Here is a 57,671-nt window from a genome sequence, read left to right as displayed (position 1 = left end):
AACAACGCCGGGAACCACGTGCTGCGCGGTACCATCCAGCTGCGCCGCGAAGACCTGCACGAGGCCAGGAAAAGCTTCATGACGGCCCTCAATGTCGACCGCAAGAACGACCAGATCAAGCAGGACATCTGGAACGCCTACCTGGACCTGGACATGGTCGACGAAGTCCAGCGCGATTTCGGGGCGTACATATTTTCATCCCTGACCTGCGACACCCTGAACAACATGGCCGTGGCCTACCGGCGCAAGGGGGAACTGGCCCGTGCGGTGGAGATCTACCGCACGGCTCTGTCCAAGGAACCCGACAATCCGAAAATTCTCTACAACGCCGCCGTGGCCTACGTGAACCGCAAGCAGTTCGCCAAGGCCAAGGAGCTTTTGGCCCGCGCCCTGGGCAACGATCCGGGGTTCGAGAAGGCCAGGGTTCTTTACGAGCAGGTCAACAAAGCGCACACTCGCGAGGCCGACTGACACCATCGGCCCGAAGAGGGGGTTATGATCACCACATCCAAGCTGTCCTACTCCTTCGGCAAGCAGCTGGCTCTGAAGGACGTCAATTTCTGCATGAAGCAGGGGGAGTTCGTTTTCCTGTGCGGGCCGTCCGGCGCGGGCAAGACGACGTTCATGCGCATCCTGCACGGCGCCCTGCCCGTGCAGCGCGGCAAGGTCGACGTGGCCGGGTACGACCTCAATACCCTGCCCGAACGGCGCAAGCACCTGCTGCGACGCGACGTGAGCGTTGTCTTCCAGGATTTCAAGATCCTGACCAACCAGACGGTCTTCGCTAACGTGGCCCTGCCCCTGAAGGTCCGCGGCATCCCCCGGCACATCATCGAGAAGCGAGTGCGCGCGGTGCTTCGGAGCCTCCACCTGGACCACAAGGCCATGTCCCCGTGCGAGGAGCTTTCGGGCGGCGAGCAGCAGCGCGTGGCCGTAGCCCGGGCCGTGGTCGTCAAACCCAAACTCCTCCTGGCCGACGAACCCACGGGCAACCTCGATTACGAGCTGTCCATGCGCATGATGGACATATTCCAGCAGTTCCACAAATTCGGCACCTCGATCATGATCGCCACCCACAACCGCGAGATAATGGAGCGCATGTCCGGTGCGCGCATCGTAACCCTGCACGACGGCGTCATGCACGAGGGCTGCGTGGAAACGGGAGGCAGCCTATGAGCGTCTTTTTCCAGCTCCTGGGCCAGGGCGTCCGGGACCTGTTCCGCGCTCCCTGGTCCCTGTGCATGACCATCGCGGCCATCACCCTGGTCTCCTTCCTGGGCGGGGCATTTCTGATGCTCGTGCACAACCTCGACCTGCAGATCGGCGCCCGGCAAGGCAACGTCCAGTTCCAGGTCTACTGGCAGCCCCAGGCCACGACCGAGGAGGTCCGCGACGTGTGGGCGGGACTTTCGTCCATGGAGGGTGTGGTCAACGTGCGCACCTTCACGCCGGACCAGGCCCTGGGCGTGCTGGCCGAATCCTTCCAGAACAGCGCGGACATGGAGTGGATGAAGGGCAGAAGCCCCCTGCCGCCCACGGCCCTGGTGGAATGCGAGCTGCCCGCCGAGGACGGCAAGAAGTGGGCCGCGGCCATGGTCGAGCGGCTGCGGTCCCTGCCCAAGGTGGAGAAGGTCTCCTTCAACCCCCTACAGGTCGACCTGCTGACCTCGTGGGTGGGTCTGACGCGGATGGCCTTCTGGCCGGTGACGGGCTTTCTGCTGGTCGTGGTCGCATTGGTGGTCGGCAACACCATCAAGCTGGCCCTACTGGCCCGGCGGGAGGAACTGGAAATCCTGCGCTTTGTCGGCGCAAGCCGCGCCTACATCCAGTTTCCGCTGCTGGTGGGCGGGGCTTTCCAAGGGTTTCTCGGAGCCGGCCTGGCTCTGGGGCTGCTCAAGCTTCTGCACAACGGCATCGAGGAGATGTTCAACGTCCCGCCACTGTGGATGACCATCTCCTTCCTGCCCTCCCTGCATTGCCTGGCCATCGTCGCAACCCTGGCGGCCGTCGGAGTCCTGAGCTCCCTGGTCGCCCTTCGCAATTAGACAATCGAGGACAGTATGAATCGTAGCCATAAGATGACGAAAGGATTGGAAAAGGCCCCCCATCGTTCCCTGCTCTTCGCCCTGGGAATGACCCGCGAGGAGATGAAGCGCCCCCTCATTGGCGTGGTCAACTCGGCCAACGAAATCGTGCCCGGCCACATGCACCTGGACACCCTCGCCCAGGCGGTCAAGGACGGCATCCGCATGGCCGGCGGCACGCCCATGGAGTTCCCGACCATCGGCGTGTGCGACGGTCTGGCCATGAACCACGAAGGCATGAAGATGAGCCTCCCGAGCCGCGAGCTCATCGCCGACTCCATCGAGATATCGGCCACGGCCGTGCCCTTCGACGGTCTGGTCTTCATCCCCAACTGCGACAAGATCGTGCCCGGCATGCTCATGGCCATGCTGCGCCTGAACATCCCGTCCATCATCGTCAGCGGCGGGCCCATGCTGCCCGGCAAGTTCGAGGGGAAAACTATTGACCTCATCACGGTCTTCGAGGGCGTGGGCAAGGTCAGAAGCGGCGGCATGACCGAGGAGGACCTGGAGCGCATGGAGGAGTGCGCCTGTCCCGGTTGCGGCTCCTGCGCCGGCATGTTCACGGCCAATTCGATGAACTGCCTGTCCGAGGCCCTGGGCCTGGCCCTGCCCGGCAACGGCACCATCCCGGCCCCGACCAGCGCGCGCATCCGCCTGGCCAAGGAGGCCGGCATGCAGGTCATGTCCCTGGTCGAGCGGAACATCCGCCCCCGCGACATCGTGACCGAGAAGAGCGTGGCCAACGGCGTGACCGTGGACATGGCCCTGGGCTGCTCGACCAACACGGTCCTGCACCTGCCCGCCATCTTCCGCGAGGCCGAACTGGACCTGACGCTGGACATCTTCGACCGCATCAGCCGCAACACCCCGAACCTCTGCCGCCTGTCTCCGGCCGGGCCGCACCACATCGCCGACCTGCACGAGGCCGGCGGCATCCAGGCGGTCATGAACGAACTGGCCGGCAGCGGCCGTATGGAACTGGACGTCATGACCGTGACCGGTCGGACATTGGGTGAAAACCTGGATGCCCTGAAACCGCGCATTTCCCGGCCCGAAGTAGTCCGCACCGTGGCCGAGCCGTATTCCGTGGAAGGCGGCATCGCCATCCTGAAGGGCAACCTGGCCATGGACGGGGCCGTGGTCAAGCAGTCGGCCGTGGCGCCCGAGATGATGCGGCGCACGGGCACGGCCAGGGTCTTCGAGGGCGAGGAGGAGGCAGTTGCCGCCATCCTGGGCGGGAAAATCGTGGCCGGCGATGTGGTCGTCATCCGCAACGAAGGCCCCGTGGGCGGCCCCGGCATGCGCGAGATGCTCACGCCCACCTCGGCCATCTCCGGCCTGGGCCTGGGCGGCGAGGTGGCCCTGTTGACCGACGGGCGTTTCAGCGGCGGCACGCGCGGCGCGGCCATCGGGCACATCAGCCCCGAGGCGGCCGAGGGCGGCGTCATCGGCCTGGTCAGGGAGGGGGACCGCATCAGCATCGACATCCCGGCCCGTAAGCTCGAACTCCTCGTGGACGAGGCCGAACTCGAACGGCGCCGTCAGGACTGGAAGCCCTATCCCAAGGAAATCACGTCCTCCATCCTGCGCCGTTACAGCCGCATGGCCTCATCGGCGGCCAAGGGCGCGGTGACGAAGATCTGATGGGTTGGGATGCCCAGACCGCGGCCCGCTATGACCAGTGGGCCAAGAGCCCCTGCGGGAGCTTCGCCCTGCGGCAGGAGGAAAGGCTGCTGCAGGGCGTCATCGCCCACTGGCCCAGACGCAAGCAGAAGCTGCTGGACATCGGCTGCGGCACGGGCACGTTCCTTGAGTTCTTCTGGTCCTGCGGCTTCGACCTGACGGCCATCGACCAGAGCCCGGACATGCTGGCCAGCGCGCGGGAAAAGATCGGGACCAGGGCCGACCTGCACCTGGGCAGCGCGGAGCATCTGCCCTTCGAGGAGCGCGAGTTCGACTACGCCTCGCTCATGACCGTGCTCGAATTCGTGGACGATCCCGCCCTCGTCCTGCAGGAGGCTGCGCGTGTGGCCCGCAAGGGCGTCCTCGTCACGTTCCTGAACAAATGGTCGCTCTACGGGTGTTCGGTGCGTCTTGGAAAGCGGCATTCGACCCTGGCCAGGGCGCGCTGGTTCACCTGGCCGGGAATGCGGGCCCTGATCCAGAAGAGCATTTCCCCAGGCGCCATGGAGGCCAGATCCATCCTGCTCGGGCCGTCCTGCACCTGGAACGCCCTGCCCGTCATCAGGCTCTTCAATAGCGTCTCCGTCTTCCCGTGGATGGGCGCGGTCACGGCGGTGCGCATCGACCTGACCGCGCCGCCGGCCCGAACTCCGCTCATGGCCTGGAACACCGAACCCACAGTCTGAGGGAAGGGTTCGCAAACGAAATGGCCGGCCTGCACGCGTGCAGACCGGCCATTTGTTATGGAATTCAGGGGATTATTTCCCGTGAACCAGGGTGCAGACCTCTTCGAGGGCCTTGGCCGGGTTTTCCTGCTGGAAGATGTTGCGGCCGATGCACACGCCGGACACGCCGGAATCCAGGGCCTCGCGCACGTTGCGCAGGAAATGCCGGAAGTCGCCGTTGCGCGGACCGCCGCCGATGACCACGGGTACGGGGCAGGTGGCCACGGCCCGGGCGAAGCTCGGGTGGCCGCCGCAGGACGGCACCTTGATGACGTCGGCCCCGAGTTCGGCGCCGATGCGGATGCTGTGGGCCACCAGGGTCGGGTCGTTCTCGTTCACGATCTGCCCGCCGCGGGCGTAGATCATGGCCAGAAGGGGCAGGCCCAGCTGGTGGGCCTCCTCCACGCAGGCGCCGAGGTCCGAGAGCATGCGGTCTTCGAGGTCGTTGCCGATGTTGATGTGCATGGAGATTATGTCCGCGCCCAGGCGCAGGGCCTCGGGCACGGAGCAGACCAGGGCCTTGTTGTAGGATGGCAGGCCGTGCCGCGTGCCGGCCGAAAGGTGCACGATGAGGGACTGGTCGAGGCGGATCTCCCCGGCCGTGGCCATGACCATGCCCTTGTGCATGATCACGCCCTGCAGGGGCAGGTGTTGCAGGCCGCGCAGGAGGCTGCCGAGGTCCTCCAGGCCCGGGATGTTGCCTTCGGACAGGCCGTGATCCAGGGGCAGGATGATGGTCCTCTTGGATTCGGGGTGGAAGAGCCGCGCAGCCTTGCGCAGGTATCCGATCATGTCGTTCTCCTCATGCGTTAGCGATCCGACCACAGGCACCGATTGCCCTTGACCGTCAGAAACCCCAGGGGCAGGCTTCGGTAATAGAAGGCCCTGCGCCGGGCATCGCCTTTCCAGGCCAGACTCTGTCCGGAGAGCAGGGCGGCGATGTCCCGCACGTTTTCAAGCACCAAGCTGTTCCCGTCGGGTACTGGCGGGACGAACATGCGCAGGGTGGCGTCGGCCAGGACGGAATCCCCTGCCGCCTTGCCCACGGCGAAACCCTGCCAGCGCAGTTCGCCGGGCAGTTTCCTCGCCTGTTCGAAAATAAGGTAGATGCGGCCGCCGACGCAGAGGAAACTGTGCTCCGGCAGCCAGCTCGTGTCCAGCCCCGTGCGTGCGAGAAAGTGCTGCCTCGTGATCGTGTCGCCCGGAAGCTCCCGGCCTTCCGGCCACTCTGTCTCCCCTGCCTGGCCCGGTTTGGTCAGGCAGGCCAGGAAGAAGCCCTGGGCCGCGCTACCCTCCCCGTCCACGAGCAGGCAGCCCGGCAGGGACGGGGCGAAGCTGAAGGACTCAAATTCGGGCAGAGGAGCCGGCGCGAGCCCCAGATGTTCCATGGCGAAGCGGACCTGGTCCTCGTTCTCGCGGACGTTGGTGGTGCAGGTCGAGTAGAGGAGCCGTCCGCCCGGGGCCAGCAGTTCGGCCGCCTTGGTCAGCAGTTCGCGCTGGAGTTCCTCCAGGGGCGCGGTCTTTTCCCCGGCCCACATCTGGGCGGCCTTGGGGTTTTTTTCGACCGTGCCCCAGCCGCTGCACGGCGCGTCGAGGAGAATGAGGGGCCAGGAGCCCGCAGCGAGCGGCAGGTTCTGCGCCTCGTATTTGCAGGTGGCCACGTTCAGGCAGCCCAGGTGGCGCATGTTCACGCGCAGGGTGGCCAGGCGGTCGGGGCTGGGCTCGTTGGCCAGGACGAGGCCGGTCGGGCCTACCATGCGGGACAGGATGCCGGTCTTGCTGCCGGGGCTCGCGCACATGTCCAGGACCCGGTCGCCGGGGCGGGGAGCCAGGGCCAGGGGCGGCAACATGGAGGATTTGTCCTGGATGTAGATGTAGCCGAAGCGCGCCGCGATGCTGCGGCCCAGGGGCATGGGCTCGGCGGTCAGGGTCCGGGCCAGGGAAAAGAACGGCTCTGGTTCGAAGCCGAACCCTTCGGCCCGAAGCAGGGCTTCGACATCCGGGATCTGATCCTCGGTGCACGCCAGACGGAAGGAGCGGGTGGTGTTTTTCATAGGGGTTGTGCCTGGGCCATTTGACAAGAGCCCGTGTAGCCATCAAGAAAGGGCCTGTCAAAGCGGAGGGCCCATGCAACCGGTCAGGACGGCGGTTCAGATTGTGGAGGTCGGGGCGGAGGAGAACGGCCGCAAGCTCACGACCTTTCTGCAGGCGCGGCTGGGGCATCTCCCGGCCGGTCTCGTCATGCGCCTGGTGCGCACCGGCCAGGTGCGCATCGACGGCCGCCGCTGCAAGCCCTTCGACCGGGTGGCCGCCGGGCAGAAGGTGCGCATCCCTCCCGTGACCGTCGAGTTGCGCCAGGAGTCGTGTCCGGCCTGCACGGACCTCGACATCGTGCACGAGGATGCGGACATGATCGTGGTCAACAAGCCTTCAAACCTTCCGGTCCACGCCGGCACGGGCTGGACGGACTCGGTCCACGACCGGCTACGGGTCCGCTTCGCCGGCCAGGCTTTCACGCCGGTTCCCGTCCACCGCCTGGATCGCGACACCTCGGGGCTTCTGCTCTGCGCCAAGACCCACGATTTCCTGCGCGCCATGCACGAGGCCTGGCCCTGCGCGACCAAGGCCTACCTGTGCTGGGTCGAAAGCGTTTGGCCGGCCCGGGGCTGGACGACCGTCGTCTCGGACCTGGCCAAGGCCGAAACCGGCAGGGGCGAGAAAGTCGTTTCGGGGCAGGGGCGGCGGGCCGTGTCCCATGTCCATCCCATCAGCCTCGCCGCGGGCCGCAGTCTCGTGCTGGTCGTGCTCGGCACCGGCCGCACCCACCAGATCAGGGTGCATCTGTCCGACCAGGGGCACGCCATCGTCGGCGACCCCAAATACGGCCGGGGCGGGGGGCTCATGCTCCATGCCGCCTTTCTGTCCTGGCCGGGACACGTCTATTTCGTCCTTCCGCCCTGGACCGGGGATTTGCAGGTTCCCCCTGCCCTGGCCGGAACCATCAACGACATCGTCACCACCGCTCCCGCCAAGGAGGGGGCTTCATGAACGAACGCCAATCAAACGCCCTGTACTGGGGCTTAAGTCTCGCCGTCATCGCCCTGACCACCTGGGCCAGGTACTGGTTCGTAGCCTCTGGGCAGCTGGGCCTCTCGCCCGACGAGGCCCAATACTGGGACTGGAGCCGGACTCTGCAGTGGTCCTATTACTCCAAGGGGCCGCTCATCGCCGTCATCAACGCCCTGGGTTCTATTTTTCTCGGCGCCACGGAACTGGGCGTTCGCGCCGGGGCCGTGGTCGGCGCGGCCCTCATGCAGCTGGCCGTGCTGGGCTGGATCGGGATCTGGCTGCGGCGCATCCGCACGGCCTTCTGGACCCTCGTGGTGCTGAACACGACCCTGCTGTTCATGGCCGGGGGGCTCCTCATGACCACGGACAACCCGCTGCTGGTCTGCTGGATTCTGGGCATGATCGTCTTGAGTCTGGCTGTGGACAAGGGCAGCCTGCCCCTTTTCGTCCTCATGGGGATTTTCCTGGCCCTGGGCATCGCGGCCAAGTACACCATGCTGCTTTTCATCCCATTGGCCCTGGCGGCGTCCTTCTGGATCGGCCGGGGGCAGGACATGCCCGCCCTGTTCTGGCCGAGGCTGTGGAAGACCCTCGGCATCGGCGGCGCGGCCGGTCTGCTGCCCATCCTGATCTGGAACGCCACCAACGATTGGGCCGGGATCAAGCACGTCCTCTACCGGGGAGCCATGGCCGGGGAAAAGGCCAAGGTCTTTTTCGCGCTGAAGAATTTTCCCGAATATCTGGGCAGCCAGCTGGGCGTGGTCACGCCGTGGTGGTTCGTCTTCATCTTCATCGGGGCGTGGCTGGTCGGCCGGCAGCTCCTGCGGCGGCAGGCCGAGCCGGTTTTCCCCTGGCTGCCGCGGCCCATGGCCATCATCCTGACGGTCTTCTTCTGGCCTGTGTGGCTCTTTTTCCTGCTCTGGAGTCTGCACGCCAAGGTCGAGGCCAACTGGTCGGCCACGGCTTATCCGGCGGGCATCCTGCTGGCGGCCATGGCCCTGGAGCGCTTCGTCCACCGCGAGCCGCGGCCCAGGTGGCGTTTCGCTTGGCCCGTGCTGGGCATCGTTGTCTTTGCCGTCCTTCATCTGCAGGCGTTCATTCCTTTCGACGGGGAGAAGAACCCCGTGCACCGGCTGCGTGGCTGGCAGGAACTGGGCCAGAAGGTCGACGAGGCGCGGCAGGAGCTGGGCGGGTCCGATGCGGTCTTTGTTTTCGCCGACGAGTACGGGGTCACGGCGGAACTGTCCTTTTACGTTCCTGGCCAGCGGCGGGCCTATTGCCTGGCCGGCGGCCGCAAGATGAATCAGTACGACTTCTGGCCGGCTCCTGATCCGTCCGTGCAGAATGCGGTTTTCGTGGTCAAGGGGGAAAAGGGGGAAGTTTCGGAGCGGGTCCTTGAACTTTTCGAGAGCGTGGACGAACCCAGGACCGTGACCACCGCCCAGGGCCGCCGCCTCGGTCAGACCTTCACGCTTTTCCTGTGCCGGGGCTACAAGGGCGTCTGGCCGGCCCAGGAGGGCGCGAGCTTCTAGACCGGGCAGCGTCCGGGATTTCGGGCCAGATAGGCCTCGGTCGCCAGAAAATCATCCTTCGTATGCGGTTCGAAGGTGATGGTGACCGGGGCCTTTCGTTTTGCCAGGAAATCCCAGAGCCTGTCCCAAGGTATGGCGCCCAGGCCCAGGCCCAGATGCTGGTCCGCGCTGCCGTCGTTGTCGTGCAGGTGCAGGTGCAGAGGGAACGGGTCAAGGGCCGTCAGCCACTCAGCCAGGTTGCCGCGCTCGCCGCCGCGGGCGAAGCTGTGCCAGTGCCCGAGGTCCAGGCAGGCTCCGGCCCGGCCTCCAAGCTCGGTCAGTACGCGGACATGGCGCTGCGGCGCCTGTTCGAACACGTTCTCCAGGAAAAGGGGTGCGCAGGCATGGTCCAGGACCGTCCGCCAGGTGGCCAGGGAGTTTTCCAGCCACTGCTCCTGGAACGCGGCGTAGGTCAGGTGGTTGTAGTCCAGGTGGGCGATGAGATGGGCGGGCTCGTAGACCCGCGCCGCATCGAGCGCCTGCAGCAGGCGCTCGATGGCGGCCCGCCGCACCAGCGGGTCGAGGCTGCCCGGATGCAGGTCGAAGAAGGGCAGGTGCACGGCGCAAGTCAGACCGGCATCATGAAAGATGCGGGCGTTTTCCGCATGGCGCTGCGGGTTTGTGGAATCCAGGGCGCGGGCGTCGAAGCCGAGTTCGGGGTTCACGCGCCGCGACAGGAAGAGTTCCAGGTGTTCGGGGTGTTCGTCCAGGTAGCGCAGGGGCAGGTTGACGAAGGCCATACTCAGGAAGCTCCCTCTTCGCGGGAGATGACCCAGGCGTCGAAGGCTCCGGGCAGGAAGAGGAAGGTACGGGCCTGTCCGCCTGCCGGCCGCAGAACCGCTTCGACGCCCTCCTTCGTGACGCGCACGGAGGGCTCGGCGCGGAAGGGGTTCGGTTTTCCGCGATCTTTGTCCAGGGCCGCGGCGATGGCGTCCCGTCCCTTGTCCCTGCCACGGCTGGCCGTGCGGTCGTAGGCCTGGATCAGGGTTTTCAGGTCCCCCCGGTCCCAGGCCTCGGCGCATTGGCGCAGGCGCTCGCGGATCTCGCTGTCGGCCAGGGTGGCGTAATCCTGCCGCGGGCCCAGATTCCGGGGCACCCACTCCTCACCGACGATCTTCCACAGCTCGACCTTGCGCATCCAGTACAGGCGCCGCCAACCCTCCTCGCCCTGGGGATAGGTGCGCTCGGCAAAGGCCGAGACCATGTAGCCAGGCCCCTCCAGCACCTGCAGGTCCTGCATGCGGATGTCGACCCAGGGGGAGCGGGAGAATTCCTGCAGGGTTTTGCGTTTGAACTGCTCAAAGCTCATGCCCGAGGACTTTTCGAAGCGTTCGGGGTCGTAGATCTCGAAAAACGCGCCTTCGCGCCGTTCCCTGGCCTTGACCCAGCCCTTGGTGCCCATGACGATCTCTGGCGGCGGGCCGAATCTGGCCGTCTCGCCCCACTTCACCCCGTCGGCGATGACCACGGGGCTGGCCTGGATGCGTACGTGCCGGTCCAGCCGGTCCACGACGTCGTTTTCCAGGACAACGCACCCGAGGGTCTGGCGCGGGCCGAAGGTGCGGCCCCGGCCGTGGATCATGATCCCGTCGCCTGTCTTGCCGAGGACCCGGTCCGCGGGGTTGGGGTAGTTGAGGGGATAGGCGGTGTTGCCGAAGCGGTCGAAATCGAGCCCGCCGGTGGCCTTGCCCTGCAGGAAGTAGACGCCTTCGGGCGTCTTGCGGTCCCCCTCGAGGAGCTTGCCGCCGCCGCGCATGCCCGTGGTGCAGGACATGCTTTGCAGCGTGCGCAGGGCTCCGTCCTGGCTGCGCAGCAGAAAGGCGCGCTGGCGGCCCATGTCCACGGCCATGAACTGCGGCGGCAGGTTCGTGCGCGGGGCGAGGGTCGGCACCCAGCCTTCGGCGAAGGCGCAGGAGGCGGCCAGTGCGAGGACCAGGACCGGGAGCTGAAGGAAGCGGGTGACCATGGCAGGAAAAAGGGAGGCCGGAGCCTCCCTAGAGTTTCGCGGTCTCGACGAGGTCCCGGCGGGTGAAGATGGTCTGCAGCTGGAACCCGGCCTTCTCGATGTTCTCCCGGCCGCCCTGTTCGCGGTCCAGGACGCCCATGATGGCCACGATGTTCAGGCCCTGCTCGCGTACGCGGTCCACGGCCTTCAAGAGCGTCCCGCCGGTGGTGATGACGTCCTCCAGCAGGCAGACGTTCATGCCCGGCGTGAAGTTCTTGAGGCCTTCCAGGTACTGGTTTGTGCCGTGGCCCTTGGGCTGCTTGCGGATGATGAACCCGGGCAGGGGGTAGCCCTCCAGGTGCGAGACCACGGTCACGGCCGAGACCAGCGGGTCGGCGCCCAGCGTCATGCCGCCCACGCCCTGGATGCCGCCCTTGGCGCGGATCATGTCCAGGAAGAACTTGCCGATGAGCCACGCGCCCTCAGGGTGCAGGGCAGTGTGCTTGCAGTCGAAGTAGTAGTCGCTCTTCTGGCCCGAGGTCAGGGTGAAGTCGCCCTCGAGGTAGGACTTCTCGATGAGCAGGCGGGCCAGACGTTTTTTCAGTTCAAGCATGGTGTATCACCTATTTGAAGACGCGGTCGAACACGGTCTGTTCGTGCCGCAGATAGTAGTTCAGGTCGAAGGCCTGGTCCAGACGCGCGGCGTCGAGGCGTGCCGTGATGCCGGCGTCGGCGCGCACGGCCTCCTCGAAGGAGGTCCGCTCCTGCCAGCAGCGCATGGCCACGGCCTGCACCATCTCGTAGGCCTTCTGGCGTTCCAGGCCCGTTTCCACCAGGGCCAGGAGCACCCGCTGGGAGAAGAAGAGGCCGTAGGAGCCCATGAGGTTGCGCTGCATGTTCTCGGGGATGATGCGCAGGTTGGCCAGAACGCCGTTCAGACGGTTCAGCATGTAGTTCACCATGATGGTCGAGTCCGGCATGATGACGCGCTCCACCGACGAGTGGCTGATGTCGCGTTCGTGCCACAGGGCCATGTTCTCCATGGCGGCCAGGGCGTTGGTGCGCACCAGGCGTGAGAGGCCCGTCAGGTTCTCGGCCGAGATGGGGTTCTTCTTGTGGGGCATGGCCGAGGAACCCTTCTGGCCCTTGCCGAAGCCTTCCTCCACCTCCAGGACCTCGGTGCGCTGCAGGTGCCGCAGCTCCACGCACAGGCGCTCCACGCCGCCGGCGATGAGCGCCAGGGCCGTGAAGTACTGGGCATAGCGGTCGCGCTGGATGACCTGGGTCGAGATGGGGTCCACGTTCAGGCCCAGGATGTCCAGGGCGCGCCTTTCGAGCTCGGGCTCCAGCTGGGCGTAGGTGCCCACGGCGCCGGAGATCTTGCCGAAGCGGATGTTCTCCAGGGCGTCCTCCCAGCGCTGCCTGTGGCGCTGGAACTCGGCGTGGTACACGGCCATCTTCAGGCCGAAGCTGGTAGGCTCGGCGTGGATGCCGTGGGTGCGGCCCATGCACAGCTGTCCCTTGTGGGTCTCGGCCATCTTCGCGATGGTGCCCAGGAGCCGGTCCAGGTCGGCCAGGATGATCCGGCCGGCGCGGGTCAGGAGCACGGCGTTGGCCGTGTCCACGATGTCCGAGGACGTGCAGCCGAGGTGGATGTAGCGCGACGACGGCCCGACCTTCTCCTCCACGGCCGTGAGGAAGGCGATGACGTCGTGCTTGGTCGTCTCCTCCAGCTCCAGGATGCGGTCCAGCTCGAAGTCGGCCTTCTCGCGGATGACGGCCATGTCTTCGGCCGGGATGACGCCCATGGCGGTCCAGCCTTCGCAGATGGCCAGCTCGACTTCGAGCCAGACCCGGAACTTGCGTTCCAGAGTCCAGATCTCGCCCATTTCCTTGCGTGTATAGCGATCGATCATGATGGTGGGGTGTGGTTGATGTGCGGGCCGCGGTGTTTCCGGGGCCGAAAATGAAAAAGGCAGCCTAAGCTGCCTTGGTCAGGACGCCGAAGAGGATGTGTCCGCGGATGTGGAGGACGAGGAGCTTTTGCTCCCGTTCCCGCCGGACTCCTTGCTGTATCCGGACGCGTACCAGCCGCCTCCCTTCAGGACGAAGGAGGTGTTGGAGATAAGCCTCTGGGCTGTGCCACCGCAGACCGGACAGACTTTTTCCCTGTCCTGGAAATCCTTCTGCCATTCCTCGAAAATCTGGCGACAGTCTTCACAGCAGTATTCGTAGATGGGCATGGTTACCTCCTCAAAGACGACAGAGCCTACTTCTTGGCAGCAGCGGCCTTGGCTTCCTTGATGCGTTCCTTGATGCGCTCGGCGCGACGCTTGCGGCGGCGGGCGATCTCTTTCATGCGTTCGATTTTCTTGTGGGCCATTATGCAATCCTCCAATGGGGTGAAATTTCTTCTGGCGCGAAGCAAGGGCACATATAATAGCCTTGCCGCGTTTGTCCAGCCTCTTTCGAGCCCGATTTCACGGTTCAGACCGGCTGCAGCGCGTACTCCCGCGACCCGAGGCCGAGGCTCTGGGCGTACTCGAGCAGGTACTGCCCGCGCACGTGGCCGTGGATGGCCATGAACTTGTCTTCGCCAGGCGCGATGCCGGCCGGCAGGGCGCTGGGGTGCAGGGGCTGGGCCTGGTTGACCAGGTCCAGGCAGGCCTGGTCCAGGGCCACCGGGTCCCACGATCCCAGCAGGCCCAGGTCAGGGCAGACGGGCGCGTCGGAAAAGCCCATGCAGTCGCAGCCCGGGCTGACCTGCTGGATGAAGCTCAGGTGGAAGGTCCTGCGGGGGCGGGAGAGCAGGGCCGCGGCGGCATATTCGGCCATGCGCTCCAGGAACGTGTTCACGTCCACCCGCCAGTCCACTTCCAGGCCGCCCGTGCGGCAGACCAGGAAGCAGGCCGCGCACCCCGCGCATTTGTCGCGGTCGATGGAGATCCTGCCGCTCGGGTCCAGGGCGAGGGCGCCGTGGCTGCAGACCTCCACGCACTGGCCGCAGCCCGTGCAGTGGTCGGGTTTGACCGAGGGGCCCAGGCCGCAGTGCTGCTGCATCTTGCCCCTGCGCGTGGCGCAGCCCATGCCCACGTTCTTGATGGCCCCGCCGAAACCGGCCAGTTCGTGGCCCTTGAAATGGCTGACCGTGACCAGCATGTCCGCGTCCACGATGTCGCCGCCCAGGTAGGCCGCGTCGAAATGCCTGCCCGGGCAGGGCACGGCCCGTTCATTGCCGCTTTTCAGCCCGTCGGCAATGACGACGGGCGCGCCGAGCACGTTGGGGTCGAAGCCGTGGGCCGCGGCCTGCAGGCAGTGGGACACGGACTCGCCGCGCTGGCCCACGTAGAGGGTGTTGGTGTCCGTCAGGAATGGCTTGGCCCCGCACTTGCGGATGAAGGCCAGCAGGGGGGCGAGCTGCAGGGGCCGGACATGGCCCGTGCCCCCGCCTTCGCCGAAGTGCAGCTTGACGGCCGTCAGGTCCCCGGAACGCAACTCCGCTCCCAGGCCGGCGAGCTTGAGCATGCGCTTGACCTTGGCTTCAAAGGGCGCCTTGCGCGAGGCGCGCAGGTTCCAGAAATAGACGGCCTCGGCCATGGCTTACCTCGACGGGATGGGTTCCTGGGCTTCGGTCAGCAGGAAACGCCCTTCCAGAATCCAGCGTTTGAGCTCCTCGGCCACCTCCAGGGACAGGGTGTAGCTGGTCAGGGGCGTGGTCGGCACGTCCTTGCCCTCAACGCTGATGACGCCGCCCTTCAGTTCGGCGAAGGTGACGTGCCCGTACTTGGAGGGGTAGCCGTTGGGGTAGTCCTCGCCGTAGTCGACCACGGGCACCTGGATGTCCTCGTCGGCCACGCCCGTGAACCAGGCCATCTCCTCGTCCAGGATGGGGATGGGGATGCCCATGCCCACGGCCAGGGAGCAGCCGTAGCCGACAATACTCACGCCGCGCAGGTAGCGGGCGTTCATGCCCTTGAGGTCGCCCTTGACCATGAGGGTGCCCGAGGCGCTCATGGGGACGCCGCGCTCGTTGCGCTTGGGCTCGGCCACGTGCTGGGTGCCCTCGCCGATGACGTAGCCGATGCCGCCGCCCAGGAAGATGCGCGTACCCAGGCCGATGGTCCGGAAATACGGGTCGTTCAGCAGCGGGCTCAGCTCTCCGGCTGTGGCGTAGTTGGCATTGCCGAGGTTGGACTTGAGGGGGCCCATGTAGGTGTATTTGAGCTTGCCCGTGCGGTTGATTGCGCAGTTGTAGTTCTGGTAGCAGTTGCGCGGGTTGAGCAGGATGGCATTGCGCAGTTCGGCCAGGGAGACCTTCTTTTCGATGGCCTTGCGCGGGTAGCAGTCCGTGCCGTAGGCCTCGGCCTTGAGGTGCACGCGCTTGCCCTTGACCAGGTCCTCGATGACGTGGCCGCCGCCGTACTTGAACTGTCCGGGGTAGACCTTGTTCAGCGGGTCCTCTTCGGTGGGTTCGGTGGCGCCGATGTAGGAGTCCACGGCCGCCATGCCGGCATAGCAGGGCACGCCGTTGAGCCAGACCTTGGACGTCTTGATGGTCGGGGGCTGCTGGCCGATATTGAACAGCAGGCCGGACGAGCACATGGGCGAGAAGGTTCCGGTAGTGACGACATCGACCTTGCGGGCGGCCTTGACCTTGCCTTCCTTGCGAACTAGGCTGGTCATTTCGCTGGCGTTGAGGACGACGGCTTTTCCTTGCCGGATCTTCTCGTTGATCTCGGCGATGGTTCTGACTGTGTGCTGGGCGCTCATGCTTGTCCTCCGAAGATGATATCGGGCCGATGCCGGTCCGCAGGGCGTGACTGTGCCCGATTTGCACGCCGGAGTAAACCGGCCGCCATGGCGGATCAAAGATAATTGGGAGCTGAATTGAGCAGGGATCAGGTCGATGCGGCCCTGGAACGGGCTTTTTCCTCCGAAGAGCTGGGCAGGTGGCGTTCGTCTCTGGGCATGAGCGTGGAGGATGGCGTTCTCACGGTGCGCTTCCCGCACATGTATTTCGCTGATTGGTTCGCGAGCCACGCCCGGGAGCGGTTCGAGGCCGCGCTGAAAGGCACGGGCCTGGCCCTGGCCTACGAGTGCCGCGACGGCAGCCGCTCCCGCATCGTGCGCGAGGCGCGGCCGGCCTCCGATGAGCTGCCCTTCGGGTCGGAGTTCATTTTCGACAACTTTCTGGTCAACACCAAGAACTACTTCCCCCTGGCTTCGGCCCAAGAGGTGGCCCAGAGCAGCCACGCGCCCTACAACCCCTTCGTGCTCTGCGGCGAGAGCGGTTCGGGCAAGTCCTTCCTGCTGCGCGCCATCGCCAACGTCAAAAGTGAGAACGGCCGGGACGGGATTCACGTGGCCGGCGTCAACGACCTGCACGAACTCTTTTCCTCCAGGCCTGACGCGCGCAAGTATCTGATGTCAATGAATTTTCTGGCCGTTGACGACTTGCAGGAGATCGAGCGCTACCCGTATCTGCAGGGGGAGCTGCTGGCGCTGTTCGACCATTTTCACCTGCACCGAAAGCAGATGGTTTTCGCGTGTTCCGGCAAGGTGGCCGGGCTCTCGTTCCTGACGACCAAACTCAAGTCAAGGCTTGAGTGGGGGCTGACCGTGACCCTCAAGATTCCGGACCTGGACATCCGCACCCAGTACGTCCAGTCCCGTTGCCGGGAGCGCCGCCTGGATCTGCCCAAGGACCGCATCCTCCTCTTGGCCCAGCGTTTTCCGGACCTACGCAACCTCGAAGGTTGCCTGCTCAAGCTCTGGGCGTACCGCGAGCTGGTGCACGACCATATTTCCGACGAGGAGTTCGACAACATCCTCAACTACCTCGACGACCGTTCCGTGACCTCCCTCAGCGTGGACCAGATCATCGACGCGGTCTGCGCCCAGTTCGACCTCTCCCCCGGCGAAATCCTCTCGGCCGGGCGCAGGCACGAGCTCGTTTTCGCCCGTCAGGTGGCCATGTTCCTCTGCCGCAAGCACCTCGGCCTGTCCTTTCCCGAGCTCGGTCGGGCCTTCGGCGGGCGAGACCACTCCACGGCCCTCTATAGTTGCCGGAAAATTCAGCAATTACAGAGGGATGATAAAAGCATAAAATCCATGTTACAGGCCATGACCGAAAAATGTCTGGCCATGAACGAAAAATCCCCTGTCTGATCAGGACACAAGGAGACGGCGATGTTTTTGAAAGTACGAAAGGAAGACGTCATCGACGGGCTGCTCAAGGCCTCGAACATCATCCCGTCCAAGACCGGAGCCGCCTATCTGCGCACGGTCTGGCTCAAGGCCGAGGGTGACTCCCTGTCCATCCTGGCCACGGATTCGAGCATCGAGTTCGTGGGCGTCTATCCTGCCGTCATCAGCGACGGCGGCCTGGTCGGCGTGCAGGGCAAGAAGTTCTGCGAACTGATGCGCCGCCTGCCCCCCGGTGAGATCACCATGAAGCTCGACCCGGCCTCCAAGCACCTGCACGTCGAGCAGGGCCGGCGCAAATACAAGCTGCCGGCCAACGAGTCCTCCTGGTTCCAGGATTTCAACCCGTTCCCGGCCGAGAACGCCGTGCTGTGGTCCGGCGATTTCTTCAAGGAGATCATCGACCGCATCGCCTTCTGCATCGCCGACGACGAGGACCTGACGAGCATGAACTGCATCAAGTTCGCGCCCGTGGAAGGCGACGACGTGGAGATCTGCGGCCTGAACGGCCACCAGTTCGGCCTGCTGCGCTTCACCAACGCCGACATCCGGGCCGTGCTGGGCCAGGACGGGTTCCTCATCTCCAAGAAGTATCTGCTTGAAATCCGCAAGTGGCTGACCAACGACGAGATCGAGATCAGCCTCTCGGACAAGCGCCTCTTCCTGCGCACGGGCAACCGCAAGGAGGCCTTCAGCCTGCCGCTCAAGGCCTACGTGTTCGCCGACTACCGCAATTTCATCAACCAGTACAAGGACCGCTTCGCCTCCAACCTCACGGTGGACCGGCACGAGCTGACCGACGCCCTGGACCGTATCTTCGTCTTCAACACCGAGGCCAACAAGGCCACGTTCTTCGACTTCGGCCCCGAGGAACTGTCCCTCTACTGCCAGGGGCAGGACATCGGCGAGGGTACGGAGCTCATCGGCTGCCAGTACCAAGGCGAGCTGGCCAAGATCGCCCTGCCGACCAAGGTCATCCTGGAGATCCTGGGCCACTTCGTGTCCGACTCCCTGACCTTCTCCTTCGTCGGCTCCTCGGAGCCCTGCCGCATCACGGGCAAGGACGACCCCAACTACATGATCATCACCATGCCCGTGGAGATCACGGAAGACACGTATTACAGCGAAGAGGAACTCTAGTTCCGCCGGGACAATAACGCTCCATGACACAAGAACAAAACATGACAAAAACATCGACATATACCGCGGACAACATCACCGTCCTCGAAGGCCTGTCCGCCGTCCGCATGCGGCCGGCCATGTACATCGGCTCGACCAACATCAACGGCCTGCACCACCTCGTCTACGAGGTCATCGACAACTCCATCGACGAGGCCATGGCCGGGTACTGCGACCACATCAAGATCACCGTGCACATGGACAACTCCGTGAGCATCGTCGACAACGGCCGCGGCATTCCCGTGGACATGCACCCCAAGGAGAAGAAGCCGGCCCTCGAAGTCGTCATGACCGTGCTGCACGCCGGCGGCAAGTTCGACAACGACACCTACAAGGTGTCGGGCGGTCTGCACGGCGTGGGCGTGTCCGTGGTCAACGCCCTGTCCGAATACCTGGAGGTCACGGTCAGCCGCGGCGGCCAGCGCCATTATCAGCGTTACGTGCGCGGCGTACCCCAGGCGCCCCTGGCCGTGGTCGGCGAGACCGACAAGACCGGCACATTGGTGCGCTTCCGGCCCGACGAGGAGATCTTCGAGGAGCTCGACTTCCAGTACGACGTGCTGGCCAAGCGCTTCGAGGAGCTCGCCTACCTCAACCCCGGCATCAAGATCGAATTTTTCGACGAGAAGTCCCAGAACCGCGACGTGTACAAGTACGAAGGCGGCCTGCCCCTCTTCGTCAAGAACAAGAACCTGGACAACGGCATCCACCGCATCGTCAGCGGTACCGGGGAGATGGAGGGCGTGAGCATCGACTTCGCCCTGCAGTACACGGCCGGGTACAAGGAGAACGTCTACACCTTCGCCAACAACATCCGCACCCGCGAAGGCGGCACCCACCTGCAGGGCTTCAAGACGGCCCTGACCCGCGCCATCAACACCTACATCAGCAACAGCGCCGACCTGCCCAAGAAGCTCAAGCAGAAGGTTTCGGGCGACGACGTGCGCGAGGGCCTGACGTCCATCATCAGCGTCAAGATCCCCAACCCGCAGTTCGAGGGCCAGACCAAGACCAAGCTCGGCAATTCCGAGGTGGCCGGCTACGTGGCGACCATCGTCTACGAGAAATTGAACGAATTCTTCGGCGAGAACCCCAAGGACGTGCGCCTGATCATCGAGAAGGTCATCGACGCGGCCCGCGCCCGCGACGCGGCCCGCCGCGCCAAGGACCTGGTCCGCCGCAAGGGCGCCCTGTCCGACAACTCCCTGCCGGGCAAGCTCGCCGACTGCCAGAGCAAGGATCCGGCCGAGAGCGAAGTCTTCATCGTCGAGGGCGACTCGGCCGGCGGCTCGGCCAAGCAGGGCCGCAACCCCAAGTTCCAGGCCATCCTGCCCCTGCGCGGCAAGATCCTGAACGTCGAGAAGACCCGCTTCGACAAGATGCTCCAGAACAAGGAGATCAAGGCCCTGATCACGGCCATGGGCGCCGGCATCGGCGAGGACGACGTGGACCTGGCGCGCCTGCGCTACCACAAGATCATCATCATGACCGACGCCGATGTGGACGGGGCGCACATCCGCACCCTGATCCTGACCTTCTTCTTCCGCCACTACGAGGAGCTCATCCGCCAGGGCTACCTCTACATCGCCCAGCCGCCCTTGTACCGCGTGCACAAGGGCTCCTTCGAGCGCTACATCAAGGACGAGGGCGAGATGAGCCAGTTCCTGGTCCAGCGCGTGGCCGAGGAGGTCAGCCTTGCGGTGGAAGGGCGCGAACCCGTGTCCGGCGAGGAGCTGACCACTCTGCTCAACACCGCCCTGGCCCTGCGCGACCTGGCCGAGGACGTTGCCAACATGGGCATCCCCGAGGGTCTGTTCATGCGGGTCGTGAACGCACCGGCCCCCCTTGAGCCCGACGCCCTGCGTGAGAGCGGCCCCGACGGGGCCTTTGTCGCGCACATGGCCGGGGGCGGGTACGCCCTGGAGCTGGTCAGCGAGCACGACGAGTCCGGCAACGGCGAGGCCCTGGACAGCGAGGCGCGCCACTACCTGCGCTTCGTCGACACCAATAACCACGTCATCCGCCTGGGCGTGGAGTTCTTCCACTCCAAGCGCTACCGCCGCGCCCTGGAGCTGCAGGCCAGAATCCGTGAGGTCTGCCCCGGCGGGACCTGGACGATCCGTCACAAGGATGCGGAATTCGAGGCTGCCGGACCCTTCGACCTGCTGCGCCAGGTCCTGGATCTGGCCCAGAAGGGCGTGAACGTGCAGCGCTACAAGGGTCTGGGCGAAATGAACCCCGAGCAGCTCTGGGGTACGACCATGAACCCCGAGGTCCGCACCCTGCTGCAGGTCCGCATCGAGGACGCGGTGGAGGCCGACGAGCTCTTCGGCAAGCTCATGGGCGACAAGGTCGAGCCCCGGCGCGAATTCATCGAACGCAACGCGCTCCTGGTCACGGACCTCGACATCTAGCGCGAATCAATAAGATTTTACAATGAACTGAGGTGGATGTGTCGAACATCAGCATCGAGAAAGAACTGCAGAAATCCTACCTGGAATATTCGCTCAGCGTCATCATCGGCCGGGCCATCCCGGACGTGCGCGACGGCCTCAAGCCCGTGCACCGGCGAATCCTCTTCGCCATGCACGAGCTGGGCAACACGTACAACCGGCCCTACAAGAAATCCGCCCGCGTGGTCGGTGACGTCATCGGCAAATTCCACCCCCACGGCGATTCGGCCGTGTACGACGCCCTGGTGCGCATGGCCCAGGACTTCAACATGCGTGATCCCCTGGTCGACGGGCAGGGCAACTTCGGCTCCATCGACGGCGACGCCGCGGCGGCCATGCGTTATACCGAGGCGCGCATGTCGCGGCTGGCCGGCTCCTTCCTGGCCGACATCGAAAAGGACACGGTGGAGTTCCGCCCCAACTACGACAACTCCCTGCAGGAGCCCTCGGTCCTGCCGACCAAGGTGCCCAACCTGCTGATCAACGGTTCCTCGGGCATCGCCGTGGGCATGGCCACCAACATCCCGCCCCACAACCTGGGCGAGGTCGTTGACGGCACCCTGCACCTGCTGGACAACCCGCAGGCCTCCATCGACGAGCTCATGCGCTACATCAAGGCCCCGGACTTCCCCACGGGCGCCCTGCTCTACGGCCGGTCCGGCATCCGCGAGGCCTACCACACGGGCCGCGGCTCCGTGCGTATCCGCTCGCGCGTCGAGATCGAGAAGCGCAAGGGCGACCTCGAATCCATCGTGGTCCGGGAGATCCCCTACGCCCTGAACAAGTCCACCCTGGTGGAGAAGATCGCCCTGCTCGTCAACGAGCGCAAGATCGAGGGCATCTCGGATCTGCGCGACGAGTCGGACATGAAGGGCATCCGCATCGTCATGGACCTGAAGAAGGGCGTGTTCTCCGACGTCATCATCAACCAGCTCTTCAAGTACACGTCCCTGGAGACGAGCTTCGGCATCAACATGATGGCCGTGGTCAACAATCGGCCCCAGCTTTTGAACCTGAAGCAGGTGCTGGAGTATTTCCTGGACTACCGCCGCGAGGTCATCATCCGGCGTTCGCGCTTCGACCTGAAGAAGGCCCAGCACCGGGCCCACATTCTCGAAGGCCTGCGCATCGCCCTGGACCATATCGACGAGGTGGTCAGCCTCATCCGTGCCTCCAAGACCCCCCAGGAGGCCAAGGAGCGCCTGCGCGAGCGCTTCGGTCTGTCCGAGATCCAGGCCCAGGCCATCCTCGACATGCGTCTGCAGCGCCTGACCAACATGGAGCGCGAGAAGCTCCTGGAGGAATACGCGGAACTGCTCAAACAGATCGAGTACCTGACCAGCGTCATCGAAAACCCCGAGGTCCTCAAGTCCGTCATCCGGCAGGAACTCCAGGAGCTGCGCGACACCTTCGCCACGCCGCGCAAGTCCGAGATCCTGGCCCATGACCCCGACTCCATCGACATCGAGGACATCATCCCCGACGAGCCCGTGGTCATCACCCTGTCCCGCAACGGGTACCTGAAGCGCACGAGCCTGGACAACTACCGCCAGCAGCGCCGCGGCGGCACGGGCATCACCGGTGTGCAGGTGGCCGACGAGGACTTCATCACCTCCATCCTGACCACCTCCAACCACCAGTACATGAACCTGTTCAGCAACAAGGGGAAGATGTACCAGATCAAGGTGCACCAGATCCCCGAGGGCGGGCGCACGGCGCGCGGCAAGCACGTGGCCAACCTGCTGCCCCTGGACAGCAACGAGTATATCGCCACGGCCATGACCTGCCGCGATCTGGATCAGGAAAAGTACTACTTCTTCTACACCCGCCAGGGCGTGGTCAAACGCAGTGTCGCGAGCCTCTACCGTAACGTCCGGGCCGTGGGCCTCATTGCCCTGGGCATGCGCGAGGACGACGAACTCATCGGCGTGAGCGAGGTGGAGGCCGACGACGAGATGGTTCTGGTCACGGCCGACGGCTACTCCATCCGCTTCGCCTGTTCCGAGGTCCGGGCCATGGGCCGCTCGGCCACGGGCGTCAAGGGCCTGGCCCTGCGCAAGGGCGATCAGGTCGTGGCAGGCGTGGTCATCGGCAAGGACTCCAGGCAGGAGCTTCTGACCATCGCCGAGAACGGCTACGGCAAGCGCACCCAGGTCGAGCACTTCCGGGCCCAGTCGCGCGGCGGCAAGGGCATCATCAACATGCGCATCACGCCCAAGACCGGCAAGGTGGTCGGCGCCATGATGGTCCACCCCACGGACGAGCTCATCCTGCTGACCTCGGGCAGCAAGATCATCCGCATCGGCATCTCCGACATCAGCCTCGTGGGCCGCGCCACACAGGGCGTGCGCCTGGTGCGCCTCGAGGACGAGCAGACCGTGGTCTGCTTCGACCACGTGCCCACGGATTCCGTCGAGACCGCCGGGACGCCCCGGCCCGCGCCGGTTCCGGTCGACATGGAGGATCCCGAGGATTTGCTGGATACGGATCTGCCGGATGACGAACCCGGCGAGGCCGACGAGCCCGAGGATGGCGAGGAATAGGGCATTGCACCAAAAGATGAAAAGGCGCGTTCCGCACGGGGCGCGCCTTTTTTGCGCGGATCGCGGGGGCAATGCGGTACTGGACGCTCGGCCCCCGGTGGTGTAAGGGCCCATGCCATGAAACGTGTACCAAAGACCGTGCGTCATGCAGCGACAGGGGACAGGCCGGAAGGCGGGTCCCTTTTTTTTGGCCGCACGCCAACCATGGCCCCCAGGGCGGGACGGGAAGTGATATGAACTGGCGCCACAAGGATCTTCTGGAAATTTCGCAGCTCAGTCCGGCCGAGATCGGCCACGTCTTCGAGACGGCGGCCAGGTTCGCCGAAGTGAACCAGCGGCCCATCAAGAAGGTGCCCATCCTGAAGGGCAAGAGCGTGGTTCTCTTTTTCGCCGAGGCCTCCACGCGCACCAAGACCTCCTTCGACATGGCCGGCAAGCGCCTCTCGGCCGACACCTTCAGTCTGGCCAAGTCGGGCAGCTCCCTGCAGAAGGGCGAGAGCCTCAAGGACACGGCCCTGACCCTGCAGGCCATGAACCCCGACGCCATCGTCATCCGGCACTGGGACAGCGGGGCGGCGCGCTTCCTGGCCGAACGGCTGGAGTGCTCGGTCATCAACGCCGGCGACGGCTGGCACGCCCACCCGACCCAGGCCCTGCTGGACGGGTTCACCCTGAGCCGGGTCTGGGACTCCTTCGAGGGCAAGACCGTCTGCATCCTGGGCGACGTGGCCCACAGCCGCGTGGCCCGCTCCGACGTGGAACTCCTGACCATGCTCGGTGCGCGCGTGCGGGTCTGCGCCCCGCGCACCCTGCTGCCGGCTGCAATCACGACCTGGCCCGTGGAGGTTTTCTCCGACGTGGGCAGGGCCTGCGCGGGCGTGGACGCGGTCATCTGCCTGCGCCTGCAGCTCGAACGCCAGCAGGCCGGGCTGCTGCCGGACCTGCGTGAATACGCCGGAATCTACGGCCTGGCGCCCAGGCACCTGGAGAAGGCCAACCCCGGCGTGAAGATCATGCACCCCGGCCCCATGAACCGCGGCCTGGAGATCGCCTCCGAGCTGGCCGACTGCGGCGCGAGCCTCATCCTGGACCAGGTCGCCGCGGGCGTGGCCGTGCGCATGACCCTCCTGCACCTCTATCTGACCCGCTCCCGGGTCTCGGCCTGAGCGGAGGCGGAATAATGGCACATGTCGATCTGCTGATTCGAAACGTTTCCTGGCAGGACCGCGATTGCGACCTGCTCGTCGGCGACGGGAAGGTGGTGGAGCTCGCCGACGCTGGAACGGCCCAGGCGCCCGAGGCCCGGGTCGTGGACGGCGGCGGGCTCACGGTCTTGCCGAGCCTCATCGACGCCCACGTGCACCTGCGCGAGCCCGGCCAGGAGTACAAGGAAGACATCGCCTCGGGCCTGTCGGCCGCGGCCGGCGGGGGCTTCGGCCAGGTCATGGCCATGGCCAACACGAGCCCCGTCAACGACACCGCCTCGGTCACGCGCCTCATGCTGCAGAAGGCTGTCCAGGCGTTCCCAAATGGGCCCTGGGTGCGGCCCGTGGGCGCACTGACCGTGGGCCTCGCCGGCAAGGAGCTGGCCCCGGCCGGTGAGCTGTTCCGGGCGGGTTGCGTGGCCCTGTCCAACGACGGCGTGCCCGTCGAGAACACCGAGCTTTTCCGGCGCGCCATGGAGTACGCCGCGGACTTCGGCCTCAAGGTCATCGACCATTGCGAGGACCCGTGGCTTGGCCGCGGCGGGGTCATGAACGAGGGCGAGATCTCGGGCCGTCTGGGTCTCAAGGGCGTGCCGACCGTGTCCGAGGCCATGCAGGTGGCCCGCGACATTCTCCTGGCCTCGTACCTGAACCTGCCCGTCCATCTGGCCCACATCAGCTGCCGCGAGTCCGTGGAGCTCATCGCCAGGGCCAAGGAGCGCGGCGTGCCCGTCACGGCCGAGACCTGCCCCCACTACCTGCTGTGGGACGAGACCAGAGTCGGCAATTACGACACGAGCGTGCGCGTCAACCCGCCACTGCGCACCCGCGACGACGTGCTGGCCCTGCGCCAGGCCGTGCGGACCGGGGTCATCGACATCCTGGTCACGGACCACGCGCCCCACGCGGCCCATGAAAAGGAAGTGACCTTCGCCGACGCGCCAAACGGCATCTCCGGGCTCGATACGGCCCTGTCCCTGACCTACGAGTTGGTGCGCAGCGGCGAACTGGACTTCGCCGACATCGCGCGCCTGTGGTGCTGGCGCACAGCCGACATCTTCAGTCTGCCCGCCAACCGCATGCAGCCCGGCGACCCGGCCGATTTCGTCCTCTTCGACCCGGACCTGGCCTGGGTGGCCTCGGCCGAGGCGCTGCTGTCCAAGGGCAAGAACACGCCCTGCCTGGACAAGGAGGTGCCGGGCCGGGTCATGGCGCACTACCTCGGCGGGGAAAAGGTGTTTTCCAGGTAGGTTTTGTGCCGCCGCCTTGAGCCGCGGCGGGATTTGGGCTAGCCGTTTCTCTTGGAAGGGATTTCAGCCCGGGAATGACATGGCCAACATACTCATCGTCGACGACGACCTAAGCCTGCGCGAGGTCCTGGAGATCGCCCTGCTCAAGAAGGGGCACACGGTCTGGACCGCGCCCGACTCGGCCACGGCCCTGTCCGTGCTGCAGAAGCAGTCCATCGCGCTCATCCTCCTGGACCTGCGCCTGGGCCGGGAGAGCGGCATCGACCTGCTGGTGCGCATCCGCGAGACGTGGACGGACGTGCCGGTGCTCATGGTCACGGCCTACGCCGACGCAAAGAGCGCCATCACGGCCATGAAGCACGGGGCCAAGGACTACATCTCCAAGCCCTTCGAACTGGACGACCTCCTCTACACCGTCGAGCGGACCCTGGAGACGGCGCGCCTGAAGGAGGAGAACGACTGGCTCAAGGGTCAGATCAGCCGCCATTACGGCGAGATCATCGGCCACAGCCGCCAGATGCAGGTCGTCTTCGACCTGGTGCGGCGCATCGCGCCGACCAACATCAACGTGCTGCTGACCGGCGAGTCGGGCACGGGCAAGGAACTCTTCGCCCGCTGCATCCACGACGAGAGCCGGCGTTGCGGACAGCCGTTCCTGGCCATCAACTGCGGCGGCCTGCCGGAGAATCTGGTCGAGAGCGAGCTGTTCGGCTACCGCAAGGGGGCCTTCACCGGCGCGGACCGCAACAAGAAGGGCCTCCTGGAGATGGCCGAGGGCGGGACCCTCTTTTTGGACGAGGTGGGCGAGCTGGCCCCTTCCACCCAGGTCCGGCTTCTGCGCTACATCCAGGAGCGCTGCTTCATCCCCCTGGGCGGGACCGAGGAACTGCGCTCGGACGTGCGCATCATCGCGGCCACCAACCGCAACGTCGAGCAATGCGTGGCCGACGGCGATTTTCGCGAGGATCTCTACTACCGCCTGAGCGGGGTCAAGGTGCACCTGCCTCCTCTGCGCGAGCGCGGCGAGGACGTGCTGGACCTGGCCGACCATTTTCTGGACAAGGCCTGCCGGGCCCAGAAGCGCCAGCTGAAAGGGTTCACGCCCGAGGCCCGCAAGAAGCTCCTGGCCTACGGCTACCCCGGCAACGTGCGGGAACTGGAGAACATCGTGGAGCGGGCCGTGGCCCTGGAGCCCGGCGACGCCGTCTCGTCCCAGTCCCTCGTCATCTACGAGAAGATCGCCGCGACGGAGCAGGACGGCGGGATTCACAAGGTCCTATCGGGCCAGATGACCCTTGACGAGTACCTAGCCGAGCACGAACACCGGGTCATCGCCGAAGCCCTGCGCCGCTGCGGCGGTCACAAGGGCCGTGCCGCCGAGATGGTGGGGCTCAATTTCCGGCAGTTCCGCTACCGCTTGACCAAGGCGGGGGAAAAAGACGAAGATATTTGAACGGTCTCCGAACCACGACGACCGCCAACACGACTTTCAAGGAGACATTGATGCCTCAGCCGATAAAAGAAGCGGCCTCCATCTGCAAAACCATCATGCGCAACGGCTATGACGCCTATGTCATCAACGCCGCCCTGCAGCGCAAGATTCTCGCCACGTCCAAGGACGCCGAGGTGGAGATCTGCACGGATCTGGACCTGAAGGGCCTCAAAAGCCTTTTCCCCGAAGTGGCCGCCGGCGAGGGCGGCATCGTGGCCCGCATGAACCAGGGCGCCGCGACGTTCCTCTTCCACCCGGCCGACATGGCCGACGCGTCCCACCCCGAGGCCTGCGTGGCGCAGGTCACGGGCACCATGCTCAAAAAGCTGGAGAAGGACGACGCCTTCCCGGTCAACTACGCCTGCCCGTTCATTCCCCGCTCCCGCGACGTGTACGACGGCTTCGAAAACATCTCCGGCGGCCAGATCAGGTTCCAGGGCATCCCCGACGAGACCCTCAAGCACGACTACCTGCGCGCCATCCGCGCCCTGCGCTTCTCGGCCAACTACCACCTGCCCATCGAGGAGAACTCGTGGATGTCCATCATCCGCGCCTCCCGCCGTGTCCTCGACTATGTCTCGGTCACGGACATCATGGACGAGTGGCGCAAGGTCGAGGCCGAGAACATGTGGCGCTTCGCCGAACTGCTCTTCGACTCCATGATCCTGCACGGCCTGGTGCCGGAACTCGCCGCCCTGAGCCGCATCTTCCAGACCTTCGACGAGGAGACCGGCCCCGTGTCCATCTGGGAGCACACTCTGAAGGTCATGAGCCACTATCCCGAAGAGCTGCCTTACGATTGGTACGGCACCCTGGGCTGTCTGTTTCTGAACTGCGGCAAGCTCTACGCCGGGGAGGTCTACGACGGGCGGACCACGTTCTACCAGCACCACCGCATCGGGGCCAAGGTCGCGCGCAAGATCCTGAAGCGCCTGCGCCTGAACACCGAGGAAGTGGACATGATCGTCAACCTGGTGCGCAACCACATGCGCTTCCATTTCATGCTCACGGACAAGGGCATCCGGCGCTTCAAGGCCGTGGACGACTACCCGCGCCTCATCGAGATGGCCCGGGCCGACATCAAGGCCAGGAATGCCAACTACACGGAATTCAATCACAACATGAAGATGCTGGAGCGCGCCGATATCCGCGAGGAACTCCTCGAACCGCTCCTGAACGGCAAGCAGATCATGGATCTGGCCGGTATCAAGCCCGGCCCGGCCGTGGGCCTCATCCGCGACAACCTGCTCCAGGCCCAGATCGCGGGCGACGTGAACACCATCGAGGAGGCCGAACGTTTCGTTCTGGCGTACAGGGAAAAAGAGCAACTCTAACCCTTTGTTTCGTAACAATCTTTTTGTTTGTCGAAGGCACGGGGGGCGCGCGGGTCGCGTTCCTTGTGCCTTTGCGATTCCGGACAACGCGGCAGCATGCGCAACATTCTTGAACTAACGTACCCTGAACTTGAAGAGGCCGTCCGCGCCATGGGCCACCAGGCCTTCCGCGCCCGGCAGCTGTGGCAGTGGCTGTGGCGCAAGGGCGTGCGCGATTTTTCGGACATGACCAACATCGCCAGGGATTTCCGGGATCAGCTCGCGCGCGAGTGGTCCCTTGGCTGGCCCGAAACGGTCGAAACCCAGCAAAGTACCGACGGCACGGTCAAGCTCCTGCTGCGCCTGACCGACGGGGCCCTGGTCGAGACCGTGCTCATCCCGGACAAGGACCGCTACACCCAGTGCCTGTCCTGCCAGATCGGCTGCCCCATGGGCTGCACCTTCTGCAGCACGGGGCTCATGGGCTTCGTGCGGAACATGACGGGCGGGGAGATCGCGTCACAGGTCCTTGTGGCACGGGAGCATCTACGTACCCACGGCCTGGCCGCTGAGGTCAAGAACCTCGTGTACATGGGCATGGGCGAACCCCTGACCAACTGGGAGGAGGTCCGGCGCAGCCTGCAGATCCTGTCCCACCCCGAGGGGCTCGAGTTCTCGCGGCGGCGCATCACCCTCTCGACCTGCGCCATCAAGGGGAAGCTCGGCGTCTTCGACACGGAAGGCCTGGCCCTGCCGGCCATCTCCCTGCACGCCCCGACCCAGGAGATCCGCGAGCAGCTCATGCCCGGGGCAGCGCGCTGGCCTATCGACGATCTGATCAAGACCCTGCAGGAGCTGGAGCTCAAGCCCAGGGAGAGGGTGACCATCGAGTACATCCTCATCAAGGGCGTGAACGACAGCCTGCAGCACGCCCGGCAGCTGGTGCGCCTGCTGTCGCATCTCAAGTGCAAGATCAACCTCATCGCCTACAACCCGGGTCCGGGCATCGGGTATGCCGCTCCCGCGCCCGAGGATGTGCTGGCCTTCGAGGAGCTTCTGCGCAAGAAGGGCTTCACCGTGACCTTGCGCAAGAGCAAGGGGCAGGATATCGCGGCGGCCTGCGGCCAGCTCAAGACCGAGGCCGAACGCCGCATGAATACGACGCACGAACAAGGACACTAGGAATGGAACAGCCTGATTTCGAGAAGTGCGGTGGCCTCGTCCCGGTCATCGCCCAGGACGCGGCCAGCGGCGAGGTGCTCATGCTCGCCTTCATGAACGAGGACGCCTGGAACGAGACCTTGCGCACCGGCGAGGTCCATTACTACAGCCGCAGCCGCAACTGCCTGTGGCACAAGGGCGGCACTTCGGGCCACGTGCAGAAGGTGCGGACCATCCGCATGGACTGCGACCGGGACACGGTGCTGGTGAAGGTGGAGCAGATCGGCGGCGCGGCCTGCCATACGGGTCGCAGAAGCTGTTTTTATCGTGAACGGGATGCAAAGGGGCAGTGGACCGACTGCTCCCCCATGGTTTTCGACCCCAAGGAGGTTTACAAATAATGGCTGATGGAAAACAGATGCGTATCGGGATTCCCAAGGGTTCCCTGGAAGAGGCCACGGTCAAGCTTTTCGCCAAGGCGGGCTGGAAGGTGACCTCCCATCACCGGAACTACTTCCCTGAAATAAACGACCCGGAACTGACCTGCTCCCTGTGCCGCGCCCAGGAGATGGCCCGCTACGTGGAAAGCGGCCTGCTGGACGCCGGCCTGACCGGCAAGGACTGGATCCTGGAAAACCAGTCCGACGTGGTCGTCGTCGACGACCTGATCTACTCCAAGGCCAGCAACCGTCCGGCCAAGTGGGTTCTGGCCGTGGCCGGCGACGCGCCCTATCGCCGTCCCGAAGACCTGGCCGGCAAGAAGATCGCCACGGAGTTCGTGGGCTTCACCCGTCGCTATTTCCAGGACGCCGGCATCCCCGTGGAGGTCGAGTACTCCTGGGGCGCCACCGAGGCCAAGGTGGTCGAGGGGCTGGTCGACGCCATCGTCGAGATCACCGAGACGGGCACGACCATCAAGGCCCACGGCCTGCGCATCATCGCCGAGCTGTTGCAGACCAACACCCAGCTCATCGCCAACAAGGACGCCTGGAACGACCCGTGGAAGCGGGCCAAGATCGAGAACATGAACACCCTGCTGCAGGGGGCGCTGAGGGCCGACAAGCTCGTGGCCCTGAAGATGAACGCCCCGTCCGAGGCCGTGGACAAGGTCATGGCGCTGCTGCCGAGCATGAACTCCCCGACCGTGGCGCATCTGCACAATTCCGATTGGCTGTCCATCGAGACCGTGGTCGAGACCTGCCAGGTCCGCGACCTGATCCCGAGGCTCCAGTCCGTCGGAGCACAGGCCATCATCGAGTACTCCCTGAACAAGGTCATCTAATCCGGGGCCCCCGATCCGGGGGCCGCCCAGGAGACGCCCATGAAGAAGTTCGCGCTGCTCTGCCTTCTCTGTCTGGCCCTTGCCGGGTGCGGGGCCAAGGCCGGCTCCAGGGGGATGTCCTCAGGCAGCATGACCGACAAGGAAGTGGACCTGCGGCTCAACCTCGTCGAGTCCCACATCAGCGGCCGTCAGTACCAGATCGCCCTGCAGGAGCTCATCAAGGTCGAGAGTGCGGCCGACCACCTCTCGCGGTACCATTTCGACGCGGGCCTCATCTACCTGGGCCTGGACGAACTGGAGAAGTCCCAGGAAGGGTTCGCCAAGGCGGCGGAGATCGACGAAGACTTCGCCGAGGCCTGGAACAACCTGGGCAAGGTGCTGGAAGCCCAGGGCAAGGATGCCGAGGCCGAGGCCGCCTATCGCAAGGCCTTCGGCATTTTGACCTATGTCACCCCGGAGTTCGCGGCCTACAACCTTGGCAGCCTCCTGCTGCGTAAGGGGCGGGCCAAGGAGGCCGAGGATTTTGGCCGCAAGGCCCTGGCCCGGAACTGGCGATTCATCCCCGCCTACAAGCTGCTCTCCGACGCTTTCATCGCCCAGAACCGTATGGACGATGCCGAATCGGTGCTCAAGAGCGGCCTGGAGGCCGACATGAACAGCACGTCGACCATGTTGGCCCTGGCCGAGCACCAGGTTCGCATCGGCAAGACGATGGAAGCCAAGGAACTCTTTGAGCGCATCGCCAGCAAGTATCCCAAGTCCGGTGAAGCCAAAGCGGCCCGGGATTACCTGGACCTCCTGCAATGACGGCTCCGAGGACGGCCCGCGCGTCCTCGGCCTGAACTCCTGGATCCACGATTTCGCGGCCTACGGGCTCTGGTCCCGCCCCGCCGGACTGCTGGCCGGCCTGCACATGATGCGGGCCGCAAACGCCCGCGTCGCGCTCATGGACTGCCTGGACCGCGCATGGTCCGCAGCCCCTTGGCCCAAGGCCCACCCCACGGGCAAGGGCCCCTTCCCCAAGACTCCGCTGCCCAAGCCCGCAGTGTTGCAGGGCGTTCCGCGGCGGTACAGCCGTTACGGGCATCATCCCGACACGGTGCGCCACGCCTTGCAACGCCTCTCCCCTGCCCCCGATCTTGTCCTCGTGACCACGGTCATGACGTATTGGTACCCCGGCGCGGCCGAGGCCATGCGCATGGTCCGCCTCTTCGGCCTGCCGGACAATGACGCATCCGAGGTGGAGCGGACCATCGCCCTGGCCAGGGCCTGGGGCGTGCGGCCGGAACTTGCCCACTTCACGCCCATACCGACGAGCCCTCTTTTCGACCGGGCGTGCGAGGTCTCGACTTGGCCGCTGCGGAGCAAGCCGCTGTGCCAGAACAATTCCATATGGCCGTGTGTGGAGGGGGGATATACGCCGGAGCGGGCGCGCCACTGGCGCGGTCTGCTGAAAGGATGACAGGGCCTGGCCCCGGCGAGGCGGGGTTTGGCCGCGGGTGTGGGACGGTTCAATCCACGTCGATGCGCAGCAGGTCCTCGTCTTCCAGGTCTTCGGGGTATTCCCCGGAATCCAGGTCGCAGAAGCCGAAGCCCACGGAGCACATGGGCAGCCCGAGGAGTTCCACCAGGCTCAGATGCCGGTCCACGGCCAGAGAGAAGCCGCAATCCAGATCGGGGCAATGCAGGATTTCGCTGATTTCCTCGCTCGTGACATCGGTATTGAAGAGCTGCGACAGAAACTCGGGCTTGCCGCCCAGGCTTTTGCCCTTGCCGTCGTGGTCCAGGGACGGTGCTGCGGATTTATAGGTATCCACAAGTTCTCCGTCTGAGTAGAGCCAGTAGCAGAACCGTTCTTCATCTTCGGTTTTTACGGCGAGGGCCGGACACCCGAAGTAGCCCGACAGGTCTTCGGCCAGATCGGTCAGGATGGAGGGGTCACCTTCGTCGCTGTCCATCTCGTAGACCGTGGTCAGCCCATCCTCGGTCGGCGAGACGAAGGCCGACTTCCCCTGGTTGCCGAGTTCCTGCAGAATATCCTGCGCCTGCGGTCCCTTGAGCGTGATGTTTGCGTAGGTGGTTCCCATATGAGGTTTCTTCAAGCAGATTCTCGGTGAAGATGCAAGCCTGTGGATACGGTATCACGGAAAATCGATAATATAGTTTATCCACCTGTTTTTTAAACGAATTTGCACAGTTTTCAACGTTGTGGCCAGAGTGCTGTCGCGGGCTTCGGGGCTTGAGAAAGGCCGAAGCTTCGCGTACCGGCAGACAACGGGGGCCGTGTGACACGGCCGGCGGTCCCGGCTCAAGCCGCGGACCGGAGTGGTCTCTACATACCGGTACGGCTATTAGATGTCTTTTTATACTTTGGAGGATTCATGAGTGCAGTGAAGGCGATGTGTACGGACAAGGCGGGCAAGGGTGTGGTCATCCAGGGCAACATGGCCTTTGCCGTGGGGTGCGTGCGTGCGGGAATTCATGCCGCGGACGGCTATCCGGGCACGCCCAGCACCGAGGTCATCGACAAGGGCCTGTCCCAGGTCCAGGACATGATCACCGTGGGCTGGTCCGTGAACGAGGCCGTGGCCGCGGGCGTCGGCTTCGGCCACACCCTGGCCGGCAGCGACTGCGTCGTGACCATGAAGATCCCCGGCCTCTTCCAGGCCGCCGACGTCATCACCAGCGCCGCCTTCTACACCGGGCAGCGCGGCAGCCTCGTCTACTACATCGCCAGCGACTACACGCCCAGCTCCACCCAACATCTGGTCGACCCGCGCTACGTGCTCAAGAGCTGCTGCGTGCCGGTCTTCGAGCCGCGCAACCACCAGGAAATGCACGAGGCCGCCCGCATCGCCGCAGACCTCGGACGGCAGTTCAGTACCCCCGTGGCCGTCATCGCCTCGGGCGTGCTCTGCCACAGTGAAGGGCTGGTGCGGCTCATGGACACGGCCGTGCGTGAAAAAGCCCCCCTGCCCGAGAAGATGAGCGATTTCATCACCCTGCCCAACCGGGCGCGCATGTTCCACGACCAGGTCCGCACCACGCGCATCCCGGCCCTGCGCAAGATGGTCGAGGAAAGCCCGCTGAACACGTGGACCAAGGGCGACGGCAGCGTCGGCATCATCACCCATGGCGTGAACGGCCTCTTCGTCGAGGAGGTCAAGGCCGCCACGGGCCAGAACATCGACGTCCTGTCCCTGGGCTTCACCTACCCCCTGCCCATGGACCTCATCCGCCGCTTCCGCGAGAGCGTCTCCGGCCCCGTCTTCGTCATCGAGGACGGCTACCGCTTCATCCAGGAGAGCATCCTGGCCGAAGGCATCGCCGTTCAAGGCAAGGGCCAGGATGAGACCGTCACCGAATGGTCCCCGGCCCTCATCGCCGCCCGCCTGGGTCTGTCTTCTTCCGCCAGCGCGTCCAAGGTGGCCAGCCTGCCTCGTCCGCCCATGATCTGCGCGGGCTGCCCGTACCGCCTGTTCGGCCAGATCGTCGGCAAGATGCGCAAGAAGGGCAAGCTCGAAGCAGTCTTCGGCGACATCGGCTGCAACACCCTCCTGCACTTCCTGAACGCCATGGACACGGCCCTGGCCATGGGCGCCAGCGAAGCCAAGCGCCTGGGCTACGTCCTGTCCCGGCCCGAGGCGGCGAGTAAGTGCCTGGCCGTCCTGGGCGACGGCACCGAGTGCCACAGCGGCATGGACGCCACGCGCAACACCATCTTCCGCAACATCCCGGGCGTGAAGGTCATCCTCAACAACAACTGGACGGCCATGACCGGCGGCCAGCCCTCGCCGACCTCCCCGGCCAACCTGGCCGGCGACCCCAACGTCTTCGACCTGAACGGCAGCCTCAAGGCCCACGGCGCCAATGTCGTTGAGGTCAGCGGCTACGAAAAGAAGGATCTCGAACAGGCCCTGAAAAAGGCCCTGGCCGACGCCGAGGCCGGCACCTTCACCACCCTCGTGGTCACCGGCACCTGCATCCGCAAGATGCCCAAGGAGTCCTACGGCGTGAAAATGGCCGTGGACCCCGAACTGTGCATCCGCTGCGGCATGTGCCAGATCTGCTCCGGCATTGAGGCCGACGCCGAAGGCCTGCCCTTCTTCAACAACATCTGCACGGGCTGTGTCAGCCAGAACCCGGCCTGCGCCCAGATGTGTCCCAAGGGCGCCATCGCCCCGGCCCGCGACCAGAGCGCCTGCGGCCTGACGACTTGCCCGGAGCTGCCCGCGCCGCCCGCATCCATCGACCTCCCGGCCGTTGCCGGCGGCCTGCCGCCCTTCCTGTCCGTGGCCATCCGCGGCGTGGGCGGCCAGGGCAACCTTTTCTTCGGCCGCGTCATGACCCAGCTGGCCTACCTCCTGGGCTACGACAAGCAGAACATCGTCAAGGGCGAGACCCACGGCATGGCCCAGATGGGCGGCCCCGTCATCAGCACCTTCGCCTGCGGCAGCGTCCACTCGCCCGTGCTCATGCCCGGCACCACCCAGTGCCTGGTCAGCATGGAGCGCAGTGAAGTCTTCCGTCCCGGCTTCCTGGACATGCTCCGGCCCGGCGGCACGGTCATCCTGGCCGACACGGCCATCATGCCCCCGCTCTTCAAGGCCGAGAACTACCCCTCTGTCGAGGCCGTGCGCCAGGCCCTGGATGGGTACAAGGTCATCGACGTCGACGTCCTGAGCACCGCCCTGGGCCTGGGCGACCCCACGGGCCGCTGCGCCAACGTGGTCATGATCGGCGTCCTCAGCACCCTGCCGCCCTTCGACTCCTTCCCCACGGAGTACTGGCTGCAGGCCCTCAAGAACGTCAGCCCCAAGCCGGCCGTCTGGCAGGCCAACTACGCGGCCTTCCTGGCCGGGCGGGAGTTGGGGGGGAAGTAGGGGAATGCCTCCGGCGGGCAGGGACGCGGTCCCTGCACCCTTGTGTCTCATCGTAAGCGGGCTTCGGCCCGCTTTTTTCGTGGTCGGGCTTCTCCGCCGATCTTGATCCCGTGGTTCGCTCGGGGCATAAAGGCCCGTCGTCCACAACCTCTTGCCGTGAGCTGGAATACGCCATGCATACGCCCGACTATATCGATTTCGAAGCCATCACCGCCCTGTTCCGCGAAGCGCAGCTGGAAGGGCGCTACTTTCTGTACGAATACGAGGTCTACACCCTGCTTGCCAGGTCAGGGGCCGAGACCCCGCCCAGGGCCAACCTCCTGGTGCGCGGCGCGCGGCCGTCGGACGAGGAACTGGCCGCCATGCCCGGCGACAAGGCGGTGCTCAAGATCGTCTCCCCGACCATCGTGCACAAGACCGAGGTCGGCGGCGTGCGCATCGTGCCCAAGACGCCCGACAACGTGCGCTCGGCCCTGCGGCGCATGCTCTATGAGGTGCCCGAGAACTACGCCGCCTGGATCGAGCGCCACCCCGACGCGGCCCCGCTTTCCTACCGCGGCCTGTCCGGACAGGGGCTGGTGGCGGCCATCAGCCGGGATTTGAAGGGCGTGCTGCAGGTCCAGTTCATGCCGCCCGACTCCGATGCCTTCGGCAACGAGCTCATCGTGGGCCTGCGCCGCACGCGCGAGTTCGGCATGGTGCTTTCGGCGGGCCTGGGCGGCACGGACACGGAGCTCTACGCCCAGCGCTTCCGCAAGGGCCAGGCCATCGTGGCCGCATCCACGGCCCTGACCGACGGCGAGGCCTTCTTCGGGCTCTTCCGCCAGACCATCTCCTACAAGAAACTGGCCGGCCTGACCCGCGGCCAGCGCCGCATCGTCGGCGACGACCAGCTCATCGAATGCTTCGAGAGCTTCATCGCCATGGCCAACTTCTACTCCCCGGAAAACCCCGACGCGCCCTTCGTCATCGAAGAGCTCGAAATCAACCCCTTTGCCTTCACGGACTACCTCATGGTGCCCCTGGACGGCATGTGCCGCTTCTCCCTGCCGGCCAGTCGGCCCGTGGCGCGGCCCGTGGGCAAGATCGGCAACCTCCTGCACCCGGAACGCATCGGCATCGTCGGCGTCTCGGCCACGCGCCGCAATTTCGGGCGCATCATCCTCGACAACGTCCTGGCCCAGGGATTTGCGCCCGAAAACCTGACCATCCTCCGCGAGGGCGGGCCCGACGAAAGCGGGGTGGCCTGCGTGCCCGGTTTGGCGGGCCTGCCGCACAAGCTCGATCTGCTCGTCGTGGCCGTGAACGCGGCCCAGGTGCCGGAGTTGGTCGAGGAGGTCATCGCGCGGGATGCGGCCCGGGCGGTCATGCTCATCCCCGGCGGCATGGGCGAGACCGAGGAGAGCCGGGAGCGGGCGGTGCAGGTCATGGCCCGGATCGACGCGGCTCACGGCCAGGGCGACGGCGGCCCGGTCTTTCTGGGGGCCAACTGCATGGGCGTGGTTTCGCGTCCCGGCAGCTACGACACGTGGTTCATCCCCGAAGAGAAACTGCCGCGTGACCGCGACAAACCGTACCGCCGGGCGGCACTAGTCAGCCAGAGCGGGGCCTTCATGCTGCACCGCAGCAGCCAGTGCCCGGAACTGGCGCCGGCCTACATGATCTCCATGGGCAACCAGACGGACCTGACCCTGGGCGACATGGTCAGCTATTTCAAGGACTCGGACGAGGTGGACGTCATCGCGGTCTACGCCGAGGGCTTCAACGACCTCGACGGCCTGGCCTTTTGCCGGTCCGTGCGCGAGGCGGTGCTTGCGGGCAAGGAGGTGGTCTTCTACAAGGCCGGCCGCACGCCCGAGGGTAAGTCCGCCACCAGCGGCCACACGGCCTCCCTGGCCGGGGACTACATGGTCTGCGAGAGCTGCGTGCGCCAGGCCGGGGCCATCGTGGCCCAGAACTTCAACCAGTTCCAGGACCTCTTCCTGCTGGCCGAGACCCTGCACGGCAAGAAGATCCGCGGCAACCGCCTGGCGGCCGTCAGTGGCGCGGGCTTCGAGGCCGTGGGCATGGCCGATTCCATCCAGAGCGACGACTACGCCATGCAGCTGGCGCCCTTCGCGCCGGAGACGGTGGAGAGGATCGGGGAACTGCTGCGGGAGAAGCGGCTGGACAAGCTGGTCAGCGTCGTCAATCCCCTGGACATCAACCCTTCGGCCGACGACGAGGCCCATGCCCGCGTGGCGGCCATCCTGGCCGAAGACCCGGGCGTGGACGCGGTCATCCTTGGCCTGGACCCGCTCTCGCCGGCCATGCACACCCTGGCGGACACGCGCGTGCCGGCCTTCGATCTGGGGGCCGAAGGGAGCATCGCGCAGCTTCTGCCGGAGGTTGCCAGGCTGAGTGACAAGCCCGTCATCGGCGTCATCGACGGCGGTCGCCTCTACGACCCGCTGCGCGACGCGCTCATGGCCGGCGGCGTGCCGGTCTTCCCGGTCTGCGACCGGGCCGTGGCCGCCCTGGCGCAGTACATCCAGGCTCGGCTCTACGCCGACCTGCTGCGGGGCGGGCTGGGCTGAGGCTTACGGGCGGCGCTTCGAGCGGAGGCGGTGCAGCCGCTCGGTGAAGCCGCCCTCTTGAAGGAAGGTGTCGGCCTGGGCGGACAGCTGGCGGTCAAGGAGATGGCAGGCAAGGTTCAGCAGGGACAGGGCGGCGTTGGCGGCCAGGGTTTCTGGGGAGAGAGTGGGGATGGACTTGATGGACTGACACGGACGAACACGGACGGGCACGGACCCCGGAACCGCCTGGGCGTCATGGTTTTTGTCCGTGCCGTTCCGTGAAAGTCCGTGCCCGTCCATTGCCTTTTGCCTGTCCATTTCCTCTTTGACCCAGCACCGCACCTCGTCAAGCGTCGCGCAGCGCCTCTCCCTGAACCGCATCAGCGCCGGGTGGCCCGGCTCCAGTTCTGGCAAACCGCGCTGTCGCAGAAAATCCTCGTAATCCAGGCGCAGCTCTTCCAGGCTGGCGCGGGCCACGTTGGTCAGCTTCAGCTCCATCTTCCTCGACGTGCCCGAAGCCTGGCTGCCCTCGGCGATGTTCTGCACTCCCGAGCGCGCTGCCTGGACCATCTGGTCGTGGGTGCGGCTGCGCCTGTCCACGAAGCGCTCGCAGAACAGCACCGTCACGTCGTACAATAGCTGCGCCATCCGGAAGCTCTTCAGGCCACGGTAGCCGCCGTGCTTCGGAATGAGCGCCTCCTGCATCTCAGAAGTCCCACCGTTTTTTCCTGCCCCAGTCATAGGACCGCATGCCGTGGACCATCTCGGCCAGCGCTCCGCCGCGCAGCCGGAAATACCGTCCCAGGTTCCTCGGGTCGATCTTGTTCAGGCCGTAAAGCAGCCAGCGCAGGCGGTTGGCCCCGCGCATTTCGGGCATGACGTGGCGCCGGATGCGTTCGCGGTAGGCCGGGCCGGGGTGGAGTCCCTTTTCCAGGGCGTCTGCCAGGGCCTCGCCGGCGTACCAGCCGGTCAGCAGGGCGTAGAAGATGCCCTCGGCCAGGAGGGGGTCGGCGTAGCCCCCGGCGTCGCCGGCCAGCAGGACGTTGCCGCGGACCGGGTCGGGGAGGGCGTTGCCGTAGGGGATGGGATGTCCTTCGAGCGCGTGTTGCCGGAGAAACGCGTCGGGGTCGTCGATATGGAGGTGGCGCAGGAACGTCTTGAAGGTTTCGCGGAAATTTTCGGAGTTCCGGCGCAGGCCGCAGATGCCCATGACCATGCCGGCGCTGTTCGGGAAGACCCAGCCGTATCCCGTGGGCAGGAAGCCCGCGTGGAGTTCCGGGACGTCGGTGATTCTCGATGCGGCTTCACGCGGCACGGTGATCTCGATGGCCGTGGCGAGGTTCCTTTGCCAGCGCTCCCGAGTCAGCCCGAAGCACTTGCGGGCCACGGAATTGACCCCGTCGGCGCCGAGCACGAAGCGGCCGCGAAACTCGCCCTGTTTCGTGCGCACGTCCCCTTGGGGGGAGCATCCGGTGATTTCGTGGTGGTGGATGATTCGCGCCCCGGCCGTCAGGGCCTGGTCCAGCAGGAACGCGTCGAAGCGGGCGCGGCGGACGAGGTGGAAAGGGTAGGCCAGCCGGTCCCGGATCAGCGGATGGCCGCCGAGATGGAGCGCGAAACCGCCGGCCACGGTGTCCACGACGCCTTCGTGGGTAAGGTCGTTGGCGGTACGGCCGTGCAGGCGCTCGAGCAGGCGCATGCTTTTCCAGGTCAGCAGGCCGCCGCAGAGCTTGGGGCGCGGGAACGAGGCCTTGTCCAGGAGCAGGGCCTCGAAGCCCCGCCGGGCCAGGACCAGGGCCGCGGTGCTGCCCGCGGGCCCGGCCCCGGCGATGATCACGTCGGCATGGTGCACGTTTCTGGCCCGGCTCAGTCCTCGGCGATGACCGTCATGTCGATGTTGATGCCGGCCTCGCGGGCCTTGAGCACGCGCCGCGCGATCTTGCCGCTGCGGGTTCGCGGCAGGGCGTCCACGAATTCCACGGAACGGACCACGGCCACGGGGCCCACCTCCTTGCGCAGGTGGGTCTTGAGCATGCGGATGATCTCGTTGCGGTCGTCCAGGGCCGCGAACTCGGGCTGCAGGACCACGAAGGCCTTGGCCACCTCGCCCTTGATCTTGTCCGGGATGCCGATGACGGCCGCGTCGGCCACTGCCTTGTGGGACAGGAAGGCGTTCTCCACCTCGACGTTGCCGATGCGGTGGCCGGCGATGTTCATGATGTCGTCGGAACGGCCGTGAATCCAGACGAGCCCGTCCTCGTCGCGGGTGGCGATGTCGCCGGCCCAGTACTTGCCGGGGCCCAGAGGCCAGTAGGCGGTTTCGAAGAGTTCGGGCTTGCGGTATACGTCAAGCAGCATGGCGGGCCAGGGCTTCGTCACCACGAGGTTGCCGGCCATGCCGTTCTCCACGGGCTGGCCGTCGTCGTCGACGATGTCCACCTCCACGCCGGGCATGGGCCGGTGCACGGAGCCGGGCTTGAGGACCGAGACCGGGAAGGGCGTGATCATGCACCCGCCCGTCTCTGTCTGCCACCAGGTGTCGAGGATGGGGCACTGGGAGTGGCCGATGTGCTTGTAGAACCACAGCCACGTGTCCGGGGCGATGGGCTCGCCGACGCTGCCCAAGAGGCGCAGGGTCGAGAGGTCGTGCATGCGCGGGTACTGGTGCCCGTAGCGCATGAGCATGCGGATGACCGTGGGCGCGGTGTAGAGGATGGTCACTCCGTAGCGGGCCACGATGTCCCACATGCGGTCGGCCTGGGGGTAGAGGGGGTGGCCTTCGTACATGACCGTGGTCGTGCCGGCGATGAGGGGGCCGTAGACCACGTAGCTGTGCCCCGTGATCCAGCCCATGTCGCCCGTGCACCAGAAGATGTCCGTGGGCTTGATGTCGAAGACCCAGTCCAGGGACCGGTGCAGGCCGACCATGTAGCCGCCGTGGCCGTGGACGATGCCCTTGGGTTCGCCCGTGGTGCCCGAGGTGTGCAGGATGAAGAGCGGGTCGGACGCGTCCATGATCTCCGTGGCCGCGTCGGAGCGCTCCTGGCGGACCAGGGCGTCGTACCAGATGTCGCGGGCCTCGCTCATGTCCACGTCGAGCTTGGCGCGGTTGACCACTACCACGGTCTCCACGCAGTCGCAGCCGCCGACCAGGGCCTCGTCCACCGTGGCCTTCAGGTTGATGATGCGGCCGTTGCGGTAGAAGCCGTCGGCCGTGACCACCAGCTTGGCCTCGACCTCGGTGACGCGCTGGCGCAGGGCCTTGGCCGAGAAGCCGGCGAAGACCGCGCAGTGCACGGCCCCGATCTTGGCGCAGGCCAGCATGGCCATCATGGTCTGGGGGATGAGCGGCATGTACAGGACCACGCGGTCGCCCTTGGCCACGCCCAGGGAGCGCATGGCGTTGGCCAGCTTGTTCACCTCGCGGTACAGTTCGTAGTAGGTGTATTTCTTCGTGTCGCCGGCCTCGCCCTCCCAGATGAGGGCGAGCTTGTTCTTGTTGGCCGTCTCGATGTGGCGGTCCAGGGCGTTGTAGACGATGTTGCACTGGGCGCCCTTGAACCAGCGGTAGCGCGGGGCGTCGGAGTCGTCGAGGACCTTGTCCCACTTGCGGAACCAGTCCAGCTCCTGGGCCGCGTCCTCCCAGTAGCCGAGGTGGTCGGCGCGGGCCGAGGCCTGGGCCGTGGCGAACTCCTGCGGGTTGACGTTGGCCTCGATGACCAGTTGGGGCAGGGGGCGGAAGACGAGTTCCTCGCTGTATGCCATGTCGGATTCTTTCATGGCCTTCTCCTTGCGCGGCAGGCCGCGATTCATGCCGGTGCGTCGTTCCATAATGCTCTACTCGATTTGCGTTTCGGGCCAAGCCTGTTCTCGGCTAGCGGCCGTGTGGGGCAGGTGAGCGCCCTAGAGTTGCAATATTTTTTTCAGTTCGCCGATGCGGCGGCGGCTGACGGGCAGCTCGATCTTCTTGCGGCCAGCCGTGCGCAGCATGAAATTGCCGCCGGGCATGGACGCGATCTCCGTGACCATGTCCAGGTTTACCAGGTACTTGCGGTGCACTCGGCAGAAACGGTGGGGCCGAAGTCGCGCCTCCAGGTTCTTCAGGCGGTAGGATGTCAGGAAGCGGTCCTGGGCGGTGTGCACGAAGCTGTAGTCCTCGTAGGCTTCCACGTAGACGATCTGCGTGTAAGGGATGAGGATGTGGCGGCCTTCCTGGTTGACGGGGAGCTTCTCGATCTCGGGCGGCCGCTCGCGGCTCATGTCCCAGGCCTGACGCAGGGCGTTGACGAAGACCTCTTCCTCGTCTTCGCCCATGGACAGCTGCAGGGTCTCTTCGGGGATCTGCTCGCGCGAGCGCAGGGGCTGGGTCGGCGGGGAGGCCTTCTTGCGCGGCAGCAGGGGCCGCAGGCGCTCGATGGCCCGGGCGAAGCGGTTGGCGTTCACGGGCCAGAGCATGTAGTCGGCCGCGCCGAGCTCGAAGGCGGTGAAGGCGTGGTCCTCTTCCGTGGCCAGGAAGATGAGGGCCGGCGGGTCGTCGCCCTGGGCCAGGTGCGCGGCCAGCTCCATGCCGCTGACGCCGTGGGGCAGCTCCGTGCCCATGAAGAAGACGTCGTAGGGGATGAAGGACAACATCTCCAGGGCCTCGAAGGAGGTCACCGCTTCCCCGAGCACGGTGATCTCCTTGACAGGCGCGAGCATGTCCCGCAATTGGGACCGGACCTGCGGGTCCGGGTGCAGCAGCAGAGCTTTGAGTTTGGGCATGATGCCAGCCTGGTCGCGGGTAATGGGGCAACCGATCATATATCCTTGATTTCCAACGAGCTCAAGTTCCCGCTTGCGAGGCGCCCCGGTCTCCCCCCCCTTCCCTCAATTTCGGCGGAATTTCCAGCAACAATCTGGATTTACTCGATTTTTCAGGAGCCGTTCCGGAATTTCCCCTGCTGCGGCGCCGTTGGACAACGCTCGCGAAATCACATATTGGAAAACGTTTATATCCGTAATGAACGGGAGCTTCGACCTCCCCGCAAGGACATATGGCCAAGCAAGAACACATCAGAAATTTCAGCATCATCGCTCACATCGACCACGGCAAGTCCACCCTGGCCGACAGGATCATGGAGAAGACCGGCCTCATCTCCGAGCGCCAGAAGAAGGACCAGTACCTGGACCGCATGGAGCTGGAGCAGGAGCGCGGCATCACCATCAAGGCCCAGAGCGTGCGCATCCCCTTCAAGTCCAGAAGCGGGCGCGAGTACATTCTGAACCTCATCGACACGCCCGGCCACGTGGACTTCTCCTACGAGGTGTCCCGCAGCCTGGCCGCCTGCGACGGCGCGCTGCTGGTGGTCGACGCCACCCAGGGCGTGGAGGCCCAGACCCTGGCCAACGTGTACATGGCCCTGGACAACGACCTCGAGGTCCTGCCGGTCCTGAACAAGATCGACCTGCCCAGCGCCGAGCCCGACCGCGTGGCCGAGGAGATCGAGGAGGTCATCGGCCTCGACTGCACCGACATCGCCAAGGTTTCGGCCAAGACGGGCCTGGGCGTCGAGGACCTGCTGGAGCGCCTGGTGGAGCGCGTCCCCGCGCCCAAGGGTGACACCGACGCGCCGCTCAAGGCCCTGATCTTCGACTCCTGGTACGATTCCTACCAGGGCGTGGTCGTGCTCTTCCGCGTCATCGACGGCACGATCAGAAACGGCCAGCGCGTGCAGATGTGCGCCACGGGCAAGAAATTCGAAGTGACCAGGCTCGGCGTCTTCTCGCCCGAGGCCATGGACATCAAGGAACTGGGGCCCGGCGAGGTGGGCTTTCTTTGCGCGGCCATCAAGGAACTCAAGGACGCCCAGGTCGGCGACACCGTCACGGACCCGGACCGGCCCACGGATTCGCCCTTCCCCGGCTTCAAGGCCGTCAAGCCCATGGTCTTCTGCGGCCTCTACCCCGTGGAGCCGGCCGAGTACGACACCCTGAAGTCGTCCCTGGAAAAGCTGCAGCTGAACGACGCCGCCCTCTACTACGAGCCCGAGACGTCTCAGGCCCTGGGCTTCGGCTTCCGTTGCGGCTTCCTGGGCCTGCTGCACATGGAGGTCATCCAGGAGCGTCTGGAGCGCGAGTTCCAGGCCAAGCTCATCGCCACGGCGCCCTCGGTCATCTACCGCGTGACCCGCACCGACGGGGCGACCTTCGACATCGACAACCCGAGCAACCTTCCCCCGCAGGAGAAGATCGCGTCCATCGCCGAACCGTTCGTGCGCATGGAGATCCACGTCCCCAACGACTATGTGGGCAACGTGCTGGGGCTGTGCGAGGAGAAGCGCGGCATCCAGAAGGACATGCGCTACCTGACCTCGACCCGCGTGGTCATCAGCTACGAGCTGCCCTTCGCCGAGATCGTCTACGACTTCTTCGACCGCCTCAAGTCCGTGACCAAGGGCTTCGCTTCCCTGGACTACGAGGTCATCGACTATCGCGAGGCCGACCTGGTCAAGCTCGACGTGCTGATCAACTCCGAGCCCGTTGACGCCATGGCCGTCATCGTGCATCGCTCCAACGCGGCCTACAGGGGCCGGGCCCTGGCCCTGAAGCTCAAGCGCGTCATCCACCGGCAGCTCTTCGAGATCGTCATCCAGGCGGCCATCGGCAGCAAAATCATCGCGCGCGAGCGGGTCTCCCCCCTGCGCAAGAATGTCACCGCCAAGTGCTACGGCGGCGACATCACCCGCAAGCGCAAGCTTTTGGAAAAACAGAAGGAAGGCAAGAAGCGCATGAAGCGCATGGGCAGCGTGGAAATTCCCCAGGAAGCGTTCCTGGCCGCCCTCCAACCGGACGAATAGTCCAGACAACTCTCCGCCCCGCGCGGATCAGGCATCAGGCAGGCAGATATGAACCCTCGTTGGCAGACAATGCTCAAGGAATATGCGGAAGCGCTCATCGTGGCGCTCATCCTGGCGTTTTTCATCCGGTCCTTCGTGGTCCAGGCCTTCAAGATCCCGTCGGGCTCCATGCTGCAGACCCTGCAGATCGGCGACCATCTGCTGGTCACCAAGTTCGCTTACGGCGTGAAGCTCCCCTTCACGAACATCATGCTCATGGAGCGTGAAGGGCCCAAGCACGGGGACGTCATCGTCTTCGAGTTCCCCGAGGACCCCTCCAAGGACTTCATCAAGCGCGTCATCGGCCTGCCCGGCGACGTCATCGAGATCCGCGACAAGCAGGTCTTCCGCAACGGCGTGCAGCTGGTCGAGCCGTACGTGCAGCATGTCGACTCCGCCAGTTCCGTGCCCAGGCGCGACAACTTCGGGCCCGTCATGGTGCCCGAGCACAAGTACTTCGTCATGGGGGACAACCGCGACGAGTCCTACGACTCGCGTTTCTGGGGGTTCGTCGAGCGCAACACCATCGCCGGCAAGGCCCTCATCCTCTACTGGTCGTGGGCGAGCCTGACGGACATCCGCTGGGACCGCATCGGGCAGATGGTGGAGTAAGGTCATGATCGCCAAGGTCTCCACCGCCGCGCTCCTGGGAATCGACGGATTCACCATGGAACTGGAGGTGGACCTGGCGCGCTCGGGCATGCCGGCCTTCATCATGGTCGGCCTGGCCGAGGGGGCGGTGCGCGAAGCCAAGGAGCGGGTCTTCTCGGCCCTCAAGAATACCGGCTTCAAGCTCCCGCCCAGCCGCATCACCGTGAACATCGCACCGGCCGACATCCGCAAGGAGGGCTCGGCCTACGACCTCCCCCTGGCCCTGGGCCTTCTGGCCGGGGCCGAGGTCATCCCGCAGGAAAAGCTCTCCGGCCTGTATCTGGCCGGGGAGCTTTCTCTTTCCGGGGAACTGAAGCCCGTGTCCGGCGCTCTGCCCCTGGCCCTGCGCGCCCGCGAGGCCGGGGCGAGGGGCATGGTCGTGCCCGAGGCCAACGGTCCCGAGGCGGCCGTGGTCCAGGGCCTGCCCGTGTTCGCCTGCCGCACCTTGTCCCAGGTCGTGCGTTTCGTTCTCGGCGAGGAGGAGGTCGAGCCGCTGGCCTGCGACGTGCAGAGCCTGTGGGAGCAGCGGGAGCGGCATCACCTGGACTTCGCCGAAGTGAAGGGCCAGGAGCGGGCCAAGCGGGCCATAGAGATCGCCTGCGCCGGCAACCACAACCTCTTGTTCATCGGCCCTCCCGGCAGCGGCAAGACCATGCTCTCAAGCCGCATCCCCACGGTCCTGCCCTCCCTGACCTTCGACGAGGCCCTGGAGGTGACCAAGATCTATTCCGTGGCGGGCAAGCTGCCCGCAGAGCAGCCCCTGGTCGTGACCCGCCCCTTCCGCTCGCCGCACCACACCATCTCTGACGCCGGACTCATCGGCGGCGGCCAGTACCCGCGGCCGGGCGAATTGTCCCTGGCCCACCGGGGCGTCCTCTTCCTGGACGAACTGCCGGAGTTCAAGAAGCACGTGCTGGAAGTGCTGCGCCAGCCCCTTGAAGAGGGCCGCGTGACCATCTCGCGGGCCGCCGTGTCCCTGGAGTATCCCGGCGACGTCATGCTGGTGGCGGCCATGAACCCCTGCCCGTGCGGGTATCTGGGCGACGAGAAGCACCACTGCTCGTGCACGCCACTGCAGGTGCAGCGCTACCGGTCGCGCCTCTCGGGCCCGTTGCTGGACCGCATCGACCTGCACGTCGAGGTGCCGGCCGTACCGTATCGGGATTTGAAACAGGAGCAGGGAAGCATCAGTTCGGCCGTCATGCGGGGGCGCATCGACGCGGCCCGAGAGGTTCAGCGCAGGCGCTACGACGGCCTGCACTTCTCATCCAATTCCGAGCTCTCGGGCAAGTGGCTGGAGCGTTTCTGCCCCTTGACCTCGCGCGAGCACGATTTTCTGGAAGGCGCGGTGCAGCGTCTGGGCATGTCTGCCCGGGCCTTCACCCGCGTGCTGCGCATCTCCCGCACCATCGCCGACCTGGCCGGGGACGAGACCCTGACCGTCGTGCACCTGGCCGAAGCCATCAACTACCGCGGACTGGACAGGCAAAGCCGGGAGTGAGTCCGGGCCTGCCCGGTCCCTCACGCCTCCCTGTCATGGAGCACCCGGGCCTTTCTCCAGGCTCCGGCCTGGACCCGGTGCGTCCATGCCACGGCCGTGCCGGCGACGAAGATCGTGGCCGCGGTCCATTCGGCCACCAGGCTCGGCATGAAGAGGTCGATCATCCACAGGGCCGCCAGGAAGAGGCAGGTGGCTGCGAGGAAGGCGCGGGCGATCCAGCGGGTGTCGCCCGCCGCGGACAGCACGCCGCCGAAGACGATGTTGGCCGCGTCGATGAGGCAGTAGGCGGCCACGAACTTCATGATCACGGACCCGGCGGCGACGATGGCCGCGCTTTCGGGTCCGTCCCCGGCGAAAACGGCCACCAGCGGCTCCGAGGCCGTGGCGAAGAGGATGGCCATGACCGCCAGCCACAGCTCGCACACGATCAGGGACTGCCAGGCGATGGGCAGGACATCCTCGTCCCGGCCCGCGCCTCGGGCCCGGCCGACCAGGATACCCGCGGCCTGGGCCAGGCCCAGGGCCGGGAAGAAGGCCGTGCCGTTGATGCGGAAGGCGATGCTGGACGCGGCCAGTTCGACGGTGCCGAGGCGTCCCAGGATCAGCAGGAAGAAGGTCCAGGCCACGAGTTCAGCGCTGATCCGAAATCCCATCGGCGTGGCCAGGGACAGGAACCTGCGGAACTCGGCCCAGCGGAATCTGCGGGCCAGACGGTCGGCGAGCCCGCCCGACATGGCGAAGAGGGCCATGTACAGCGCTGCCGCCACGGCCTGCGCCGCCACGGTTCCCAGCGCCGCGCCCGCGATGCCCATGCGCGGCATCCCCCATTCCCCCAGCACCAGCCCCCAGTCGAGGACGGCGTTGACCGCGAAGGACACGAGCGTCACCCAGGTCACGGTCACGGCCCGGCCGATGCCCGCCAGCCACCCGCCCAGCGCTCCGCCCAGTACCGGGAAGAGGGAGCCGGCCATGCAGATGGCGAAATAGGCCTGCTCGTCCCGGGCGACCTGCGGCTCGTGGCCGGCAAAGAGAAAAAGGCTCCCCAGGGGCCAGGCCAGGGCCAGGGCAGCCAGGCCCGAAACCAGGGACGCGTGCACGCCGAGCCAGGCCGCCTGGCGGATGCCCCCCTCGTCGCCGCGGCCGTGGCTGTGGGCCACGAAGGTTCCGGCGTAGCCGGCCGTGCCGAACAGGAAGCCCTGGAACAGGACCACGGCCAGGCTGGCCGGCCCCATGGCCGCCACGGCCGCGCTGGAATGCAGCGACAGGACGTAGGCGTCGACGATCTGCATCATGGTGATCGTCGAGGAGGACAGGATGAGGGGCAGGGCGAGCCGCAGCAGGCTCGGGACGTGGCTGAACACGAATGGGCTCCGTTTGGTTGGTCTGGACGGGCTTGCCGCCGGTTCCCCGGGCGGCGTCACTCGTGGCGCAGGGCGTCGATGGGGTTTAGTCCGGCCGCCCGGCGGGCCGGGAAGTAGCCGAAGATGACGCCGATGGCCGCGGAGAACAGGAACGAGGCGATGTTGATGGCCGGGTCGAAGATATAGGGCACGCCCATGACGCGGGCAAGGCCCATGGACGCGCCCGTGGCCAGGGCGATGCCGACGAGGCCGCCCAGGCTCGACAGGACCACGGCCTCGATGAGGAACTGCAGGAGCACCTCGCGCTCCAGGGCGCCGATGGCCAGGCGGATGCCGATCTCCCGGGTGCGTTCCGTGACCGAGACGAGCATGATGTTCATGATGCCGATGCCGCCCACCAGCAGGCTCACGGCGGCCACCGCGCCCAGGAGCATGGTCAGGATCTTCGTCGTGCCGGTCAGGGTTTCGGCGATCTGGCGGGTGTCCATGACCCGGAAGTCGTCGTCCTCGTTCTCGCCGATGTTGCGGCGTTCCCGCAGCAGCAGCCCGAGCTGCTTCTTGACGGCGTCGATGGACGCCCCGTCGCGCACGGACACGCTCAGCCGGTTGATGTCCTGGCTGCCGGTGAGCCGCCGCTGCACGGTTCTCAGGGGCATGACCACGATGTCGTCCTGGTCGGACCCCATGGCCGACTGCCCCTTGGACTTGAGGAGCCCGATGACCTCGCACGAGAACTGCTTGATGCGGATTTCGCTGCCCACGGGGTTCTGGCCGCCGAAGAGCTTTTCGCGCACCGACGCTCCGATGACGCAGACCGCCTTGCCCGCCCGTTCCTCGGTCTCGCTGAATGTGCGGCCTTGCTCCAGTTCCCAGTTGCCGGCCCGGAAATAATCGTTGTTGCTGCCCGAGACTACGGTGGCCCAGTTGTTGGCCTGGTACACGGCGGTCACGGATTTGTTGACCACGGGCGCCACGCTTTCGGCCCCGGAGATCTGGTTGCGGATGGCCTCCACGTCGGAGCCCTTGAAATTGGGCGCGCCGCCCGAACCCGGACCGAAGCGCTGGCCGGGCACGACCATGACCAGGTTGCTGCCCATGCTCGCGATCTGATCAGAGACGGACTTCGTGGCCCCGTTGCCGAGGGTGACCATGGTGATGACCGCGGCCACGCCGATGACGATGCCCAGAATGGTCAGAAACGAGCGCATCAGGTTGCGCCGGATGGCGCGCAGGGCCAGCAGCAGGGTGTTCCAGAGCATCAGGCGTCCTCCCCGCCCGGGCGGTCGCTGTCCACCCGGCCGTCCACGAAGCGCACCACGCGCCCGGCAAAGGCTGCGATGTCGGGCTCGTGGGTGACCATGAGTACCGTGATGCCGCGGTCGCGGTTGAAGCTCGTGATCAGGTCCATGATCTCCCGGCTGGTCTTCGTGTCCAGGTTGCCCGTGGGCTCGTCGGCCAGGAGCACCAGGGGGGCGGCGACGATGGCCCGAGCGATGGCCACGCGCTGCTGCTGTCCTCCCGACAGTTCGGCCGGGGTATGGTGCTCCCAGCCGTCGAGGCCGACCTGCCGCAGGGCCTCGCGGGCCGCGGCGTGGCGCGTTCCGGCGTCGTGTCCGCGGTAGATGAGGGGCAGTTCGACGTTCTCCAGGGCCGTGGTCCGCGTCAGCAGGTTGAAGCCCTGGAAGACGAAGCCGAGGAAATGGCGGCGCAGCAGCGCCCGCTCGTCGCGCTGCAGGCGCTCCACATGCACGCCCTGGAATTCGTAGCTCCCGTTCGTGGGCACGTCGAGGCAGCCCAGGATGTTCATGGCCGTGGATTTGCCTGAGCCGCTTGGGCCCATGATGGCCACGAACTCCCCCTGGCCGATGGCCAGGTCGATGCCCTTGAGGGCCTGGAAGGCCGACGGCCCCTGACCATAGGTCTTGGTCACGGCCGAGAGGCGGATCAGGGCGGGGTCGCTCATCTGGCGCTCTCCACCGTCTCGGTCACGACTTCCGCGCCAGCCGCCAGGGCGCCGCCCAGAATTTCCGTCACGCGTCCGTTGGTGGCTCCGGTTTGGACCTCGACGGGCACGGGCCGTCCGTCCTGCAGGACCCAGACCTTCGGGGCCGTGCCGTTTGCGGCCTTGGCCTGCGGCGCGGCCTGCCGCGGCGGGCGGGGCATGAGGGCGCCCACCAGGCTGCCGCCCGATTTTTGCCGCTCCACGCCCGTTTCCGGCGGCGTGAAGCGCAGGCCCGCGTTGGGCACCAGCAGGGCGTTCTCCCTGACCAGGGTCGTGATTTCGGCCGTACCCGTCATGCCGGGCCGCAGGGAAAGGTCGCCATTGTCCACCTGCAGTTCCGTCAGGTAGGAGATTACGCCGTCCTTTTCCTGGGACCCGTAGCTGACCTTGGTTATGACGGCGTCGAATCTGCGGCCCGGCCAGGCGTCCACGGTGAAGGTGGCGTTCTGCCCTTCCCGCACCTGTCCGACATCGGCTTCGTCCACATCGACCTGCAGCTCCATCTTCGCCAGGTCTTCGGCCAGGGTGAAGAGCACCGGCGCCTGGAAGGACGCGGCCACGGTCTGCCCCGGGTCCACCTCGCGGGCCAGGACCACCCCGTCGATGGGCGAGCGGATGCTGGCCTTGCGCAGGTTGGTCTCGTCCGTCTGCAGGTCCGCCCTGGTCTGCAGGACAACGGCCTTGGCCTTGGCCTCGTCGGCCTCGGCGCGCTTGAGGTCCGCCTCGGCGGTGTCCATCTCGCTGGCCGACGGCACCTTGCCGCCGGAAAGGGCGGACACCTTGCGCATCCGGCCCAGTTCGGCCCGCGACTGGGCCACGGTGGCCCCGGCCTGCAGCACCTGGGCCTGGGCCGAGGCCAAATTGGCCTTCGACTTGGACACGGCGTCCTCCAGCTTGGAGAGGTCCAGCCGGGCCAGGACCTGACCTTTTTGGACCCTGTCGTTCACGTCCACCAGAACCTGATCGATGATGCCCGAAAGTTCGCTGCCCACGTCCACCTGGTTTGTGGGCTGCAGGTTGCCCGTGGCCGAGACTTTGACCACGAGCGTCTCGACGACGGCCTCCTCGGTCTTGTAGCCCGGTCCCGCCGCTTCCTTGCCGTTGCGCAGGAAAAGGAGCCCCCCTGCTGTCAGGGCGGCCAGGGCGGCGAGGAGCCAGAACCAGCGTCGCCCTTTGCGGGCGGGGGAACGGGTTTCGATGAGGCGCTTCAGGGATGCCTCGCCGGTCTCATGCTGCGGAGTGGATGCGTTCATGGCGTGTCCTTGACGGCCGGAGCGGGTTTGGCCTGCGCAGACCAGCCGCCGCCCATGGCCTTGTACAATCGGATGAGGGCTAGCACGCCGTCGGCGCGGGCGCTGGCCAGGCTGTCCTCGATGGTGCGCACGCTGCGCTCGGTGTCGAGCACCGACTGGAAATCGATGAGCCCGGAGCCGTAGCGCAGCCGGGCCATGTCCGCCGCGCTGCGCGCCGCATCGGCAGCCTCTCCCAGGGCCTGGGCGCGTTCCCGGGACCGTGCCAGGGAGACCAGGGCGTTCTCGACCTCCTGCAGGGCCGTAAGCACCGCCTTTTCGTAGGAGATCAGGGCCTGTTCACGGACCGCGTCCTGGATTTCGACCTGGCTCTTCAGCCGGCCGGCTTCGAAGATGGGCACCGTGATGCCGGCCAGAAGCGACGACGTGCCGGCGTCGCCTCCGCCGAGGGCCTTGAAGGTCAGGGCCTCCAGGCCGAGGGAGCCCGAGATGGTGAACGACGGGTAGCGCGCTGCCTCTGCCACGCCCACGCGGGCCGTCTCCGCCGCCAGGGTGCGCTCGGCCGCGCGGATGTCCGGGCGCTGGCGCAAGGTGTCGGCCGGGATGCCTGCGGCGATGCGCTCGGGCACGGCCGGCAACCCGCCTTCGACGTCCAGGCGGTCCCGCATTGCGCCAGGCGCTTTGCCCAGAAGAATCTCCAGGCTGTGCCGCGTTTCGGCCAGGCTGGTTTCGAGGGCCGGGATTTGCGAGCGCGTCTGCTCCAGGTTGCTGCGCGCCTGCGCCACGTCCTGGCTGTCGACCAGCCCGGCCTGGGCGCGCCACTGCGTCAGCTGCAGGGTTTCGGTCTGGCTGGCGAGATTGTCGCGGGCGATGCGCAGGCGCTCCTGCAGGGTCCGCATCTCCACGTAGCCCAGGGCGGCTTCGGCCGCGATGGAGACCTGAGTGGCGTGCAACCCGGCTTCGGACGATTCGAAATCCGCCTCGGCCGCCTCGTAGCCCCGCCGGGTGCCGCCGAACACGTCCAGTTCCCAATTGGCGTCCAGGCTCCCGCTGTAGAGTTCGCGGGTCATCCCGCTGCCGGTCTCGCGGCTCGACTGGCTGCGGCTGCCGCTGCCCGAGGCGCTCACGGCCGGAAAGAATCCCGCCAGGGCGACGGCCCGGCGGGCGCGGGCTTCCTTGAGCCGGGCCTGGGCGCTGCGCAGATCGAGGTTGGCGTCCAGGGCTTCGCGCACGATTTCCGACAGCAGCTGGTCGTCCAGATTGTCCCACCAGCTGCCGAGATCGGGGGCCGTGGCGTTGCTGGCCGGGCCGTCCAGCCCGCTCCACGCGGCCGGCGTCTGCCGGGCCGGGGGAATGTAGTCCGGGCCTACGGAGACGCAGCCCGTGAGGGCAAGCAGGATCAGGGGAAGGACTATGCGCACGTTCATGGCCGGGTCCTCACGATGCCCGCGCGGGGGTGCGGCTGGCGTGGATGCCGGCCAGGGCGAAACGCACCACGTGGTCGGCGAAGGCGTCGAGATCGTCCGCGATCACGGGCATCCGCGCGTTCGATGTTTTCTGCCCGAGTCGGCGCATGATCAGGGGGTGGACGCACATGCTGACGATGCACGCTTCGCAGAAGACGACCTGCCGCTCGTCGGCGTCCGGCCCGAGGAGTTCGCGGACCATGGCCAGGGTTTTCTCGCGCATGGGGATGAGTTCCCGCAGCATGACCTCCTCAAGCAGGCCCGTGGGGTTGGCGATCTCCATCTGGGAGATGAAGAAGTCCTTGGTTTCCGGGTCTGCGATGCGTCGCATGAGTGCCAGCAGGCGTTCCCGCAGCCGTTCCTCGGGCGGGGCGCCCGGACGCGCATGGCCGTCGGGCGGGTGGGCGTGGAGGGACTCGGCCAGGCAGTGCCGCCAGGCCTCCTGGTACAGGGCCTCCTTGCCGCCGAAGTAGTAGTTCACCGCGGCGATGTTGGCGCCGGCGCGGGCGCAGATCTCCGCCACGGTGGCGTCGCGGAACCCTTTTTCCACGAACACGTCGCCGGCGGCCGTAAGCAGCTTGTCCCTGGTTCGTGCGGATTTCTTGCTGGACATCGGTTCTCCAGAATCAAATACTTGTTTCAATTGCTTGTTTGAAACTTCCGCGCGGCCGCGTCAAGGGCGAAATGCAGAAGGCGCTCCGCGTCCCAGGGGCGGGCGGGGCGGGTTGTCAGCCTGCGGTGGGGTGGTGTAGAAGGCGGGTTCAACAGTTTGCGCAGGAGGCGACCATGACCTCGATTTTTGACGACCGTGCCTACCGGGGCACCCTGACCCGCCGCGACTTCATGAAGCTCGCCGCCCTGGCTGCCGTATCCACGGCCGCGGGCTGCGCGGCCAACCCCGTGACCGGGCAGAGCCAGCTCATGCTCGTGGGCGAGGGCGAGGAGATCCAGGTCGACAAGGTCAACTCTCCCCACCAGTTCTCGTCCGATTACGGCGTTTCCCAGGACGCGGGGCTGAACGCCTACGTGGCCGGCGTCGGCGCCTCCTTGGCCCGGGTCACGCACCGGCCGCAGATGCCCTACAGGTTCAGCGTGGTCAACGCGACCTACGCCAACGCCTACGCCTTCCCCGGCGGGAGCATCGCCATCACGCGCGGCATTCTGGCCGAGTTGGACAACGAGGCCGAACTGGCCGGGCTCATCGGTCACGAACTCGGCCACGTCAACGCCCGCCACACGGCGGCGCGCATGTCCACGAGCAAGCTCCTGGGCGCCCTGGTGGGCGGGGCCTCCCTCATCGCCGGAGCCGCCAGCCAGACCCTGGGCAACCTGACCGGAAGCGTGGGGGGGCTCGGCGCGAGCCTGCTGCTGGCCAAGTACAGCCGCGAGGACGAACGCCAGGCCGACGAGCTGGGCATGGAGTACATGGTCGGTGCCGGGTACTCCCCTCAAGGCATGGTCGGCCTCATGGACGTCCTGCGCTCCATGGGCAAGCGTCAGCCGAGCGCCATCGAGGCCATGTTCTCCTCCCACCCCATGAGCGAGGAGCGCTATCAGACGGCCGTGAACCGGGCCCGGACCAGTTTCGGGGACCGGCTGAACCTGCCGCTCAACAAGGAGCGCTACATGGCTTCCACGGCCGGGCTGCGCAAGCTCGCGCCCATGTTCAAGCTTTTCCAGGAAGGCGACAAGGCCATGGCCGCCAAGTCCTACGACGCGGCCGAGGGCCGGTATGCCGAAGGGCTCAGGCTTTCCCCCAACGACTACGCGGGGCTGGTCATGATGGCCAAGTGCCAGGTCGCCCTCAAGAATGCCGCCAAGGCCGCTGACTACGCGGACAGGGCGCGCCGGGTCTACCCGACCGAGGCCCAGGCCCAGCACGTGCACGGCGTGGCCTCCATCATGGCCAAGAACTACTCCGCGGCCCTGGCCGACTTCGCGGCCTATGAACGCATGCTTCCCGGCAACCCGACCACGGTCTTTTTCAAGGGGTTTTCCTACGAAGGCATGAAGGACAAGCAGAACGCGGCGCAGGAATACCAACGCTACCTGAAGGTCGTGCGCCAGGGCGAGATGGCCCAGCACGCCTACTCCAGGCTCAAGACCTGGGGATACCTGTAATCACGAAAACGAACATCCGGACAGGCCATCCGGGGACGGGTGGCCTTTTTGTTTCAGTAAGGGCGCATATGAAGAAGATCGTCATCCTGTCCGTTTTGCTGCTTCTCTGTCTTCCCGGGCCGGGCGCGGCGGCGGAATCCCAGCCCGCACCCGAGAGCGCGGTTCTGTCCTCCTTTTTCCAGTCCAAAGCCCAGGACGTGGAGAGCTTGCAGCAGGACGTCGAAGGCCTGCAGGAGCAGTTGGCCAGCCGGGAGGCGGCCTTTTCGGCCGCCCTGGACACCGCGCGCGGCAGGCTGAAGATGCTCGAGATCATGGCCCGCATGGTCAAGACCAACCCCTACGACATGCGCGTAGCCCTGGCCGAGGCCAAGTACCTGCAGCTGACCCTGACCAAGGACATGCAGCCTCTGGAGGCCCTGTCCAAGGAACTCGCGGCCAAGGCAGTCACCATCCAGTCTCTGGAGGAGGACCTGGAGCGCAAGTGGTCGAACGGCATGGACAAGGGTGTGCGCCAGGATGTGCAGACCATCCGCAAAAGCGTGGCCGCCGTCGGTCAGAAGCTCAAGGGAGTCCAGGGCCAGGTGGACAAGATCAACGCGCAGACGAGTGAAATTCTCAGCGCCACGGTGGAGTGGATCACCACCTTCGAGACCCAGCTGCCGCTCATCTGGCGGGCGGAATTCCTGGACGGTGCGGAGTTCCGCATGCTCCCGCAGTCCGGAGCCGATGTCGGCAAGGAGTTGGCCGACTGGTTCGCGAACCTGAAGTCCTTCTTCTTCAGCCAGTACTCCCTGGCCGGCGATGCCGGCGATTGGGCCGGAACCTTCGTTCTTTTCTGGCTGCCTTTCGTCTTCATCGGCTTCATCTCGTACCGTTTCCTGTCGGGCGTGTTCGAGAACGCTCACGCCGGCGGCCGCCTGACCTCGGCCGTGGCCATTCTCTGCCTTTCCCTGGCCCTTTCCCTGCTGGCCGCCTTTTTCTCCGGCAAGGTCAAGCAGACGTCTCTGCTCCTGGTCTTCACCCATGTGCTCATGCTTCTGGGCGTGCAGGCCCTGGCCTGGGTCTTCCGCAACGTGCGGGGCATCCTGCAGAAGGACACCATCCAGCCCCTGCTGCCCCTGGTCTTCCTGTCCCTGAGCGTGTCGATCCTGGATCTGCTGCGGCTGCCGCTATGGCTGGAACACCTGGCCTGGGTCGGTCTGCTGGTGCTCAGCAGTCTCTTCTTCGGCATGATCCGGCCTGAGCTCAAATATGAGCGTTTCGTCAGACGTGTGCACCCGTACGTACTGGCCGTCCTCGTGGCCGTGGCCGTGCTCGGCTGGGGCAATCTGGCCGTACTGGCCAGCACCATGTGGGGCGTGCTGGCCCTGGCGGTGCAGCTGGCCATTGGCGCCACGAGTGTGGTGCGGGTTGTGGTCGAGAAGCTCGACAAGCGCGGTTGGCGCGCCCTGGTCGCGGACCTGGCCATGACCTTCCTGACGCTTCTGGTCTGGCTGGCCGTGATCATCGGCATCATGGCCTGGGTCAACGTCAATCTGGGCACCAACGCCCTCGTGGAGAAGCTGTCCTCCCTGGAGCTCAACTGGGGCGACTTCTCCTTCAACTTCATGCGTCTGGGCGTGGTCCTGCTGCTCTTCCAGGTGGTCCGCTCCCTGGCCATGGCCTGGAAGACGATCCTCGACAGCGAGAACCTGCGCGGCAAGAACATCGACCACGGCGCGGCTGCCTCCCTGCAGCGCATCGGCATCTACTGCCTGTGGATGCTCTACGGCCTGGTCAGTTTGAACCTGCTCGGCATCAGCCTGAACAACTTCGCGGTCATCGCCGGCGGCCTGTCCGTGGGC

The 57,671-nt window shown here is 65.9% G+C and carries 47 protein-coding genes (2 of these 47 cut by a window edge); 27 read left to right on the top strand and 20 right to left on the bottom strand.

All coding sequences use genetic code 11. The annotated features are described in order from the left end of the window. The 5 genes in view from G394_RS19940 to G394_RS0102835 are tightly spaced (at most 24 nt apart) and all read left to right on the top strand, a layout consistent with a single transcriptional unit that may run on beyond the window. A protein-coding gene (locus G394_RS19940; RefSeq protein ID WP_051306903.1) for a response regulator crosses the window boundary here: on the top strand, positions 1–471 show its end. It extends 693 nt beyond the left edge of the window; the window shows 471 of its 1,164 coding nt (coding positions 694–1,164); its start codon lies off the left edge, out of view; it ends in the stop codon at positions 469–471. Positions 472–495: 24 nt separating this feature from the next. Continuing rightward, positions 496–1,176 (top strand): cell division ATP-binding protein FtsE, encoded by a 681-nt coding sequence (gene ftsE, locus G394_RS0102850; protein ID WP_028576363.1) that lies wholly within the window; start codon positions 496–498, stop codon positions 1,174–1,176. After that, positions 1,173–2,045, top strand: a complete 873-nt coding sequence (locus G394_RS0102845; protein ID WP_028576362.1) for a cell division protein FtsX — start codon at positions 1,173–1,175, stop codon at positions 2,043–2,045. Before ftsE ends, G394_RS0102845 begins: the two co-directional genes overlap by 4 nt. 15 nt (positions 2,046–2,060) lie before the next feature. Further along, positions 2,061–3,731 (top strand): dihydroxy-acid dehydratase, encoded by a 1,671-nt coding sequence (ilvD, locus tag G394_RS0102840; protein ID WP_028576361.1) that lies wholly within the window; start codon positions 2,061–2,063, stop codon positions 3,729–3,731. Continuing rightward, on the top strand, positions 3,731–4,456 hold the full coding sequence (locus G394_RS0102835) for a class I SAM-dependent methyltransferase (RefSeq protein ID WP_028576360.1): 726 nt from the start codon (positions 3,731–3,733) through the stop codon (positions 4,454–4,456). Before ilvD ends, G394_RS0102835 begins: the two co-directional genes overlap by 1 nt. Positions 4,457–4,528: 72 nt before the next feature. Here the strand turns inward: G394_RS0102835 and G394_RS0102830 are convergent, their stop codons facing one another. Together G394_RS0102830 and G394_RS0102825 are read right to left on the bottom strand one after the other, a co-directional pair. Beyond that, the gene (locus G394_RS0102830; protein WP_028576359.1) at positions 4,529–5,287 is read right to left on the bottom strand and encodes a class I fructose-bisphosphate aldolase; all 759 of its coding nucleotides are present in this window, start codon (positions 5,285–5,287) and stop codon (positions 4,529–4,531) included. Between the two features lie 17 nt (positions 5,288–5,304). Further along, positions 5,305–6,549: an NOL1/NOP2/SUN domain family protein gene (locus G394_RS0102825; RefSeq protein ID WP_028576358.1), complete on the bottom strand. Its 1,245-nt coding sequence runs from the start codon at positions 6,547–6,549 to the stop codon at positions 5,305–5,307. 73 nt (positions 6,550–6,622) lie between these two features. Between G394_RS0102825 and G394_RS17700 the strand changes: the two genes are divergently transcribed. Both G394_RS17700 and G394_RS0102815 read left to right on the top strand, forming a co-directional pair. Further along, on the top strand, positions 6,623–7,543 hold the full coding sequence (locus G394_RS17700; RefSeq protein WP_051306902.1) for an RluA family pseudouridine synthase: 921 nt from the start codon (positions 6,623–6,625) through the stop codon (positions 7,541–7,543). Then, positions 7,540–9,096 carry an ArnT family glycosyltransferase gene (locus G394_RS0102815; RefSeq protein WP_028576357.1) on the top strand — a complete coding sequence of 519 codons (1,557 nt, stop codon included), beginning with the start codon at positions 7,540–7,542 and terminating at the stop codon, positions 9,094–9,096. The genes G394_RS17700 and G394_RS0102815 overlap by 4 nt, the downstream gene beginning before the upstream one ends. Here G394_RS0102815 and G394_RS17695 read toward each other — a convergent pair. From G394_RS17695 to G394_RS0102775, 7 genes are all read right to left on the bottom strand, one after another. Then, positions 9,093–9,875, bottom strand: a complete 783-nt coding sequence (locus G394_RS17695) for a sugar phosphate isomerase/epimerase family protein (protein WP_043774545.1) — start codon at positions 9,873–9,875, stop codon at positions 9,093–9,095. The two genes, G394_RS0102815 and G394_RS17695, sit on opposite strands and share 4 nt — an antisense overlap. A 2-nt stretch (positions 9,876–9,877) precedes the next feature. Next, complete coding sequence (locus G394_RS17690) at positions 9,878–11,101, bottom strand: L,D-transpeptidase family protein (protein ID WP_043774543.1); 1,224 nt, start codon at positions 11,099–11,101, stop codon at positions 9,878–9,880. 28 nt (positions 11,102–11,129) lie between these two features. Beyond that, entirely contained in the window at positions 11,130–11,693 is a 564-nt protein-coding gene (pyrE, locus tag G394_RS0102800; protein WP_028576355.1) for an orotate phosphoribosyltransferase, read from the bottom strand. Between the two features lie 10 nt (positions 11,694–11,703). Then, the gene (purB, locus tag G394_RS0102795) at positions 11,704–12,996 is read right to left on the bottom strand and encodes an adenylosuccinate lyase (protein ID WP_028576354.1); all 1,293 of its coding nucleotides are present in this window, start codon (positions 12,994–12,996) and stop codon (positions 11,704–11,706) included. Between the two features lie 78 nt (positions 12,997–13,074). Further along, positions 13,075–13,323 (bottom strand): FmdB family zinc ribbon protein, encoded by a 249-nt coding sequence (locus G394_RS0102790; protein WP_028576353.1) that lies wholly within the window; start codon positions 13,321–13,323, stop codon positions 13,075–13,077. Positions 13,324–13,567: 244 nt separating this feature from the next. Next, positions 13,568–14,677 carry a DUF362 domain-containing protein gene (locus G394_RS0102780; protein ID WP_028576352.1) on the bottom strand — a complete coding sequence of 370 codons (1,110 nt, stop codon included), beginning with the start codon at positions 14,675–14,677 and terminating at the stop codon, positions 13,568–13,570. Between the two features lie 3 nt (positions 14,678–14,680). Further along, positions 14,681–15,850, bottom strand: coding sequence for a homocysteine biosynthesis protein (locus G394_RS0102775; RefSeq protein ID WP_028576351.1), 1,170 nt, complete (start codon positions 15,848–15,850; stop codon positions 14,681–14,683). A 117-nt stretch (positions 15,851–15,967) separates the two neighbouring features. Here G394_RS0102775 and G394_RS0102770 point away from each other — a divergent pair, with 117 nt between their 5' ends. The 13 genes from G394_RS0102770 to G394_RS17685 all read left to right on the top strand — a co-directional run bounded on the left by G394_RS0102770 (position 15,968) and on the right by G394_RS17685 (position 32,624). Beyond that, positions 15,968–17,248, top strand: coding sequence for a DnaA/Hda family protein (locus G394_RS0102770; RefSeq protein ID WP_028576350.1), 1,281 nt, complete (start codon positions 15,968–15,970; stop codon positions 17,246–17,248). 21 nt (positions 17,249–17,269) lie between these two features. Next, positions 17,270–18,424, top strand: a complete 1,155-nt coding sequence (gene dnaN, locus G394_RS0102765) for a DNA polymerase III subunit beta (RefSeq protein ID WP_028576349.1) — start codon at positions 17,270–17,272, stop codon at positions 18,422–18,424. A 41-nt stretch (positions 18,425–18,465) separates the two neighbouring features. Next, positions 18,466–20,877: a DNA topoisomerase (ATP-hydrolyzing) subunit B gene (gyrB, locus tag G394_RS0102760; RefSeq protein ID WP_028576348.1), complete on the top strand. Its 2,412-nt coding sequence runs from the start codon at positions 18,466–18,468 to the stop codon at positions 20,875–20,877. A gap of 38 nt (positions 20,878–20,915) precedes the next feature. Next, positions 20,916–23,459 (top strand): DNA gyrase subunit A, encoded by a 2,544-nt coding sequence (gene gyrA / locus G394_RS0102755; protein ID WP_028576347.1) that lies wholly within the window; start codon positions 20,916–20,918, stop codon positions 23,457–23,459. A 233-nt stretch (positions 23,460–23,692) separates the two neighbouring features. Then, entirely contained in the window at positions 23,693–24,625 is a 933-nt protein-coding gene (locus G394_RS0102750; RefSeq protein WP_028576346.1) for an aspartate carbamoyltransferase catalytic subunit, read from the top strand. 14 nt (positions 24,626–24,639) lie between these two features. Then, positions 24,640–25,914, top strand: coding sequence for a dihydroorotase (locus G394_RS0102745; protein WP_028576345.1), 1,275 nt, complete (start codon positions 24,640–24,642; stop codon positions 25,912–25,914). 79 nt (positions 25,915–25,993) lie between these two features. Then, the gene (locus tag G394_RS0102740) at positions 25,994–27,367 is read left to right on the top strand and encodes a sigma-54-dependent transcriptional regulator (protein ID WP_028576344.1); all 1,374 of its coding nucleotides are present in this window, start codon (positions 25,994–25,996) and stop codon (positions 27,365–27,367) included. Positions 27,368–27,417: 50 nt separating this feature from the next. Next, a complete protein-coding gene (locus G394_RS0102735) occupies positions 27,418–28,740 on the top strand; it encodes a tRNA nucleotidyltransferase/poly(A) polymerase family protein (RefSeq protein ID WP_028576343.1) in 1,323 nt (440 codons plus the stop codon). Between the two features lie 96 nt (positions 28,741–28,836). Further along, positions 28,837–29,901, top strand: a complete 1,065-nt coding sequence (gene rlmN, locus G394_RS0102730; RefSeq protein ID WP_028576342.1) for a dual-specificity RNA methyltransferase RlmN — start codon at positions 28,837–28,839, stop codon at positions 29,899–29,901. A gap of 2 nt (positions 29,902–29,903) precedes the next feature. Continuing rightward, positions 29,904–30,281 (top strand): phosphoribosyl-AMP cyclohydrolase, encoded by a 378-nt coding sequence (gene hisI / locus G394_RS0102725; RefSeq protein WP_028576341.1) that lies wholly within the window; start codon positions 29,904–29,906, stop codon positions 30,279–30,281. Continuing rightward, positions 30,281–31,162: an ATP phosphoribosyltransferase gene (hisG, locus tag G394_RS0102720; protein WP_028576340.1), complete on the top strand. Its 882-nt coding sequence runs from the start codon at positions 30,281–30,283 to the stop codon at positions 31,160–31,162. Before hisI ends, hisG begins: the two co-directional genes overlap by 1 nt. Before the next feature lie 39 nt (positions 31,163–31,201). Further along, on the top strand, positions 31,202–31,969 hold the full coding sequence (locus G394_RS0102715) for a tetratricopeptide repeat protein (protein WP_028576339.1): 768 nt from the start codon (positions 31,202–31,204) through the stop codon (positions 31,967–31,969). Further along, positions 31,926–32,624, top strand: a complete 699-nt coding sequence (locus tag G394_RS17685) for a hypothetical protein (RefSeq protein WP_028576338.1) — start codon at positions 31,926–31,928, stop codon at positions 32,622–32,624. The genes G394_RS0102715 and G394_RS17685 overlap by 44 nt, the downstream gene beginning before the upstream one ends. 49 nt (positions 32,625–32,673) lie before the next feature. Here the strand turns inward: G394_RS17685 and G394_RS0102705 are convergent, their stop codons facing one another. Beyond that, positions 32,674–33,264, bottom strand: coding sequence for a hypothetical protein (locus G394_RS0102705; RefSeq protein ID WP_156902389.1), 591 nt, complete (start codon positions 33,262–33,264; stop codon positions 32,674–32,676). A gap of 279 nt (positions 33,265–33,543) precedes the next feature. Here G394_RS0102705 and G394_RS0102700 point away from each other — a divergent pair, with 279 nt between their 5' ends. Next, on the top strand, positions 33,544–36,045 hold the full coding sequence (locus G394_RS0102700; RefSeq protein ID WP_028576336.1) for a 2-oxoacid:acceptor oxidoreductase family protein: 2,502 nt from the start codon (positions 33,544–33,546) through the stop codon (positions 36,043–36,045). 173 nt (positions 36,046–36,218) lie between these two features. Beyond that, positions 36,219–38,621 (top strand): acetate--CoA ligase family protein, encoded by a 2,403-nt coding sequence (locus G394_RS0102695; protein WP_028576335.1) that lies wholly within the window; start codon positions 36,219–36,221, stop codon positions 38,619–38,621. A 3-nt stretch (positions 38,622–38,624) separates the two neighbouring features. On the opposite strand, the gene G394_RS0102690 is transcribed toward G394_RS0102695, so the two are convergent. The 4 genes from G394_RS0102690 to G394_RS0102675 all read right to left on the bottom strand — a co-directional run bounded on the left by G394_RS0102690 (position 38,625) and on the right by G394_RS0102675 (position 43,361). Beyond that, the gene (locus tag G394_RS0102690; protein ID WP_028576334.1) at positions 38,625–39,305 is read right to left on the bottom strand and encodes a four helix bundle suffix domain-containing protein; all 681 of its coding nucleotides are present in this window, start codon (positions 39,303–39,305) and stop codon (positions 38,625–38,627) included. Position 39,306: 1 nt separating this feature from the next. Then, positions 39,307–40,452, bottom strand: a complete 1,146-nt coding sequence (locus G394_RS0102685; RefSeq protein WP_043774539.1) for a geranylgeranyl reductase family protein — start codon at positions 40,450–40,452, stop codon at positions 39,307–39,309. Positions 40,453–40,466: 14 nt separating this feature from the next. Next, on the bottom strand, positions 40,467–42,413 hold the full coding sequence (acs, locus tag G394_RS0102680) for an acetate--CoA ligase (protein WP_156902395.1): 1,947 nt from the start codon (positions 42,411–42,413) through the stop codon (positions 40,467–40,469). A 90-nt stretch (positions 42,414–42,503) separates the two neighbouring features. Then, positions 42,504–43,361, bottom strand: coding sequence for a LytR/AlgR family response regulator transcription factor (locus G394_RS0102675; RefSeq protein WP_028576331.1), 858 nt, complete (start codon positions 43,359–43,361; stop codon positions 42,504–42,506). A gap of 272 nt (positions 43,362–43,633) precedes the next feature. On the opposite strand from G394_RS0102675, the gene lepA reads away from it, so the two are divergent. The 3 genes from lepA to G394_RS0102660 are packed head-to-tail and all read left to right on the top strand — an operon-like array spanning position 43,634 to position 47,627. Continuing rightward, the gene (gene lepA / locus G394_RS0102670; RefSeq protein ID WP_028576330.1) at positions 43,634–45,436 is read left to right on the top strand and encodes a translation elongation factor 4; all 1,803 of its coding nucleotides are present in this window, start codon (positions 43,634–43,636) and stop codon (positions 45,434–45,436) included. 48 nt (positions 45,437–45,484) lie between these two features. Then, positions 45,485–46,087 carry a signal peptidase I gene (gene lepB / locus G394_RS0102665; RefSeq protein WP_028576329.1) on the top strand — a complete coding sequence of 201 codons (603 nt, stop codon included), beginning with the start codon at positions 45,485–45,487 and terminating at the stop codon, positions 46,085–46,087. A gap of 4 nt (positions 46,088–46,091) precedes the next feature. Continuing rightward, positions 46,092–47,627, top strand: coding sequence for a YifB family Mg chelatase-like AAA ATPase (locus tag G394_RS0102660; RefSeq protein ID WP_028576328.1), 1,536 nt, complete (start codon positions 46,092–46,094; stop codon positions 47,625–47,627). Between the two features lie 20 nt (positions 47,628–47,647). Here the strand turns inward: G394_RS0102660 and G394_RS0102655 are convergent, their stop codons facing one another. The 6 genes from G394_RS0102655 to G394_RS0102630 are packed head-to-tail and all read right to left on the bottom strand — an operon-like array spanning position 47,648 to position 54,319. After that, positions 47,648–48,988 carry an MATE family efflux transporter gene (locus tag G394_RS0102655; protein ID WP_028576327.1) on the bottom strand — a complete coding sequence of 447 codons (1,341 nt, stop codon included), beginning with the start codon at positions 48,986–48,988 and terminating at the stop codon, positions 47,648–47,650. Between the two features lie 56 nt (positions 48,989–49,044). Then, complete coding sequence (locus tag G394_RS0102650) at positions 49,045–50,247, bottom strand: ABC transporter permease (RefSeq protein ID WP_028576326.1); 1,203 nt, start codon at positions 50,245–50,247, stop codon at positions 49,045–49,047. Next, positions 50,247–50,951 carry an ABC transporter ATP-binding protein gene (locus G394_RS0102645; RefSeq protein WP_028576325.1) on the bottom strand — a complete coding sequence of 235 codons (705 nt, stop codon included), beginning with the start codon at positions 50,949–50,951 and terminating at the stop codon, positions 50,247–50,249. The genes G394_RS0102650 and G394_RS0102645 overlap by 1 nt, the downstream gene beginning before the upstream one ends. Beyond that, on the bottom strand, positions 50,948–52,243 hold the full coding sequence (locus G394_RS0102640; RefSeq protein WP_028576324.1) for an efflux RND transporter periplasmic adaptor subunit: 1,296 nt from the start codon (positions 52,241–52,243) through the stop codon (positions 50,948–50,950). The genes G394_RS0102645 and G394_RS0102640 overlap by 4 nt, the downstream gene beginning before the upstream one ends. After that, positions 52,240–53,667, bottom strand: coding sequence for an efflux transporter outer membrane subunit (locus tag G394_RS0102635; RefSeq protein WP_028576323.1), 1,428 nt, complete (start codon positions 53,665–53,667; stop codon positions 52,240–52,242). The genes G394_RS0102640 and G394_RS0102635 overlap by 4 nt, the downstream gene beginning before the upstream one ends. A 10-nt stretch (positions 53,668–53,677) precedes the next feature. Then, complete coding sequence (locus G394_RS0102630; protein WP_028576322.1) at positions 53,678–54,319, bottom strand: CerR family C-terminal domain-containing protein; 642 nt, start codon at positions 54,317–54,319, stop codon at positions 53,678–53,680. Positions 54,320–54,492: 173 nt separating this feature from the next. Here G394_RS0102630 and G394_RS0102625 point away from each other — a divergent pair, with 173 nt between their 5' ends. Continuing rightward, the gene (locus G394_RS0102625; protein WP_043774532.1) at positions 54,493–55,827 is read left to right on the top strand and encodes a M48 family metalloprotease; all 1,335 of its coding nucleotides are present in this window, start codon (positions 54,493–54,495) and stop codon (positions 55,825–55,827) included. A 68-nt stretch (positions 55,828–55,895) separates the two neighbouring features. Then, positions 55,896–57,671, top strand: the 5' portion of a protein-coding gene (locus G394_RS19935; RefSeq protein WP_051306901.1) for a mechanosensitive ion channel family protein. The gene runs 564 nt beyond the window's last position; 1,776 of the gene's 2,340 nt are visible here — the first part of the coding sequence; the start codon lies at positions 55,896–55,898; its stop codon lies beyond the right edge, outside the window.

Source organism: Desulfomicrobium escambiense DSM 10707 (genome assembly GCF_000428825.1).
GTDB classification, from domain to species: domain Bacteria; phylum Desulfobacterota; class Desulfovibrionia; order Desulfovibrionales; family Desulfomicrobiaceae; genus Desulfomicrobium; species Desulfomicrobium escambiense.
This window is presented reverse-complemented; position numbering and strand designations above follow the sequence as displayed.

Excerpts from the sequence above, each read along its gene's own strand:
- ftsE (WP_028576363.1), top strand. The coding sequence starts at position 496 with ATGATCACCACATCCAAGCTGTCCTACTCCTTCGGCAAGCAGCTGGCT.
- G394_RS0102845 (WP_028576362.1), top strand. The coding sequence starts at position 1,173 with ATGAGCGTCTTTTTCCAGCTCCTGGGCCAGGGCGTCCGGGACCTGTTC.
- ilvD (WP_028576361.1), top strand. The coding sequence starts at position 2,061 with ATGAATCGTAGCCATAAGATGACGAAAGGATTGGAAAAGGCCCCCCAT.
- G394_RS0102835 (WP_028576360.1), top strand. The coding sequence starts at position 3,731 with ATGGGTTGGGATGCCCAGACCGCGGCCCGCTATGACCAGTGGGCCAAG.
- G394_RS0102830 (WP_028576359.1), bottom strand. The coding sequence starts at position 5,287 with ATGATCGGATACCTGCGCAAGGCTGCGCGGCTCTTCCACCCCGAATCC.
- G394_RS0102825 (WP_028576358.1), bottom strand. The coding sequence starts at position 6,549 with ATGAAAAACACCACCCGCTCCTTCCGTCTGGCGTGCACCGAGGATCAG.
- G394_RS17700 (WP_051306902.1), top strand. The coding sequence starts at position 6,623 with ATGCAACCGGTCAGGACGGCGGTTCAGATTGTGGAGGTCGGGGCGGAG.
- G394_RS0102815 (WP_028576357.1), top strand. The coding sequence starts at position 7,540 with ATGAACGAACGCCAATCAAACGCCCTGTACTGGGGCTTAAGTCTCGCC.
- G394_RS17695 (WP_043774545.1), bottom strand. The coding sequence starts at position 9,875 with ATGGCCTTCGTCAACCTGCCCCTGCGCTACCTGGACGAACACCCCGAA.
- G394_RS17690 (WP_043774543.1), bottom strand. The coding sequence starts at position 11,101 with ATGGTCACCCGCTTCCTTCAGCTCCCGGTCCTGGTCCTCGCACTGGCC.
- pyrE (WP_028576355.1), bottom strand. The coding sequence starts at position 11,693 with ATGCTTGAACTGAAAAAACGTCTGGCCCGCCTGCTCATCGAGAAGTCC.
- purB (WP_028576354.1), bottom strand. The coding sequence starts at position 12,996 with ATGATCGATCGCTATACACGCAAGGAAATGGGCGAGATCTGGACTCTG.
- G394_RS0102790 (WP_028576353.1), bottom strand. The coding sequence starts at position 13,323 with ATGCCCATCTACGAATACTGCTGTGAAGACTGTCGCCAGATTTTCGAG.
- G394_RS0102780 (WP_028576352.1), bottom strand. The coding sequence starts at position 14,677 with ATGGCCGAGGCCGTCTATTTCTGGAACCTGCGCGCCTCGCGCAAGGCG.
- G394_RS0102775 (WP_028576351.1), bottom strand. The coding sequence starts at position 15,850 with ATGAGCGCCCAGCACACAGTCAGAACCATCGCCGAGATCAACGAGAAG.
- dnaN (WP_028576349.1), top strand. The coding sequence starts at position 17,270 with ATGTTTTTGAAAGTACGAAAGGAAGACGTCATCGACGGGCTGCTCAAG.
- gyrB (WP_028576348.1), top strand. The coding sequence starts at position 18,466 with ATGACAAAAACATCGACATATACCGCGGACAACATCACCGTCCTCGAA.
- G394_RS0102750 (WP_028576346.1), top strand. The coding sequence starts at position 23,693 with ATGAACTGGCGCCACAAGGATCTTCTGGAAATTTCGCAGCTCAGTCCG.
- G394_RS0102745 (WP_028576345.1), top strand. The coding sequence starts at position 24,640 with ATGGCACATGTCGATCTGCTGATTCGAAACGTTTCCTGGCAGGACCGC.
- G394_RS0102740 (WP_028576344.1), top strand. The coding sequence starts at position 25,994 with ATGGCCAACATACTCATCGTCGACGACGACCTAAGCCTGCGCGAGGTC.
- G394_RS0102735 (WP_028576343.1), top strand. The coding sequence starts at position 27,418 with ATGCCTCAGCCGATAAAAGAAGCGGCCTCCATCTGCAAAACCATCATG.
- rlmN (WP_028576342.1), top strand. The coding sequence starts at position 28,837 with ATGCGCAACATTCTTGAACTAACGTACCCTGAACTTGAAGAGGCCGTC.
- hisI (WP_028576341.1), top strand. The coding sequence starts at position 29,904 with ATGGAACAGCCTGATTTCGAGAAGTGCGGTGGCCTCGTCCCGGTCATC.
- hisG (WP_028576340.1), top strand. The coding sequence starts at position 30,281 with ATGGCTGATGGAAAACAGATGCGTATCGGGATTCCCAAGGGTTCCCTG.
- G394_RS0102715 (WP_028576339.1), top strand. The coding sequence starts at position 31,202 with ATGAAGAAGTTCGCGCTGCTCTGCCTTCTCTGTCTGGCCCTTGCCGGG.
- G394_RS0102700 (WP_028576336.1), top strand. The coding sequence starts at position 33,544 with ATGAGTGCAGTGAAGGCGATGTGTACGGACAAGGCGGGCAAGGGTGTG.
- G394_RS0102695 (WP_028576335.1), top strand. The coding sequence starts at position 36,219 with ATGCATACGCCCGACTATATCGATTTCGAAGCCATCACCGCCCTGTTC.
- G394_RS0102690 (WP_028576334.1), bottom strand. The coding sequence starts at position 39,305 with ATGCAGGAGGCGCTCATTCCGAAGCACGGCGGCTACCGTGGCCTGAAG.
- acs (WP_156902395.1), bottom strand. The coding sequence starts at position 42,413 with ATGAATCGCGGCCTGCCGCGCAAGGAGAAGGCCATGAAAGAATCCGAC.
- G394_RS0102675 (WP_028576331.1), bottom strand. The coding sequence starts at position 43,361 with ATGCCCAAACTCAAAGCTCTGCTGCTGCACCCGGACCCGCAGGTCCGG.
- lepA (WP_028576330.1), top strand. The coding sequence starts at position 43,634 with ATGGCCAAGCAAGAACACATCAGAAATTTCAGCATCATCGCTCACATC.
- lepB (WP_028576329.1), top strand. The coding sequence starts at position 45,485 with ATGAACCCTCGTTGGCAGACAATGCTCAAGGAATATGCGGAAGCGCTC.
- G394_RS0102660 (WP_028576328.1), top strand. The coding sequence starts at position 46,092 with ATGATCGCCAAGGTCTCCACCGCCGCGCTCCTGGGAATCGACGGATTC.
- G394_RS0102650 (WP_028576326.1), bottom strand. The coding sequence starts at position 50,247 with ATGCTCTGGAACACCCTGCTGCTGGCCCTGCGCGCCATCCGGCGCAAC.
- G394_RS0102645 (WP_028576325.1), bottom strand. The coding sequence starts at position 50,951 with ATGAGCGACCCCGCCCTGATCCGCCTCTCGGCCGTGACCAAGACCTAT.
- G394_RS0102640 (WP_028576324.1), bottom strand. The coding sequence starts at position 52,243 with ATGAACGCATCCACTCCGCAGCATGAGACCGGCGAGGCATCCCTGAAG.
- G394_RS0102635 (WP_028576323.1), bottom strand. The coding sequence starts at position 53,667 with ATGAACGTGCGCATAGTCCTTCCCCTGATCCTGCTTGCCCTCACGGGC.
- G394_RS0102630 (WP_028576322.1), bottom strand. The coding sequence starts at position 54,319 with ATGTCCAGCAAGAAATCCGCACGAACCAGGGACAAGCTGCTTACGGCC.
- G394_RS0102625 (WP_043774532.1), top strand. The coding sequence starts at position 54,493 with ATGACCTCGATTTTTGACGACCGTGCCTACCGGGGCACCCTGACCCGC.